The organism is Kluyvera sp. EC_51 (genome assembly GCF_019584505.1).
In the GTDB taxonomy this organism is placed as follows: domain Bacteria; phylum Pseudomonadota; class Gammaproteobacteria; order Enterobacterales; family Enterobacteriaceae; genus Kluyvera; species Kluyvera sichuanensis.
Genome location: NZ_VDAG01000104.1, coordinates 57332 through 115002, shown reverse-complemented (window position 1 = coordinate 115002; position 57671 = coordinate 57332). Strand labels below are relative to the sequence as shown.

General features: G+C 55.3%; 48 protein-coding genes, 1 tRNA gene and 1 pseudogene (2 of these 50 running past the window's edge). 27 read left to right on the top strand and 23 right to left on the bottom strand.

Annotated features, from left to right (window positions below):
• Both gpsA and cysE read left to right on the top strand, forming a co-directional pair.
• On the top strand, positions 1-575 hold the 3' portion of the coding sequence (gpsA, locus tag FHC49_RS20010; RefSeq protein WP_185667468.1) for an NAD(P)H-dependent glycerol-3-phosphate dehydrogenase. Its footprint begins 445 nt before the window's first position; the window shows 575 of its 1020 coding nt (coding positions 446-1020); its start codon lies off the left edge, out of view; its stop codon occupies positions 573-575.
• A 79-nt stretch (positions 576-654) separates the two neighbouring features.
• Entirely contained in the window at positions 655-1476 is an 822-nt protein-coding gene (cysE, locus tag FHC49_RS20005; RefSeq protein ID WP_185667467.1) for a serine O-acetyltransferase, read from the top strand.
• 66 nt (positions 1477-1542) lie between these two features.
• On the opposite strand, the gene trmL is transcribed toward cysE, so the two are convergent.
• The 5 genes from trmL to FHC49_RS19980 form a co-directional block, all read right to left on the bottom strand.
• Positions 1543-2016, bottom strand: a complete 474-nt coding sequence (trmL, locus tag FHC49_RS20000; RefSeq protein ID WP_185667466.1) for a tRNA (uridine(34)/cytosine(34)/5-carboxymethylaminomethyluridine(34)-2'-O)-methyltransferase TrmL — start codon at positions 2014-2016, stop codon at positions 1543-1545.
• Between the two features lie 176 nt (positions 2017-2192).
• Entirely contained in the window at positions 2193-3377 is a 1185-nt protein-coding gene (gene lldD / locus FHC49_RS19995; RefSeq protein ID WP_220440696.1) for an FMN-dependent L-lactate dehydrogenase LldD, read from the bottom strand.
• A complete protein-coding gene (lldR, locus tag FHC49_RS19990; RefSeq protein ID WP_220440695.1) occupies positions 3374-4150 on the bottom strand; it encodes a transcriptional regulator LldR in 777 nt (258 codons plus the stop codon). The genes lldD and lldR overlap by 4 nt, the downstream gene beginning before the upstream one ends.
• Positions 4147-5802: an L-lactate permease gene (gene lldP / locus FHC49_RS19985; RefSeq protein ID WP_220440694.1), complete on the bottom strand. Its 1656-nt coding sequence runs from the start codon at positions 5800-5802 to the stop codon at positions 4147-4149. Before lldP ends, lldR begins: the two co-directional genes overlap by 4 nt.
• Before the next feature lie 280 nt (positions 5803-6082).
• Positions 6083-6445: a YibL family ribosome-associated protein gene (locus tag FHC49_RS19980; protein ID WP_185667462.1), complete on the bottom strand. Its 363-nt coding sequence runs from the start codon at positions 6443-6445 to the stop codon at positions 6083-6085.
• Between the two features lie 274 nt (positions 6446-6719).
• Between FHC49_RS19980 and FHC49_RS19975 the strand changes: the two genes are divergently transcribed.
• The 7 genes from FHC49_RS19975 to yiaY all read left to right on the top strand — a co-directional run bounded on the left by FHC49_RS19975 (position 6720) and on the right by yiaY (position 13993).
• Positions 6720-6932 (top strand): hypothetical protein, encoded by a 213-nt coding sequence (locus FHC49_RS19975; RefSeq protein WP_185667461.1) that lies wholly within the window; start codon positions 6720-6722, stop codon positions 6930-6932.
• Positions 6933-7131: 199 nt separating this feature from the next.
• Entirely contained in the window at positions 7132-7497 is a 366-nt protein-coding gene (locus FHC49_RS19970; protein WP_220440693.1) for a DUF3302 domain-containing protein, read from the top strand.
• Positions 7498-7499: 2 nt separating this feature from the next.
• Positions 7500-8636, top strand: a complete 1137-nt coding sequence (locus FHC49_RS19965; RefSeq protein ID WP_220440692.1) for an HlyD family secretion protein — start codon at positions 7500-7502, stop codon at positions 8634-8636.
• 74 nt (positions 8637-8710) lie between these two features.
• Positions 8711-9319 carry a glutathione S-transferase gene (locus FHC49_RS19960; protein ID WP_220440691.1) on the top strand — a complete coding sequence of 203 codons (609 nt, stop codon included), beginning with the start codon at positions 8711-8713 and terminating at the stop codon, positions 9317-9319.
• Between the two features lie 99 nt (positions 9320-9418).
• Positions 9419-10810: an L-seryl-tRNA(Sec) selenium transferase gene (gene selA, locus FHC49_RS19955; RefSeq protein ID WP_220440690.1), complete on the top strand. Its 1392-nt coding sequence runs from the start codon at positions 9419-9421 to the stop codon at positions 10808-10810.
• Complete coding sequence (gene selB / locus FHC49_RS19950; RefSeq protein ID WP_185667456.1) at positions 10807-12657, top strand: selenocysteine-specific translation elongation factor; 1851 nt, start codon at positions 10807-10809, stop codon at positions 12655-12657. The genes selA and selB overlap by 4 nt, the downstream gene beginning before the upstream one ends.
• A 184-nt stretch (positions 12658-12841) precedes the next feature.
• On the top strand, positions 12842-13993 hold the full coding sequence (gene yiaY / locus FHC49_RS19945; RefSeq protein WP_185667455.1) for an L-threonine dehydrogenase: 1152 nt from the start codon (positions 12842-12844) through the stop codon (positions 13991-13993).
• Positions 13994-14124: 131 nt separating this feature from the next.
• Here the strand turns inward: yiaY and FHC49_RS19940 are convergent, their stop codons facing one another.
• The gene (locus FHC49_RS19940) at positions 14125-16095 is read right to left on the bottom strand and encodes a glycoside hydrolase family 127 protein (RefSeq protein ID WP_220440689.1); all 1971 of its coding nucleotides are present in this window, start codon (positions 16093-16095) and stop codon (positions 14125-14127) included.
• A gap of 10 nt (positions 16096-16105) precedes the next feature.
• Entirely contained in the window at positions 16106-17506 is a 1401-nt protein-coding gene (locus tag FHC49_RS19935) for an MFS transporter (RefSeq protein ID WP_220440688.1), read from the bottom strand.
• A 240-nt stretch (positions 17507-17746) separates the two neighbouring features.
• Here FHC49_RS19935 and FHC49_RS19930 point away from each other — a divergent pair, with 240 nt between their 5' ends.
• The gene (locus FHC49_RS19930; protein WP_185667452.1) at positions 17747-18565 is read left to right on the top strand and encodes a helix-turn-helix domain-containing protein; all 819 of its coding nucleotides are present in this window, start codon (positions 17747-17749) and stop codon (positions 18563-18565) included.
• Positions 18566-18686: 121 nt separating this feature from the next.
• Positions 18687-19148 carry a 4Fe-4S dicluster domain-containing protein gene (locus tag FHC49_RS19925; protein WP_220440687.1) on the top strand — a complete coding sequence of 154 codons (462 nt, stop codon included), beginning with the start codon at positions 18687-18689 and terminating at the stop codon, positions 19146-19148.
• On the opposite strand, the gene FHC49_RS19920 is transcribed toward FHC49_RS19925, so the two are convergent.
• The 4 genes from FHC49_RS19920 to FHC49_RS19905 all read right to left on the bottom strand — a co-directional run bounded on the left by FHC49_RS19920 (position 19140) and on the right by FHC49_RS19905 (position 25857).
• Complete coding sequence (locus FHC49_RS19920; protein ID WP_220440686.1) at positions 19140-20855, bottom strand: ShlB/FhaC/HecB family hemolysin secretion/activation protein; 1716 nt, start codon at positions 20853-20855, stop codon at positions 19140-19142. The genes FHC49_RS19925 and FHC49_RS19920 overlap by 9 nt on opposite strands.
• A gap of 104 nt (positions 20856-20959) precedes the next feature.
• Complete coding sequence (locus FHC49_RS19915) at positions 20960-22027, bottom strand: collagen-like triple helix repeat-containing protein (RefSeq protein WP_185667449.1); 1068 nt, start codon at positions 22025-22027, stop codon at positions 20960-20962.
• 366 nt (positions 22028-22393) lie between these two features.
• Entirely contained in the window at positions 22394-23647 is a 1254-nt protein-coding gene (avtA, locus tag FHC49_RS19910; RefSeq protein WP_220440685.1) for a valine--pyruvate transaminase, read from the bottom strand.
• Positions 23648-23820: 173 nt separating this feature from the next.
• The gene (locus FHC49_RS19905; protein ID WP_220440684.1) at positions 23821-25857 is read right to left on the bottom strand and encodes an alpha-amylase; all 2037 of its coding nucleotides are present in this window, start codon (positions 25855-25857) and stop codon (positions 23821-23823) included.
• Positions 25858-26164: 307 nt separating this feature from the next.
• On the opposite strand from FHC49_RS19905, the gene FHC49_RS19900 reads away from it, so the two are divergent.
• Positions 26165-27019, top strand: coding sequence for a protein bax (locus FHC49_RS19900; protein ID WP_220440683.1), 855 nt, complete (start codon positions 26165-26167; stop codon positions 27017-27019).
• Between the two features lie 57 nt (positions 27020-27076).
• On the opposite strand, the gene xylR is transcribed toward FHC49_RS19900, so the two are convergent.
• From xylR to xylF, 4 genes are all read right to left on the bottom strand, one after another.
• On the bottom strand, positions 27077-28261 hold the full coding sequence (gene xylR, locus FHC49_RS19895) for a D-xylose utilization transcriptional activator XylR (protein ID WP_185667445.1): 1185 nt from the start codon (positions 28259-28261) through the stop codon (positions 27077-27079).
• Between the two features lie 70 nt (positions 28262-28331).
• Positions 28332-29513 (bottom strand): xylose ABC transporter permease XylH, encoded by a 1182-nt coding sequence (xylH, locus tag FHC49_RS19890; RefSeq protein WP_220440682.1) that lies wholly within the window; start codon positions 29511-29513, stop codon positions 28332-28334.
• Entirely contained in the window at positions 29491-31032 is a 1542-nt protein-coding gene (locus tag FHC49_RS19885) for a xylose ABC transporter ATP-binding protein (RefSeq protein ID WP_220440681.1), read from the bottom strand. The genes xylH and FHC49_RS19885 overlap by 23 nt, the downstream gene beginning before the upstream one ends.
• Before the next feature lie 57 nt (positions 31033-31089).
• Complete coding sequence (xylF, locus tag FHC49_RS19880; RefSeq protein WP_185667442.1) at positions 31090-32082, bottom strand: D-xylose ABC transporter substrate-binding protein; 993 nt, start codon at positions 32080-32082, stop codon at positions 31090-31092.
• A 358-nt stretch (positions 32083-32440) separates the two neighbouring features.
• Here xylF and xylA point away from each other — a divergent pair, with 358 nt between their 5' ends.
• From xylA to yiaB, 3 genes are all read left to right on the top strand, one after another.
• Complete coding sequence (gene xylA / locus FHC49_RS19875) at positions 32441-33763, top strand: xylose isomerase (protein WP_185667441.1); 1323 nt, start codon at positions 32441-32443, stop codon at positions 33761-33763.
• Positions 33764-33843: 80 nt separating this feature from the next.
• Entirely contained in the window at positions 33844-35298 is a 1455-nt protein-coding gene (gene xylB / locus FHC49_RS19870) for a xylulokinase (RefSeq protein ID WP_185667440.1), read from the top strand.
• 167 nt (positions 35299-35465) lie between these two features.
• A complete protein-coding gene (gene yiaB, locus FHC49_RS19865; protein ID WP_220440680.1) occupies positions 35466-35843 on the top strand; it encodes an inner membrane protein YiaB in 378 nt (125 codons plus the stop codon).
• On the opposite strand, the gene FHC49_RS19860 is transcribed toward yiaB, so the two are convergent.
• Entirely contained in the window at positions 35808-36803 is a 996-nt protein-coding gene (locus FHC49_RS19860; protein WP_220440679.1) for an acyltransferase, read from the bottom strand. The genes yiaB and FHC49_RS19860 overlap by 36 nt on opposite strands.
• Before the next feature lie 170 nt (positions 36804-36973).
• On the opposite strand from FHC49_RS19860, the gene FHC49_RS19855 reads away from it, so the two are divergent.
• The 5 genes and pseudogenes from FHC49_RS19855 to FHC49_RS19835 all read left to right on the top strand — a co-directional run bounded on the left by FHC49_RS19855 (position 36974) and on the right by FHC49_RS19835 (position 42926).
• Positions 36974-37279, top strand: a complete 306-nt coding sequence (locus FHC49_RS19855) for a YsaB family lipoprotein (RefSeq protein WP_185667437.1) — start codon at positions 36974-36976, stop codon at positions 37277-37279.
• Positions 37280-37417: 138 nt separating this feature from the next.
• Positions 37418-38329, top strand: coding sequence for a glycine--tRNA ligase subunit alpha (glyQ, locus tag FHC49_RS19850; protein WP_035893112.1), 912 nt, complete (start codon positions 37418-37420; stop codon positions 38327-38329).
• A 9-nt stretch (positions 38330-38338) separates the two neighbouring features.
• Entirely contained in the window at positions 38339-40408 is a 2070-nt protein-coding gene (glyS, locus tag FHC49_RS19845; RefSeq protein ID WP_185667436.1) for a glycine--tRNA ligase subunit beta, read from the top strand.
• A gap of 442 nt (positions 40409-40850) precedes the next feature.
• The gene (gene hokA, locus FHC49_RS19840) at positions 40851-41015 is read left to right on the top strand and encodes a type I toxin-antitoxin system toxin HokA (protein WP_220440678.1); all 165 of its coding nucleotides are present in this window, start codon (positions 40851-40853) and stop codon (positions 41013-41015) included.
• Positions 41016-41319: 304 nt separating this feature from the next.
• Positions 41320-42926: pseudogene (locus FHC49_RS19835) on the top strand (ABC-F family ATP-binding cassette domain-containing protein).
• Positions 42927-42980: 54 nt separating this feature from the next.
• Here FHC49_RS19835 and cspA read toward each other — a convergent pair.
• Positions 42981-43193 (bottom strand): RNA chaperone/antiterminator CspA, encoded by a 213-nt coding sequence (cspA, locus tag FHC49_RS19830; protein ID WP_035893107.1) that lies wholly within the window; start codon positions 43191-43193, stop codon positions 42981-42983.
• A 360-nt stretch (positions 43194-43553) separates the two neighbouring features.
• Positions 43554-44897 (bottom strand): MFS transporter, encoded by a 1344-nt coding sequence (locus FHC49_RS19825; RefSeq protein ID WP_220440677.1) that lies wholly within the window; start codon positions 44895-44897, stop codon positions 43554-43556.
• A 419-nt stretch (positions 44898-45316) separates the two neighbouring features.
• Between FHC49_RS19825 and FHC49_RS19820 the strand changes: the two genes are divergently transcribed.
• Positions 45317-46027, top strand: coding sequence for a DUF3053 domain-containing protein (locus tag FHC49_RS19820; RefSeq protein WP_220440676.1), 711 nt, complete (start codon positions 45317-45319; stop codon positions 46025-46027).
• Between the two features lie 39 nt (positions 46028-46066).
• Here the strand turns inward: FHC49_RS19820 and ghrB are convergent, their stop codons facing one another.
• Both ghrB and FHC49_RS19810 read right to left on the bottom strand, forming a co-directional pair.
• Positions 46067-47041, bottom strand: a complete 975-nt coding sequence (gene ghrB / locus FHC49_RS19815; RefSeq protein WP_220440675.1) for a glyoxylate/hydroxypyruvate reductase GhrB — start codon at positions 47039-47041, stop codon at positions 46067-46069.
• A gap of 137 nt (positions 47042-47178) precedes the next feature.
• A complete protein-coding gene (locus FHC49_RS19810; RefSeq protein WP_220440674.1) occupies positions 47179-47838 on the bottom strand; it encodes an OmpA family lipoprotein in 660 nt (219 codons plus the stop codon).
• Between the two features lie 166 nt (positions 47839-48004).
• Here FHC49_RS19810 and FHC49_RS19805 point away from each other — a divergent pair, with 166 nt between their 5' ends.
• Positions 48005-50338 carry a molybdopterin guanine dinucleotide-containing S/N-oxide reductase gene (locus FHC49_RS19805; protein WP_220440673.1) on the top strand — a complete coding sequence of 778 codons (2334 nt, stop codon included), beginning with the start codon at positions 48005-48007 and terminating at the stop codon, positions 50336-50338.
• Here the strand turns inward: FHC49_RS19805 and FHC49_RS19800 are convergent.
• Genes FHC49_RS19800 through FHC49_RS19790 form a run of 3 tightly spaced genes read right to left on the bottom strand, consistent with a single transcriptional unit; the run spans position 50301 to position 51542 of the window.
• Positions 50301-50747 (bottom strand): N-acetyltransferase, encoded by a 447-nt coding sequence (locus tag FHC49_RS19800; protein WP_220440672.1) that lies wholly within the window; start codon positions 50745-50747, stop codon positions 50301-50303. The two genes, FHC49_RS19805 and FHC49_RS19800, sit on opposite strands and share 38 nt — an antisense overlap.
• Positions 50725-51306: a DNA-3-methyladenine glycosylase I gene (tag, locus tag FHC49_RS19795; protein ID WP_185667429.1), complete on the bottom strand. Its 582-nt coding sequence runs from the start codon at positions 51304-51306 to the stop codon at positions 50725-50727. Before tag ends, FHC49_RS19800 begins: the two co-directional genes overlap by 23 nt.
• A complete protein-coding gene (locus tag FHC49_RS19790) occupies positions 51285-51542 on the bottom strand; it encodes a hypothetical protein (protein ID WP_185667541.1) in 258 nt (85 codons plus the stop codon). The genes tag and FHC49_RS19790 overlap by 22 nt, the downstream gene beginning before the upstream one ends.
• Between FHC49_RS19790 and FHC49_RS19785 the strand changes: the two genes are divergently transcribed.
• From FHC49_RS19785 to dppA, 5 genes are all read left to right on the top strand, one after another.
• On the top strand, positions 51464-52171 hold the full coding sequence (locus tag FHC49_RS19785) for an autotransporter outer membrane beta-barrel domain-containing protein (RefSeq protein WP_185667428.1): 708 nt from the start codon (positions 51464-51466) through the stop codon (positions 52169-52171). The two genes, FHC49_RS19790 and FHC49_RS19785, sit on opposite strands and share 79 nt — an antisense overlap.
• A 171-nt stretch (positions 52172-52342) precedes the next feature.
• Entirely contained in the window at positions 52343-53545 is a 1203-nt protein-coding gene (locus tag FHC49_RS19780) for an MFS transporter (RefSeq protein ID WP_220440671.1), read from the top strand.
• Positions 53546-53756: 211 nt separating this feature from the next.
• Positions 53757-55448, top strand: coding sequence for a kdo(2)-lipid A phosphoethanolamine 7''-transferase (eptB, locus tag FHC49_RS19775; protein ID WP_220440670.1), 1692 nt, complete (start codon positions 53757-53759; stop codon positions 55446-55448).
• Between the two features lie 80 nt (positions 55449-55528).
• A tRNA-Pro gene (locus FHC49_RS19770) sits at positions 55529-55605 on the top strand.
• Positions 55606-56249: 644 nt separating this feature from the next.
• On the top strand, positions 56250-57671 hold the 5' portion of the coding sequence (gene dppA, locus FHC49_RS19765; protein ID WP_185667425.1) for a dipeptide ABC transporter periplasmic-binding protein DppA. The gene runs 186 nt beyond the window's last position; 1422 of the gene's 1608 nt are visible here — the first part of the coding sequence; its start codon is at positions 56250-56252; its stop codon lies beyond the right edge, outside the window.

Sequence of the window (57671 nt, the reverse complement as noted above, 5' to 3'; positions counted from 1 at the left end):
GTATGCCAACGGCGATTTCGCTGGCGGCGACGGATCCGGTCTTTGCTGACGATTTGCAGCAGTTGCTGCACTGCGGCAAGAGCTTCCGCGTCTACAGCAACCCGGATTTCATCGGCGTCCAGTTGGGCGGCGCGGTGAAAAACGTGATTGCGATTGGCGCAGGTATCTCCGACGGTATCGGCTTTGGCGCGAACGCGCGTACGGCGTTGATCACGCGTGGTCTGACCGAAATGTCGCGCCTCGGCGTGGCGCTGGGCGCTGACCCGGTGACCTTTATGGGCATGGCGGGGCTCGGCGATTTAGTGCTGACCTGTACCGACAACCAGTCGCGTAACCGCCGTTTCGGCATGGCGCTGGGGAAAGGCGCACAGGTTCAGGAAGCGCAGGACAGTATTGGCCAGGTGGTTGAAGGTTACCGTAATACCAAAGAAGTCCGCGAGTTGGCGCACCGTGTAGGTGTCGAAATGCCAATAACCGAGGAAATTTATCAGGTATTATATTGCGGAAAAAACGCGCGCGAGGCAGCATTGACCTTACTAGGTCGTGCACGCAAGGATGAGCATAGCGGCAGCTAGAAACGCAGGAAACCTTTGTCATCCCGACGATCCGGCAAGCGCAGACTTGCCGATCGTTCCAATATGTCTGGAGTAAGCAATGTCGTGTGAAGAACTGGAAATTGTCTGGAACAATATTAAAGCGGAAGCCAGGGCTCTGGCGGACTGTGAGCCTATGCTCGCCAGTTTCTATCACGCGACGTTACTCAAGCACGAAAACCTCGGCAGCGCCTTAAGCTACATGCTCGCCAACAAGCTGGCTTCGCCAATTATGCCCGCCATCGCTATCCGCGAAGTGGTGGAAGAGGCCTACGCCGCAGACCCGGAAATGATCGCTGCTGCCGCCTGTGATATTCAGGCCGTGCGCACCCGTGACCCGGCGGTCGACAAATATTCTACGCCGCTGCTGTATCTGAAAGGCTTCCACGCCTTACAGGCTTACCGTATCGGCCATTGGCTGTGGGCGCAGGGGCGACGCGCGCTGGCCATTTTCCTGCAAAACCAGGTATCGGTGTCGTTCCAGGTGGATATCCACCCGGCGGCGAAGATTGGCCGCGGCATCATGCTCGACCACGCGACCGGTATTGTGGTGGGTGAAACCGCGGTTATCGAAAACGACGTCTCTATCCTGCAGTCCGTGACCCTCGGCGGTACCGGTAAAACCAGCGGCGACCGTCACCCGAAAATCCGCGAAGGCGTGATGATTGGTGCCGGGGCGAAGATCCTCGGCAATATTGAAGTGGGTCGCGGGGCGAAGATTGGCGCGGGCTCGGTAGTTCTCCAGCCGGTGCCACCACACACCACCGCTGCGGGCGTACCGGCGCGTATCGTCGGCAAGCCGGAGTCGGATAAACCGGCGATGGATATGGACCAGCACTTCAACGGCATCAACCACGGGTTTGAGTACGGCGACGGGATTTAACGTTGCTGTTTTCCCGGCGTCGCTTCATTCAGCCGGGCTACCTTCAAATGTAGCCCGGGCAAGGCACTAGCTGCGCAAAACCGCGCCAGGATATCCCAGCTGGCGCCACGCTTCATACACCACCACCGACACCGCGTTTGACAGGTTCATGCTGCGGCTGTCCGGCATCATTGGAATACGGATTTTTTGCTCCGGCGGCAGCGCGTCCAGAATGGTTGCAGGCAGCCCGCGCGTTTCCGGGCCAAACATCAGATAGTCACCGTCCTGATAGTTCACCGCGCTGTGTGCGGGCGTACCTTTGGTGGTCAGGGCAAACAGACGCTGCGGGTTTTCGCGCTCAACAAAGGCGGCGTAATTGGCATAGCGTGTAACGGCAGTGAACTCATGGTAGTCCAACCCGGCGCGGCGTAGGCGTTTGTCGTCCCAGGCAAAGCCCATCGGTTCGATGATATGCAGACGAAAGCCGGTGTTGGCGCACAGACGGATGATGTTCCCGGTATTCGGCGGGATTTCAGGTTCGAATAAAACGATGTTAAGCATACTGCCCCCTTGGATTGCGGGGGGCAGGATAGCAGAATTTGGGGAAACCCTCACCCCGGCCCTCTCCCTGAAAGGGAGAGGGAGCAGAGCAGGTCTGCGGGCGAGCAAACGATACAGAACAGTCCCCTCGCCCCTACGGGGAGAGGGTTAGGGTGAGGGGGAAAAACCGCACGGACCTACGCCGCGCTCCCTTGTTTAATTGCTCCAAACGCCTGCGCCACTTCGCCGCTCTGCACTAGCGAATCACGGCTAATCTCTTTAATCGATTTCGCTCCGGTCAGCGTCATCGCCACCTTCATCTCTTTCTCAACCAGATTCAGCAGATTAGCCACGCCCGCCTGGCCGTGTGTCGCCAGCGCATACAGATACGCGCGGCCTAACAGCACGCTATCCGCACCCAGCGCAATCATGCGCACCACGTCCAGGCCGTTACGGATACCGCTGTCGGCCAGGATCGTAATATCACCTTTCACCGCATCGGCAATCGCCGGCAGCGCGCGAGCGGAAGAGAGCACGCCGTCGAGCTGGCGGCCGCCGTGGTTGGAGACGACGATCCCGTCGGCGCCGAAGCGCACCGCGTCGCGGGCATCTTCCGGGTCGAGGATCCCTTTGATCACCATCGGGCCATCCCAGAATTCGCGGATCCACTCCAGGTCTTTCCACGAGATGGATGGATCGAAGTTATTCGCCAGCCAGCCGATGTAATCTTCCAGCCCGGTTGGCTTGCCGAGGTAGGTGGAGATATTGCCTAAGTCGTGCGGGCGACCGTTCAGGCCCACGTCCCACGCCCACTGTGGATGGGTGGCGGCCTGCCAGTAGCGGCGCATGGCGGCATTCGGGCCGCTCATGCCGGAGTGAGCATCGCGGTAGCGCGCGCCTGGGGTTGGCATATCAACGGTAAAGACCAGCGTTGAACAGCCCGCCGCTTTGGCGCGCTCCAGCGCGTTGCGCATAAAGCCGCGATCGCGCAGCACGTAAAGCTGGAACCACATCGGGCGCTTGATGGTTGGTGCCACTTCTTCAATTGGGCAAACCGATACGGTGGAAAGCGTAAACGGAATACCTTTGGCATCAGCGGCGGCGGCGGCCTGCACCTCACCGCGACGGGCGTACATACCGCACAGGCCAACCGGTGCCAGGGCCACTGGCATCGAAAGCTGCTCTTTGAACAGCGTAGTTTCGAGGCTCAGGTCGGACATATTTCTTAAGATGCGCTGGCGCAGCGCCACATCTGACAGGTCTTCCACGTTGCGACGCAGGGTGTGTTCTGTATACGCGCCACCGTCAATATAGTGGAACAAGAACGGTGGCAGGATGCGCTGGGCGGCAGCGCGATAGTCGCTCGCGGCGGAAATAATCATGCTTTTTTCTCCCTGGAAAGTTCAGTGTGGTCGTCGGGCAGGCGGGTGATCCGCGCCTGGCGGGCCAGGTCTTCATCAAAACGTTTAATGGTGGTGTGGACAAAGCCGAGGTGCGCCATCATCGCCTGACGGGCGCCTTCGGCATCGCCAGCGGTAATGGCGTTCAGTACGGCCAGATGCTGCTCGGTGAGCTTCGCAAAGACCGGTGGCACCAGATACATGCGCTCGCGGCTCTGAATGACCGAGGACTGCAGGAGGTCGAAAAAGCCGCGCATGGTTTGCAGCAGCACCACGTTATGGGATGCCTCAGCGATGGCCAGATGGAAACGCACGTCGGCCTGCGAGGCGAGATCCGGGTCGTCGCTCTGGGTGGCTTCAAAGCAGAGGCGGATTTTTTCTTTGTCGGCATCGGTCGCGCGCATCGCGGCGTACCATGCGGTGCTGGCTTCGATGGCGTGACGAGCTTCAAGGATATCGAAACTGTAGTCCTGGTCATCGGCCAGCAGGGTTTTCAGCGGCTGCACAATATTCTGTTCAGACCAGCCCTCATGTTGCCAGCGCACGAAGGTGCCGCCGCCGCGACGGCTAAGCAGTAGTCCTTCGCTCACCAGCTTCGCCAGCGCTTCGCGCAGAGAGTTGCGCGAGACGCCAAGCTGAGCTGCCAGCTTTCTTTCGGCGGGCAATCGCATGCCCGCCTCCAGTTGCTGTTCTTCAATCAGTGCCCGCACGCGGCAGGCGACATCGTCTGACAGACGTTTGGGCAGTATTATCACGGAATCATCCTGGTTAAGACGTAAGCCTGCAGCGTCGTTATCACGCCCACCATACAGGTGAAGATCAGGCTGTGTTTCACGGTAAAGCGGAACAGGTCAGACTCTTTACCCACCAGGCCAACCGCCGCACAGGCAATGGCGATGGACTGCGGTGAAATCATCTTCCCGGTCACGCCGCCGGTGGTGTTGGCGGCAACCAACAGCACATCCGACACGCCAATCTGCTGCGCGGCGGTCGCCTGAAGCGCGGCGAACAGGGCGTTAGAAGAGGTGTCTGAACCGGTCAGGAACACGCCGAGCCAACCCAGGAACGGTGAGAAGAAGGTGAACGCATGGCCGGTATGCGCCAGCGCCAGTGCCAGCGTCGACGACAGGCCGGAGTAGTTCGAGATAAAGGCGAACGCCAGCACCATGCCGATGGAGTAAATCGGTAACGCCAGCTCTTTCAGCGTGGAGCCAAAGGTGCTGATGGCATCTTTTGGCTTCATACGCAGCCAGACGATAGAAAGCAGGGCAGCAAACAGAATCGCGGTGCCGGTCGCTGACAGCCAGTCAAACTTATAGACCGCCGCATAGGCCGTGGCCTGACTTACCACCGGCGGCATACGAGCAACCAGCTTGTCGAGGTACGGTACTGAAATGTTAATCACCAGGTCATACAACGCGCCGCCCGGTGCGAACAGTGCTTTAAACGGAGGGATGCTCCACAGGGTGACGGTCGCGGTCAGGAACAGGAACGGCGACCAGGCGCGAACCACTTGCCCGGCGGTGTAGTGAGTGCGTGACAGGTTCATATCGACCTGCGAAGCGCCCATATCGCCAAAGCGGAAAATACGTACCGGCTGCCAGCGCTTGAGGAACAGCGTCAGACACACCAGAGAAACCAATGAAGAGATGATGTCCGGCAGTTCCGGCCCGAGGAAGTTGGAGCTGAGGTACTGGGCGATAGCAAACGAACCGCCCGCGACCATCACGGCAGGCCAGGTCTCTTTGACGCCGCGCCAGCCGTCCATAATCGCCATGATCCAGAACAGTACGATAATGGTCAGAAACGGCAGTTGACGACCCACCATCTGGCCAATGTGGAAGCTATCGAGCCCGGTAACCTGACCGGCAACCAGAATAGGGATCCCCATCGCACCGAACGCCACTGGCGCGGTGTTGACGATAAGGCACAGGCCTGCGGCATACAGCGGATTAAAGCCAAGGCCAACCAACAGCGCGGCGGTAATCGCCACCGGCGCGCCAAAGCCCGCCGCCCCTTCGAGGAATGCACCGAAGGAGAAGCCAACAATCAGCATTTGCAGGCGCTGGTCCGGGGTAATCGAGAGGATCGACGAACGAATAATGTCGAACTGTCCGGTCTTCACCGAGATTTTGTAGACGAAGACAGCGGCGATAATAATCCAGGCAATCGGCCACAGGCCGTAGAAGAAGCCGTAAACCACCGACGCCAGCGCGCGATCAACCGGCATCTTGTAGAACAACAGCGCCACGGCCAGCGCGATAAATACCGTCCAGCTTGCCGCGACATAGCCTTTCAGCTTGAGCTTAATCAGCGCGAAGAAGAAGAACAGGATCGGAAGTGATGCGATCAGACTAGACAGCCAGATATTCCCAGCCGGGTCGTAGTTTTGTTGCCAGAGGCTCATGCAGGTCTCCAGGGGGCCACACGCGCCGGTTGCGGTGAGTCTATGCTCAGCTCTGCGTCACGGTTTGTGTAAAAGTGGCCCTGCCAATATGGTGATATAGGGGTAATGCCAATGAATGGTTAACTAAATGTTATGTTCTAGCAATGTGTTTGTGACTAGAGATTATGGAATTGTGAACCAATAGCGATTTGGTTGTGAAATTGGTTGGGCCAATTGCGGGAGAGGTTTTGGGGAGGAAAGACAACCTTCTCCCGGCGGGAGAAGGTTCAGGGGAGGTGACTTAGAACTCGCTCTTCGCGAACCCGGTCATCTCCTGCAGGCCCATTTCGCGGCCAAGCGCGCTCATTGGGTGTACAACCACCAGACCGCGGACGCTTTTCTTCAGCTTGCCCATGTCGGCCTGTTCTTTTTTGGTAATCGCACGGCTGAACGGCAGTTTGGTCAGTTGCTGTGCTTCTTTACTCAGCTTCTGAGTACGGACTTCACGCAGACGCGCGATTTCCGTTTCAAGCTTGGTTTTTTCAACTTCAAGCTCAGCGTACTTTTCGGCGCCTTCCACCAGGGACAGCGCTGCCTGCTGGTGGCGGATCGCATCAAGCAGGTCGCTCAGGCGTTTAATTTCGTTTTTTTCGATTTCTTTCATGTTGCCGGTATCTGATAACAAATAGACGTAATAGCCTCTAGTATGCGCGTTGTCGCTCATTTCTGGTAGTTAATTATACAAAATGGAGAAGTTTCTTTGTGTGATAATTAGCAAATTATTTAAATAACAATATGAATTATAAAGTGATTTATAGAATGAGTTAACGCGATCGCTTTTTTGAAAATAAGTGACAAAAATCCGCACATTTTCCTTAACCGGGTTGGCGTTGATTATCCATTCTTAAGATAAGGTTAATCGATGAGGAGGACGTGCGATGAGCAATAAAATGGGTGAAAACATTCCGCAGATTATCGATAAAGCGGTCGATTTTATGGCCTCCAGCCAGGCGTTTGTCGAGTACCTGCACAAAAAGCCGCATAACGATCGCGTGCCGGACGATATTCCGGAAGATAAAGCCGGGATGTTCCTTGAGCGTTTGGCCTACTATCGCAACCTGTACCGTCCGGTAGATTCGCAGCACAAATAGCGTCGGTTTGGGCTGTTTCTCAAACGGGTAATGCACTGGGTATTACCCGGGATAGGCTTTGCCTCTCTCCAGAAATAAAAATTACCCCGCCGGGTGATGGCGAAAATAGCGTTTGAGCATTATTTTCAACATATCGGTCAGTCGTGTCTTCGGCCGCCAAATATCTCAAAAACCCGAATAGCGTGAATCTGAGGCAGGTATGTTTCTAAACTATTTTGCGTTGGGTGTGCTCATCTTCGTCTTTCTGGTGCTGTTTTACGGAATCATCATGATTCATGATATTCCCTATAACATCGCGAAAAAACGCAACCATCCCCATGCCGATGCGATTCATACCGCCGGGTGGGTTAGTCTGTTTACTCTGCATGTGATATGGCCGTTTTTATGGATCTGGGCGACGCTCTACCAGCCCGACCGGGGGTGGGGCATGCAGTCGCATATTCCTGCGCCAGAGCCTCAGCCACCTGCTGACGATACGCTTGCCCGGCTTACCCAAAGGGTGACGGAGCTTGAGCAAAAGTTGGCGGAAATTCGCCCCTCGGCTGACACGACTGCGGAGCAATAAACATGGATCTGCTGATTGTTTTGACCTACGTCGCGCTCGCGTGGGCGGTATTTAAAATATTCCGTATTCCGGTGAATCAATGGACGCTGGCCACCGCGGCATTAGGCGGTGTCTTTTTAGTTAGCGGACTTATTTTATTAATGAACTATAACCACCCTTATACCTTTACGGCCCAGAAGGCGGTGATTTCCATTCCGATTACGCCGCAGGTCACCGGCGTGGTCAGTGAAGTGACGGATAAAAATAACCAGCTGATTAAAAAAGGCGAGGTGTTATTTAAACTCGACCCAACCCGCTATCAGGCGCGGGTCGACCGCCTCCAGGCTGACCTCGTCACCGCCACGCACAATGTTGATACCCTGAAGGGCCAGCTTTCCGAAGCGCAGGCCAATACCACGCGGGTTTCCGCAGAGCGTGACCGCTTGTACAAAGACTACCAGCGCTATCTCAAGGGCAGCCAGGCACGGGTGAACCCTTTCTCCGAAAGCGATATCGACAACGCCCGGCAGAACTATCTGGCCCAGGATGCGATGGTCAAAGGCTCGGTTGCTGAGCAGTCGCAAATTAAGAGCCAACTGGACAGCATGGTCAACGGTGAGCAGTCGCAGATTGTCAGCCTGCGCGCACAGTTGGCGGAAGCCAAATATAACCTCGACCAGACGGTGGTTCGCGCTCCGAGCGACGGCTACGCCACGCAGGTGCTGATTCGCCCAGGTACCTACGCCGCCGCACTGCCGCTGCGCCCGGTGATGGTGTTTATCCCGGAACAAAAACGGCAGATAGTGGCGCAGTTCCGCCAGAACTCGCTGCTGCGACTGGAAGCGGGCGATGATGCTGAAGTGGTGTTTAACGCGCTGCCCGGCCAGGTGTTCCACGGTAAGCTCGCCAGCATACTGCCGGTGGTGCCCGGGGGCTCGTATCAGGCGCAGGGGGCGCTGCAATCGCTGACGGTGGTGCCGGGGACGGACGGCGTCATGGCGCTGATTGATTTAGACCCTAACGAAGAGGTGGATTCACTGCCGGACGGTATCTACGCGCAGGTTGCCGTTTACTCTGACCATTTCGCCCACGTCTCGGTAATGCGTAAAGTCCTGCTGCGTATGACCAGCTGGATGCATTATCTCTATCTGGATCACTAGACGGGTAAAAAGCAGAGGGCGAACGCGGCTGCCTGAGCCATACTGATCTCTTTGTTGGCGCAAAGGAGATGATAATGAAACTGGTCGGCAGCTACACCAGCCCATTTGTACGCAAAATATCGGTCCTCTTACTGGAAAAGGGGATCGCCTTTGAGTTTGTTAACGAACAGCCCTACAACGCTGAAAACGGCGTGGCGCAGTACAACCCGCTGGGTAAAGTGCCCGCGCTGGTGACGGATGACGGCGAGTGCTGGTTCGACTCACCGATTATCGCCGAGTACATCGAGCTGTTGGGCGTTGCGCCGGAGATGGTGCCGCGTGACCCGCTAGCCGCGCTGAAAGTACGTCAGATGGAATCGCTGGCTGACGGCATTATGGATGCTGGCCTGGCCTCCGTACGTGAACAGGCTCGCCCAGCCGCGCAGCAGTCGGAAGCCGAAGTGCTGCGCCAGCGTGAAAAAATTCGCCGCAGCCTGGATGCGCTGGAAGGCTATCTGGCCGACGGTATGCTAAAAACCGACACCCTCAACCTGGCCACCATCGCGATTGCCTGTGCGATTGGTTACCTGAACTTCCGCCGCATTGCGCCGGGCTGGTGCGTGGAAAGGCCAAATCTGGTGAAGCTCGCCGAAACGCTCTTCCTGCGTGAAAGCTTTGCGCGCACCGAACCGCCAAAGGCTTGATTGAACGCTATAACGCGGAGCCGCTGTACATTGTACAATCCCTCCCTTATGACTCCCTCTCCCGTCGGGAGGGGTAACATTTAACCGTCAGGCCTATTCATGACTACCGATACCCGTTCGCTCTACAGTCAGCTTCCGGCGACCGATCGCCTGCTTCGCGATCCCGCTTTTGCCCGTTTACTCGATACCCATGGTCACTCGCAGGTGGTGGAACAGCTCCGCCAGATGCAGGACGAGGCGCGCCTTTGCATTCGCGAGCAGCAGACGCTTCCCGCCTGGTGCGAAAATTGGGCGCAGGAGACGCTGTGCCGTTTGAACCGCGATGCGCAAAGCGCATTACGCCCGGTCATCAACCTGACGGGTACCGTGCTGCACACCAACCTCGGGCGCGCGCAGCAGGCGCAGGCGGCGATTGATGCCGTCACCCAGGCAATGCGTGACCCGGTGACGCTGGAGTACGATCTCGACGGTGCGGGGCGAGGCCACCGTGACCGCGCGCTGGCCGACCTGCTGTGCCGTTTAACCGGTGCGGAAGATGCCTGCATCGTGAACAACAACGCGGCGGCGGTGCTGCTGATGCTGGCGGCAACGGCGAGCGGGAAAGAAGTGGTGGTTTCACGCGGTGAGCTGGTGGAGATTGGCGGAGCGTTTCGCATTCCCGACGTGATGCGTCAGGCGGGCTGTGTGCTGCATGAAGTCGGCACCACCAACCGCACTCACGCGAAAGATTACCGTCAGGCCTTCAACGACAACACCGGGCTGCTGATGAAGGTGCATACCAGCAACTACAGCATTGAAGGCTTTACCAAATCGGTAGAAGAAGCGGAGCTGGCGGAAATTGGCCGCGAGCTCGGTGTACCGGTAGTTGCCGATCTCGGCAGCGGTTCGCTTATCGATCTCAGCCGCTACGGTCTGCCGAAAGAACCCATGCCGCAGGAGATGATTGCCGCAGGCGTCAGCCTGGTCAGCTTCTCCGGCGACAAACTGCTCGGTGGCCCGCAGGCCGGGATTATCGTTGGTAAAAAGGCGCTGATAGCCCAGTTACAGCAGCACCCGCTTAAACGTGCGCTGCGCGCCGATAAAATGACGCTCGCCGCGCTGGAAGCCACGCTGCGCCTCTATTTGCACCCGGAAAAACTGGCGGCAGAGCTGCCGACGCTGCGTCTGCTAAGCCGCCCGGCGGAAGAGATTCACCAGCAGGCGTTACGCCTGCGCGAGCCGCTGCAGCAGCGCTATGGCGATGAGTTTGCGGTGCAGGTCATGCCGTGCGCGTCGCAGATTGGTAGCGGTTCGCTGCCGTCTGAAAGCCTGCTGAGCGCCGCGATTGCGCTGACGCCGCTGGATGGCAGAGGTAGCCGGCTGGAGGCGCTTTCCAGCGCCTGGCGCAGCCTGCCCGTTCCGGTCATTGGCCGTATTTATGATGGGCGTCTGTGGCTTGATTTACGCTGCCTTGAAGATGAACCCCGATTCCTGGAGATGTTGCTGAAATGATTATTGCCACCGCCGGTCACGTAGACCACGGCAAAACCACCCTGCTGCAGGCGCTCACCGGCATTAACGCCGACCGCCTGCCGGAAGAGAAATCCCGCGGTATGACGATTGACCTCGGTTACGCCTACTGGCCGCAGCCGGATGGGCGTGTGCTGGGCTTTATCGACGTCCCCGGGCATGAAAAATTCCTCTCCAATATGCTGGCAGGTGTTGGCGGCATTGACCATGCCCTGCTGGTGGTGGCATGCGATGACGGCGTGATGGCACAAACGCGTGAGCATCTGGCGATTCTTCAGTTGACCGGTAACCCGACGCTGACCGTCGCCTTAACCAAGGTCGACCGCGTTGATGCCGCGCGTATTGAAGAGGTTCGCCGTGAAGTTGCCGATGTTCTGTGTGAATACGGCTTTGAGCAGGCGACGCTGTTTGAAACCGCCGCGACGGAAAACCGCGGTATTGATGCGCTGCGCGACCATTTGCGCCAGCTGACTGCCCGCGAACATCCAGAAAACCAGCGTTTTCGTCTGGCGATTGACCGCGCGTTTACCGTTAAAGGCGCGGGGCTGGTGGTGACCGGTACGGCGCTGTCGGGCGATGTGCGCGTGGGCGACACGCTGTGGCTCACCGGCATGGACACGCCGATGCGCGTGCGCGGCCTGCATGCGCAGAATCAGCCTGTCGAACAGGCCCACGGTGGCCAACGTATTGCGCTGAATATCGCCGGTGCCGCGCAAAAAGAAGATCTTAACCGTGGTGACTGGCTGCTGAGCGAAGCGCCGCCTGCGCCGTCTGAACGGGTGATTGTCGAACTGCAAAGCCACGTACCGCTGACCCAGTGGCAGCCGTTGCATATTCACCATGCGGCGAGCCATATCACCGGGCGCGTGTCGTTGCTGGAAGATAATCTGGCCGAACTGGTGCTCGATGCACCGCTGTGGCTGGCGGATAACGACCGTCTGGTACTGCGCGATATCTCGGCAAAAGTGACGCTGGCCGGGGCACGCGTGGTGACGCTCAATTCGCCGCGTCGCGGCAAGCGTAAACCTGAATATCTGGCGTGGATTGCCGCATTGGCGCTGGCCAAAGAAGATGCGCAGGCGCTGGCGGTGCATCTCACCCGCGATGCCGTTAATCTGCGTGATTTTGCCTGGGCGCGTCAGTTGAGTCCCCAGGGCCTTGAGAAGCTGATTGCTCAGCCGGGCTTTATTCTCGCGGGCGACAGCCTGCTGGATGCGCCGCTGGCGGCCCGCTGGCAGCGCAAACTGCTGGACGCGCTGGCGATTTATCATGAGCAGCACAAAGATGAGCCGGGCCCGGGGCGCGAGCGCTTACGCCGCATTGCGTTACCGATGGAAGATGAAGCGCTGGTGCTGACGCTTATCGAGCAAATGCGTGAAAGCGGCGTGATTGCCAGCCACCACGGTTGGCTGCATCTGCCGGACCATAAAGCGGGCTTTACCGATGAACAGCAGGCGGTATGGCAGAAAGCCGCGCCGTTGTTTGGCGACGAGCCGTGGTGGGTGCGTGACCTGGCGACGCAAACGGCTACCGATGAGAACACCATGCGCAGCGTGTTACGCCTGGCGGCGCAGCAGGGGATGATCACCGCGATTGTCAAAGACCGCTATTATCGCAATGACCGGATTGTGACCTTTGCGAGCATGATCCGCGAGCTCGACCAGGAAAAAGGCTCGACCTGCGCGGCGGATTTCCGCGATAAGCTCAACGTCGGCCGTAAGCTGGCGATTCAGATACTGGAATATTTTAACCGTATTGGTTTTACCCGCCGCCGTGGCAACGACCACTTATTACGCGATGCGCTATTGTTCCCGGATAATAAAAATTAACAAATCAATGCGAAAAGATATCAAATAAAATACATAGATATATAAAACTCTAAAAAGCACACCATAAACAATAACATGGCGTGCTTTTTATTTTATTCATGGATAAAAATGCCAACTTGATCGGGTTTTCTCGATAAATATTGCTATAGCCTCGGGAGCCTGCTTATTAAATAAAGGAACTATCATGGCTGCATCGACTTTTTTCATTCCATCAGTGAATGTCATCGGTAATGGCGCGTTGAATGACGCAATGAATACAATGAAAGCGTATGGCTATCGCCGTGCGCTGATTGTCACCGATGCGGTGCTGAATAAGCTAGGTGTCGCGGGCGATATCCAGAAACGTCTGCAGGAATTCGACATTCTGAGCGTGGTATTTGATGGTACTCATCCGAACCCAACGACGGTTAACGTTGAAGAAGGTCTGGAAATGCTGCGCGCCAATGATTGCGATTGCGTCATCTCCCTGGGCGGTGGTTCCCCGCACGACTGCGCGAAAGGGATCGCGCTGGTGGCAGCCAACGGCGGCGATATCCGTGATTACGAAGGCGTTGACCGCTCTGCAAAACCGCAGCTGCCGATGATCGCGATTAACACTACCGCGGGTACGGCGTCTGAAATGACCCGTTTCTGCATCATCACCGACGTGACGCGTCATATCAAAATGGCGATTGTCGACAAACATGTGACGCCAGTGCTGTCCGTTAACGACTCCTCCCTGATGGAAGGCATGCCGAAAGGGCTGACTGCCGCCACCGGTATGGATGCGCTGACTCATGCTATCGAAGCCTACGTTTCTATCGCCGCAACGCCGATTACCGATGCGTGTGCGCTGAAAGCGATCACCATGATTGTTGAAAACCTGCCGACTGCCGTTGAACAGGGCAGCAATAGCGAAGCGCGTGAAGCGATGGCCTATGCGCAGTTCCTGGCGGGCATGGCGTTCAACAATGCTTCCCTGGGCTACGTTCACGCCATGGCGCACCAACTGGGCGGTTTCTACGACCTGCCGCACGGCGTTTGCAACGCGGTACTGCTGCCGCACGTTCAGGTGTTCAACAGCAAAGTGGCTGCTGCACGTCTGCGCGATTGCGCGAAAGCGATGAATATCGACGTGAGCGCGATGAACGACGAGCAGGGCGCGGCGGCATGCGTTGATGCGATCCGTAAACTGGCGCGTCAGGTGAATATTCCTGCTGGCCTGCGTGACCTGAACGTGAAAGAAGAGGATATCCCGGTGCTGGCAACCAACGCACTGAAAGACGCGTGCGGTTTCACTAACCCTATCCAGGCCACCCACGAAGAGATCATGGCGATTTTCCGCGCGGCGATGTAATTCGGACTCGGCGTTAAAAAAAAGCAGAACGCTCGCGTTCTGCTTTTTTTGTGCCTGTAGCCCGGCCAAGCGCAGCGCCGCCGGGGAGAACCCGGAGTCGGCGTATTCACGCCTCGTCCGGGCTACAATGGTTACATCTCCGCTGACTTTTCTTCGTTAACCCAAATACGCATCTCCCCCTCGCCACGGTTAGCCCAGCTAAACCACGGAATAAAGGTCAGCGTCTGTGTCTGGCGTTCGGCAGGTGCCGTATCGTAATGCCAAAGTGATTGTTGTTCTGGATGGCGCGTGGCGTACTTCACGCCTTGCGCCTGCAGCAAAACCTTGTGGGCGAAAATGCCTTTGCCTTCCAGCTCGGTAAACACTGCGTTATCCGGCAGCCACAGGTTATGCAGTTCTTCACCGTTATCGGCCTGCTCCAGGCAGTAGACCAGCGGCCCACGCTGCACGGCGACTTTCCCAGCGACGTGGCGCACCAGCGGGTTACCGTAGACGCGGCGCACCGGCATCGGCATTGTCAGGGTGAGCGTATCGCCCTCAACCCAGGTGCGGCTGATATGCAGATAGCCTTTTTTCACCGTCCCGGCGACATCACGGCCGTTCAGCGCCACCTGCGGCGCGCTGCACCAGTCAGGCAGACGCAGCGCCAGCGTGTGGGTCAGCGGATCCGGTGAATCAATGGCTACCTTGACCTGCTCCTGCCACGGATAGTTGCCGCTAATGCGCAGGCGCAGCGTTTGGTCGCCCACCGGCACTTCTACGCTGTTGCCAATGTAGAGGTTCACGTACAGCGCATCTTCGCGTGGCGTATAGATATAGTGGCCGATTGACGTCAGTACACGGGCGATATTCGGTGGGCAGCAGGCGCAGCCGAACCAGCGCTGGCGCACGGGCTTCACGTGATCGTAGATGTGGTTAAACTGCAGCGTTTTCGGGTGCACTTCCAGCGGGTTAACGTAGAAGAAGTGTTTCCCGTCCAGTGCCATACCGCCAAGCACCGTGTTGTACAGGGCGCGTTCCATAACGTCGGCATACTGGCTGTCGCCTTCCATTTCCAGCATGCGGCGGGCGAGCATCATCAGGCCAATCGAGGCGCAACTTTCGGCGTAGACCGTGTCGTTCGGCAGGTCGTAGTCGCTGCTAAAGGCTTCCCCGCTGCTTTGTGAACCGATGCCGCCAGTAATGTACAGCTGACGCTGCGCCATGTTGTTCCACAGGCGCAGACAGTCCTGGCGTTTACTTTCGTCATGGCTTAGCCGGGCAAGGTGCGCCACGCCGGTCATCAGGTAGACAAAGCGCACCGCATGGCCGATAGCGGTTTGCTGCTCGGCAAGCGGCTGGTGCGCCTGGCTGTAGGCTTTATCTTTCACCATCCAGGCCGGGCCGTAGGTATGCCAGTAGGAGGTGTGACCGCGTTTTTCGTACTCGTCGTCATAGAAGTGCGGCTGCTTGCCGCGTTCTTCGACGAAATAATTGACCAGCGCCATGTAGCGTGACTCCTGAGTCACTTCGTACAGACGCATCAGCGCCAGTTCGATCTCTGGGTGGCCCGGATAGCCGTGGATCTGCTGCTCACCGGTGCCAAAGACCTGGTAGATATGGTCAGCCAGGCGGCATACCACCTCGAGCAGGCGGCGCTTGCCGGTGGCCTGGAAGAAGGCTACGCCCGCTTCTATCATATGTCCGGCACAGTAAAGCTCGTGGCATTCGGCCAGGTTGGTCCAGCGTTCATCAGGCGCTTTCGCCGTAAAGTAGGTGTTGAGATAGCCGTCTTCGCACTGGGCGGCGGCCACCAGTTCGATGACTTCATCGGCGGTGCGTTCAAGCTCGGCATCTGGCTTTTGGCATAGCGACCAGGCGACGGCTTCCAGCCATTTCGCTACGTCGCTGTCCTGGAAGACCATGCCGTAAAATTCCCCCTCCTGCTGCCCGGCGGCGATGCGGAAATTCTCTATTGCGTGGCTCGGCTCAGCGTCGTCTATCCGGTCATTCAGCGCATCCCATTGATACGGGATCACCACATCGCGCACCAACTGCTGGTACTGGGCGAAAAACGGGTCATTCACTTTCAAGGTATGCAAATCGACTTCCATAGCGGACATGACAAACTCCTCAGGACGAAACGTGACGCGCGCGCAGGTCGGTAGCAATGCGCGACATCATTGGGTTAGTGAGCTTGCAGGCGCGGATGGAGAACGCCAGCAGCAGGTGGAACAGCGCCGGTAACAGCGTCTCGGTGGCGGTGATCCCGGCCAGTGACGAGGCGGTTTGATTGCCTGCGCCCGGCTGATAGGCGACGTAGATAAACACCAGGCTGATGATGCCGGCGCTGGATGCCCAGGCGAGCTTGATACAAAACAGGTTGAAGGCGAAGTTCATGCCGGATGAACGCACGCCGGTTTTCCACTCGCCGTAATCATCGGAGAAGGCCATCAGGGAGAAGTGCAGCGGCAGCGTAAAGCCCAGAATGATGCCGTTGCCGAGGATAACCGCCAGCCATAGCGTCTGGTAGGCGGCCCCGGTCGGTAAGAACCACATCAGCACGGCGAGCGCCGCCAGTACCAGGTTGGTGTGGTAGTACAGTTTGACGGTATCAAAGCGGCGCGACAGGAAGTTGATGATCACCGAACCGAAAATAGACGCGAAGGTCACCATGGTGAAGAACAGCGAGGTGTAGCCGGTAGAGCCGCCGAGGACGTAGGTGATGAAGTACATATAGCCGCCGCCGCGAATATTAAACACGTTGATCAGCAGGAAGGACATCAGCAGCATCAGCAGCAGTTGGTCGTTTTTACGCAGCCCGGCGATGTGTTCACGCAGGGTGAATTTGCCCATCATGTCCAGCGAAACGCGCTCGCGAACCCAGAAGAAGCAGCACAGGAACATCACGGCGGCAATCGCGCAGAGGATGCCCACGCCATACTGATAGCCCTGAGCGCTGTTGCCCTGACCCAGTACGTTCACCAACCACGGCAGGCCGACGGAGACCAAAAAGCCCGCCACGCCGCACAGTACAAAGCGCCAGGCCTGGCAGGAGATCACCTCGCTATGGCGCGTCGTCATGGTGTTAATCAGCGCGCAATAAGGGACGTTAATGGCGGTGTAGCTAATGGAGAGCAGCAGATAGGTACCGAAGGCCCAGGCAATTTTTACGCCCATGCTGGCATCGGGCACGGTAAAGGTCAGCACGCCGACGATGGCAATGGGAACCGCAATCCACAGCTGCCATGGGCGAAAGCGCCCCCAGCGGCTGCGGGTACGGTCTGCGACCACGCCCATAATCGGGTCGGAAATCGCATCAAAAACGCGAAGTACCATAAATAGCGTACCAACGACCGCGGGCGTCAGGCCAAAAACGTCGGTGTAGAAAAAGGTGAGAAAGTTGCCGATGAGACAGGTAATGACGGTGCCGCCTGCATCGCCAAGGCCGTAGCCGATTTTCTCCCGAACGGTTAACTTCTCGTCCAGGGTACCCGGCACAACCTCGCTGGTGGAAATGGGTGTAGCGGTCATGGGATGCTCCTCGCAGTGTGGAGATGTCTGCTTTTAGTAGGGATATTGTTGTAGTGTCATGACCTGTTTAATTTTGCCTGGAAAACGGTGACCAACAAGGTCACAAAGAAGTATAAAAAGTGGGTAATTCCGACTTGATTAGAAAAGTGTGAAGGTGATCGAGCATAAACGATTTTAATTGTTAATAATCAAATAGAAAGGGTGTTTGTTTTTGGCGAACAAGCGGGATTATTAATATTTATGCTCAATCTATCCATAGCGCTTCCGATTAAGGTGCAAAACGGTGGGCTGTTTATCTCCCGGGGCGTGGGTCGGCATCCGGCCCGCAGGCTGCGTTCGTGGGAGGTGCTGTTTGTTGAAAAAGGGACATTAGCGATTCAGGAGGAGGAGCGAATTTTTCACGTTGCCGCGGGCGATAGCCTGTTGCTCTGGCCCGGTCGCCGACACGTTGGTATCGAGGATTTTCCCGCCGACCTGAAATTCTACTGGCTGCATTTCGAGATTAGCGCCTCGGCATCGCCGCACCCGCTGTTAATGCAGTTAGCTATCCCTCAGCAGACCACGCTACACGACCCTCATTACCTGACATCGTTGTTTCGCCAGTTTCTCAACGAGCAGGAAAAAATTCAGCGCAACGCCTCGCTTGAACTGATTTTACTGTTGATATTGCAGCATATTTCGCTTTCGGCGCAGCAGGCGGAGCCAAAGGATGAAGGCGGCGCGGCGCTGGCATGGAAAGCCCAGCAGGTGATCCACACGCGCTACCATCTCCCGCTGTCGACCTCCATGCTGGCGCGGGAGTTGCACTGCAACGCAGACTATCTGGGGCGCGTTTATCGCCGCGTTTTCCACCTCACCATCACCGAAGCCATCCATCGCCAGCGGGTAAAGGCGGCGGAGAAGCTGCTGAGTAACCATGCAGGCTCACTAAAAGAAGTGGCCGAGCAGTGCGGTTTTGCCGATGTGGGGTATTTCCGACAAATTTTCCGTAAGCACACCGGGCTGACGCCCGCCGCGTGGAAGCGGCGGTACTGTAAGGAACATATCAATTCGGCCTGAGGCAAACGACTGAATTGACTCTGGCATTTATCAAAAAATGCCCATTCCCCACCTCGGATCAAAGCATATCGCCTCGCCGCTCTGGCACTCTTAGGGTTTATCTCTCGCAACGGAGTGGGGAATGAACCCGTTTATTGTCGCTGATTCTTTAAAGTGCATTGGCTGTCGAACCTGTGAAGTGGCCTGCGTAGTGGCGCATCAGGATGAACAGGCGTGTGCTAGCGTCTCGCGCGAGGCGTTTCTTCCTCGCATTCGGGTGGTGAAGGGCGGGACGTTTTCCACGGCGGTGGCCTGCCATCAGTGTGAGGATGCGCCGTGCAGTAACGTGTGCCCCACCGGCGCGATCCAGCGTGAAAACGGCGTGGTTGCTGTTCAGCAGGCACTGTGCATCGGTTGTAAGAGCTGTATGCTGGCGTGCCCTTTTGGGGCGATGAACGTCAGCGTGCAGGGGCGACGACCGCAGGCGATAAAGTGCGATTTATGTCGTCACCGCGAAGAAGGCCCCGCCTGTGTGGCGGCCTGTCCGACGGGAGCGCTGGCCTGTGTTGACGTCAGCCAGCGCCCGGTATCGGGATTAATGTAGGTTGTTGAAGTTCCAGCTGAACGTCAGGCTGTAGCGCCAGTCACGATTGTGGCTGTCGGTGGGCACATCGCCCACCGGGCGCGCGGCCTCGACCGTCACGCTGTAGTGCTTGTTATCGCCAAACATCACCCCGGTGGCAACAGACGCAAGCCGCTGATGCGGCAACCCCGGCGCGTTGAACCAGGTCTGGGCGGTGTCGGTCAGCACGTACGGCTGCACGGTGGCAACCCAGCTGTTCTCTTTGATCGGATGCACGTAGCGCAGCTCAAGCTGCCCGCCGTATCCGTAGTCACCGCTGGCTTCTCCGTCCTGATATCCGCGGCCAAAGCGCTGGGCGCCGAAGCTGATGCGTTCGGGTTCGGGCAAGTCGTTATCTGACCAGTCGCCCTCCATTGAGGTGGAGAGCCGCCATTTGTCGGTGATCATCCAGGCCGCATCAATATTGCTTTTCCATAGCGTGAAGGAGAGATCGTTGCCGAAAGCCGGCGCGGCATCCGCCATTGATGAAATATCCACGCCCTGACGCAGCGTCAGCTTGCCGTTAATGCTGGCGCGGTCAAACGCCTGCAGGCCGTTGATGCCGAACTCAAATGCCGGGTAGCGAACGTGGCTTTTGAGATCGAGGCTATCGACCGTTTGTGTGTTCTCAACCTGGCGGATGTGGTTGTCATTCCGGCGGTCGGTGTAGTCGATGCCTCCATTGACGTTGAGCTGCTGCTTGCCGGTTAAGATAATCGGATAGCTGAACATCGCGCCGCCGTTATATTGCGTGGTTTCCTGCCGGGAATCTAAGTAGCCGCCCGAGTAGTACTGTAACGGCGTATAGTCCCGTGGGTTGTCGCGGTAGAAGCTGCCTTTGAGCTGCATCATCAGCCCGTCGTCGGTCAGGAACTGTTGATAGTTCAACCCTAAATAGGATTTCCGCGTTGAGCTGTCGAGTGGAATCAATGTCGCCAGCCCGAGCTGATCGCCATAGCTGGTTAAGTTGCTCAGCGACCCGGTGACGAAGGCCATGTTCTGGCTGCGACGGGTATCAATGGTCGATGAAATATCCCAGATATGCGGCTGAATACTTTTAGCCTGCATGGCCGCGGCGCCATAGATGTTTTGCGGCAGTTGCGCGCTGGCATCGACGGTGACGCCGGGGGTACGGGTCATCAACTGGGTATAGCGGTCGAAGGTTGCCTGTGTCAGCGGCTTCTCGGCCATGATTTTGGCGGCGAGCCGCTTTAAGCGCTCTGCCAGGTTGGGGTTATTACTTTGAATGTCGCTGTGCGCAACATAGCCTTCCACCAGAACGATTTTGATCGTGCCGTCATGAAAGTTGTCATCCGGAAGCCACGCGTAGGAGAGCGGATAGCCGTCAGCGCGGTAGCGCAGCGTAATATCATTAATAAGCCCGACCAGCGTTTTTAACGGAACCTGTTTGCGTGCATAGGGAACAAAAGGCTGCAAGAGCTCTTTTAACGGATATACCGTGCCGCCAATAAATTGAATATGATCGACTTTAATAAGCGTTTCCGGCGTTAATTTATTTTTAGGAACGCTTACGGTTAAACTCGGGGCTGCTGTAGGAGGGGCTTGTGGCGTGCTGTTATGTTCCGCTTTTGCCGGGTTATTGGGGTCAATCAATGCGGGTAATGTGTCTGCTCTGGCTATATTAAGCAGAACAACCCCCGATAGCGCATAAGCCAGGGTCGTTTTCATGACGCGTTCCTTGTGTATTTTATTGTGCAAGGATGATTATTGTTATTCTGCTGAAAAACGTGCCCCCATTGCGGGGGCACGGAAAGCATTAATAAATATATAGCTTATTTTTTTAACGTTAACCCGCTAAGCAGACCACCTAAAGGACTGGTCGTGGTAGTGGTTGAAGAGCTGCTGGCGCTGGCGTTAGCAGAGGTGCTGACGTTGAGCGTATTGGTTAATGAACTGACCGTGCCGCCCAGTGAAGCGCTCGCCAGCAGGCCACCGCTGCTGGTCTGGGTGCCGGTAGGTTTCACTAAGCCACCGGCATCCGTTACGATATTCCCAACGCTAGTGACCACCTGCCCGACGCCGCCCAGTGCCGGCGTTGAGGTGCTGACGTTGTTACCAAGCCCGCTTACGGTGGTACCCACCTGGGTGAGCAGACCGTTAACCGGAGTGCCTAAACCGGTCGTTGTCCCGACGCCCTGAGTAACGCCCTGGACCCCAGAAAGCGTGTTATTGACGACGGAAGTCACGCCAGTTGTGGCGGCGACGGCACCTGGGCTTTGCAGGGTGCTGGTTAAGCCTGTGCCGGTGCTGCTGACAATCTGACCCGCGCTATTCACCACGTTGCCGACCAGCCCTGTCACCCCAGCAACCGGAGTGCCGGAGGTGCTGGTGGACAGGTTGCTACCCACGCCGGATACCGTATTCCCCAGCACCGTAACGGTACTGGTGGTGCCCTGCAGCGTCGTCCCCACGCCGTTAGGGTTTGATGAGTTCCCAACGCCGTTGGTTACGCCGGTTCCTAAGGTATCGACCGCGTTACCCACGCCGGTGACGGTAGTTGAAATGGTTGAGGTGACCGGGTTGTTGCCCGCCGTGCTGGTCAACTGACTACCCAGACCGCCCAACGTATCGCCCACGCCGGATACCGCTTTCCCGGTTTCACCCAGAATGCTGCTGCCAGCGGTTTGGCTGCCGCTACCCGAGTTGCCATTACCGTTCCCGCCGCCGCTACCATCGCCGCCGCCGGAGCCGTCTCCACCGCCAGAACCGCTACCCGAAGTGGTACCGTTTTTGGCCGTTGAATGTGAACCCCCGCCGCTTCCGCTACAGGCAGAGAGTGAGAAAGCAAGAAGCACCGCCATAGCAATTATGCTTAATTGGCTAATTTTTTTAGAGGCCATGATCTTATCTCCACCAGTTAAAAACGCCGAGTGCGTATTAGTCAGTGTATGGTGAAAATTAAGCCTTGCATGGGGCGTTTCTTTTCATACGAAAGTATGGAAAACTCTGATTTAACTTAAGCATAAACAAAGTCTGCTATGTAAATAAATATGCTCTTGAGAAACATGCTGTTACTCCATACTTAACATATTAAGCAATGATGAATAATGGGTGCGAGTGTTTAGTGGTAATAAAATAGCAGGCTGAAATTGGGAGTAATCCGAGTGGGGTAGTGAGGATGTATTTCTATTTTCTTTTTCAAAAATAACAATGCAGATCACAGAAAAATATCAGCCTCCATATTTTGGAGGCTGATATATTATATTTTAACGCTGTTCATTCCAGGCTAATTCAATTTCTTCAGCAAGAATTTTGACACCGGCTTCAATTTTATCCGGCTCCGGCACATAGTTCATGCGCATACACTGGTGGGTATGCGGCCAGGGTTTATCCAGCCCAGGGAAGAAGAAATCACCGGGCACCATCAGGACGCCGCGTTTTTTCAGACGCTGATAAAGCACTTCGGTGGTAATCGGCAAATCTTTAAACCACAGCCACAGGAAGATGGCCCCTTCAGGCTTATGGATGAGGCAGCGCTCTTCCGGTAAATAGCGGCGAAGGATGGCGATGGTCTCCTGAACTCGCTGGTAGTAGAACGGCTTGATGACCGTTTCTGACAGTCGCAGCAGATCGTGGCGCTTAATCATTTCGCACATGATCGCCGGCCCAATGCCGCCCGGCGCAAGGCTGATGATACCGTTCATATTGCTGATGGCGGTGATAATCGACTTGTTGGCAATGATGATGCCGCAGCGGCTACCCGGCAGGCCGAGTTTGGACAGGCTCATGCACAGCACGGTGTTCGGGTTCCACAGCGGGCGCGCCTCGCTAAAGATGATTCCTGGGAAAGGAACACCGTAGGCATTATCGATAACCAGCGGGACGCCGTGCTGGTTGGCCAATGCATCGAGCTGTTTCAGTTCATCGTCGGTGATCACGTTACCCGTTGGGTTGGTCGGGCGTGAAACGCAGATCATCCCGGTGTCTTCACCGATCGGTAAATTATCGAAATCGACGTGATACTTAAACTGCCCTTCCGGGAGCAGTTCAATGTGCGGGCGGGTAGAGACAAACAGATCGTCTTCGAGGCCGGAATCCGCATAGCCAATGTACTCTGGCGTTAACGGGAACAGCACTTTGCGAGTAGAACCGTCCGCACGTCGTCCGGCGAACAGATTGAACAAGTAGAAAAACGCGCTTTGGCTGCCATTTGTTAGTGCAATATTCTGTGGACCGATCTCCCAACCTAATTCATTGCGCAGCATATCGGCCAGGGCGACGAGCAGTTCATTTTTGCCCTGAGGACCATCGTAATTACACAGCGCTTCAGAGACTTTGCCGCTTTCCAGCATCTCCGCCAGTAGATTATTGAAGTACGCGTTCATCTCAGGGATCTGCGCCGGGTTACCGCCGCCTAGCATGATGGCACCTGGAGTGCGTAAACCGTCGTTGAGGTCTTCCATCAGGCGGGTAATGCCCGAATGGCGGGTGAATTTGTCGCCAAAAAGTGAAAATGTCATAGCCGAGCTTCTATTGCTTGTTCTGTGAAGCCGATAACGATAACGCCACTGACGATGGGGTGCAAATGACCTCGCGGAAGGTACTTTAGCGGATAACGCGTGATATTTGTGTTTATGTAGTCATTTATTCTAAAGAAGCCCGTATGATAAATGCGGGCCATGATAAGAAAAAATTATGGCTTACCAGCCCAGACGACCATCACTTTATCTCCACCCATTTGACGAACAAAACCATAGCCTTGTGGGAGAGTAAGAGTGGTTTGCTTGCCCGCGCCGATAGCAGGGTGACGGGCGCGGAACTGGCCCAGCGTTTGCCAGTGTGTGACCGCGGCGGCGGATTGACCGGTGACGTCCTGCCAGTTCATCTGTGAGCGAGTGCCCTGTAGCGGGTCTGAGCCGGTTGGCCCAAAGGGACGATTGGACTCATCACCGTAGAAGATCTGCACAGCGCCGGGAGCAAGCAGCAACAGTTCAGCGGCGTTATTGCCTTTTTCGCGGAACAGGCGGGTATCGTGTGATGATAGGTAGCTTAAGACGTTGAAGCTTTGCAGCTTGTCGGCCATCTGCTGCCAGGTCATATCGATATTGGCCAGGCAGTCGGTAGCTTTTGCCGCCTGATCCTGGTAATCGAAGTTGATCATCGCATCAAAACCGTGGCGGTAGTACTCGCTCTCCATTACGCCGTGTCCCCAGGCTTCGCCGGTCATCCAGAACGGCGCTGCGTCGAGCGCTTTTTGCGGGTTGGCTTTCTTCCACTCGGCTAGCGCCTCGATAGATTGCGCTTTGAGTTGCTGCCAGGCGGCCATCTCAACGTGTTTGGCGGTATCCACGCGGAAACCGTCAATACCGTAGTCGCGCACCCATTGGCTGAGCCAGTGAGTCAGATAGTCGCGTGGCGTAAAGCCCTCGATGGCGCTGGCGTGGGTATCCGGCTTGTTGCGGTAGAAATTCGGCAGCCCGCTCGGCGTGGTGGACTCGGTCTTGAGGTCCGGCAGGAATGCCAGCGACATGGTTAAATCATCAAACCCGGGGTTGTCGTAATCACCAATATCGGTGCGGACCCACGCTTTGCCCCACCATTTTTCCCACGCGGCTTTATCGCTAAAGTTGATGTAATCGTTAAAGCTATGCCAGGTCTGGCCAGGGCCTGGCTTCCAGTCCGTCCACCGCTGGCCCAGCGTTTTGGTGATGTCATCGCCTTTAAGATAGAGCGCGCCGAACTGGTACTGCTGCATATCGGCAAGGGTAGCGTAGCCGGTGTGGTTCATCACCACGTCAAACAGAATGCGTATGCCGCGCTGATGTGCGCCATCCACCAACGCACGCAGGTCGTCTTCGGTACCCATATTGGCGTCCAGACGCGTCCAGTCCTGGGTGTAGTAGCCGTGATAGGCATAATGCGGGAAGTCGCCTTTTGTGCCACCGCCAACCCAGCCGTGGATCTGCTCGAGCGGAGAGCTAATCCACAGCGCATTGACCCCCAGTTTTTGCAGATAGTCGAGCTTGCTGGTCAAGCCTTTCAGATCGCCGCCGTGGAAGGTGCCAATCTCTTGCATGCCGTCGTTATGACGACCATAGCTATGGTCGTTGCTTGGGTCGCCGTTGACGTAACGGTCGGTCAGTACGAAATAGACCGTGGCGTTGTGCCAGCTAAACGGCGCAGTGCTGGAGACCTCTAAGCTTTCAAGCAACAGGAGGCCGTTGCTGTTATCGGCCGGGCGCAGCGTGATCTTTCCCTGCTTTACCGTTGCCGTCTGGCCGCTGTAAAAATCGCGCACGGTGCTGCCTTCCGGGAAGGTGTTGGCGACATCCAGCGTCAGCGGTTTGCCGTCCCAGCGCGGGCACTGGCGAACGGCTATGGTGTTTGCGCCGTCCTGGGCATCGTTTTGTACCGCAATGGTGAGCGTGGGTGTTCCTGAGCGGGTATCAACCTCCAGTACGTAACTGCCGTCACGAAATAGACGCCACTGCGGCGCTTCGCCCTGGCACGGTTCCAGCGACAACATTTGGTTGAGGCGAATGGGTGAAGAGGGCTGCCAGCACTGTTGGTCAAAATTCAGTCTTAGCGGGCGAGTACCCTTAGCGAGCATTTTTTGGCTGCTGAACTTGCCGGTGCCTTCCGCTGAAAAAGCAGGAAAGCCCTCGCTGGACCAGCTAGCTGCGCCAGCAAAAGTGGGAATCAGTAGCGGTATCAGGGCGGCGAATTTCATTCCGGGATCCTTGTGCCAACGAATTTTTCCTTAGTGTGCCAGTCGCTTATCGCGCTGTACTCATCCTGGTAAAAGGAGGAGAAGCAGGGCTGAGTGATAGAGGTCAAAAAATGAACTAAAATGAGAGGTGGCTGACATTTTGCCTGCGCAATTTGTCTTATGCTGAATCGCGTCCACATGCCGATTCGGAATCGGACTATTTCCTGAGCGTGCGTTGGCGGGGTATTTTTGCTATAATTTGAGATTCAGCTCTCAATTTTTTGAAATAATAAGGCGTTGGAATGATTAAATCCGACCAGGAGACCTAATGATATCGACTCCCATTCGACGATATGGGGCCGCGATACTTATGTTACTCATCTGGACTTTTTCAGGTGGGGTGTTTGCAACAACACACACGGTAACGAAGCATCAAAAAGCCTCGGTAACAAAACATACGAAGGCGACGGCACCAAAAGTAACAAAGGCAAGTTATAGCAAGGCAAGCAGTAAACAAGAGTATTCTCGCAATAGTGTAAAGAGCAGTTCACTTCCTGATTTGCGAAAATACCCTTCCGGAACCCCAAGGAAAAGAGCGTTTCTCCGGACGGTAATGCCTTATATCACAAGCCAAAATGCAGCTATCACTGCCGATCGTAACTGGCTGGTTTCTAAGCAGTACGAAGGCCGTTGGTCGCCGTCTGAACGTGCGCGTCTGAAAGATATCGCTGCGCGCTACAAAGTCAGCTGGAACGGCAACACCCGTAAGGTGCCGTGGAACTCGCTGCTTGAGCGTGTTGATATTATCCCAGGCAGCATGGTCGCAACGATGGCAGCTGCTGAAAGCGGCTGGGGTACCTCTAAACTGGCGCGTGCCAATAACAACCTGTTCGGCATGAAATGCGGGAAAGGCTGTAAAAATGGCTCAGGTTCAGTGAATGGTTACACCAAGTTTGATTCCGTAAAGGAGTCCGTTCAGGCCTACGCAGCTAACCTGAATACGCACCCGGCTTATGCCTCGTTCCGTAAATCTCGCGCCCAAATGCGTAAGTCGGATCAGGAACTCACCGCCACGGCGATGATTCATAAGCTGAAAGGGTATTCGACCAAGGGTTCAAGCTATAACGACTACCTGTTCGCGATGTACCAGGACAACCAGCGTCTGATTGCTGCACATATGTAATCGGCGCGGTATTGAAAAAAGGCCTTCCACTGGAAGGCCTTTTTTTATGTCTCTGGCTTAAGTCTGAATCAAGGATTCGCTGTGCTGCTCGCGATACTCTTTTGGTGTGGTGTCGTACTCTTTCTTAAACACCGAATAGAAGTACTGCAGCGAGGGATACCCGCACATCTGTGAGATCTCGTTAATCGACAGAGAGGTTGAAACCAGCAGGCTGCGGGCTTTTTCCAGCTTTTCGCTGTGGATCACCGCATGAATCGTTTCCCCTACCTCTTCTTTAAAACGCTTCTCGAGGTTTGAGCGGGATATACCCACCGAGTCCAGCACCTGCTCGACCTTAATGCCCTTACAGGCGTTATTGCGAATGTAGTGCATCGCCTGAATTACCGCCGGATCGTTCAAAGAGCGGTAGTCGGTGGAGCGTCGCTCCATCACCCGCATCGGAGGGACCAGCACGCGCTGGAGCGGCAGGACTTCGTTATCGAGCAGTCGTTGCATCAGTTTCGCCGCCTGATACCCCATCTGCCTGGCCCCTTGCGCCACCGAGGAAAGGGCCACGCGCGAGAGGTAGCGCGTCAACTCTTCGTTATCGATGCCAATCACGCACAGCTTCTCCGGTACCGGAATATGCAGATGCTCACAGGCTTGCAGGACATGGCGGGCGCGGGAGTCGGTAACGGCAATAATGCCGGTTTGCGGCGGGAGGGTTTGCAGCCAATCGGCCAGCCGATTTTGCGCATGCTGCCAGTTTTCCGGGGCGGTCTGCTGGCCCTGGTAGATGACGCCGCGATATTTCTCTTTGGCGACGATCTGGCTAAAGGCATATTCGCGCTCCTCGGCCCAGCGTTTGCCGCTAGCGGAGGGTAGCCCGTAAAACGCAAAGCGATGCACCCCTTTTTCCTTCAGGTGCAGAAAGGCGCTTTCAACCAGCGCATAGTTATCGGTGGCGATATAGTGAACGGGAGGATACTGCTCCTGGCGGTGATAGGAGCCGCCTACGCCGACGATGGGGACGTTGACGTCGGTCAGGAGCGCTTCGATAGTCGGGTCGTCGTAGTCGGCGATAACGCCATCGCCCAGCCACTCTTTGATGTTTTCGATACGTGCGCGGAAGTCTTCTTCTATGAAGATATCCCACTCAGATTGCGACGCCTGTAAGTATTCGCCCACGCCTTCAACCACCTGACGGTCAAAGGCTTTATTGGCATTGAATAGCAGCGTCACGCGGTGACGTTTTCCAAACATGGTTCAGGGATCCTCGTGAATCATGAGGGGTGTTGCCGTCATGGGGAACGGCAACACCACGGCTGGGCAATCAAGCACGCCGTTTGGTTGCGGAATCCATCCAGACGGCAAGTAATAAAATTGCACCTTTGACGATATATTGCCAGAAAGTGGGCACGTCCATCATACTCATTCCGTTGTCGAGTGAAGCCATAATAAATGCCCCCATCACCGCGCCAGCTACGCTACCGACACCGCCCGCCAGGCTGGTTCCGCCGATAACGCAGGCGGCAATAGCATCCAGTTCGGCAATGTTCCCGGCAGACGGCGAACCCGCCCCCAGGCGTGAGCTAAGGATCAGCCCAGCAATTGCGACCATCAGGCCATTAATGGCAAACACCGCAAGCTTATTGCGCTCAACGTTAATACCGGAGAGACGCGCCGCTTCGATATTGCCGCCGATGGCGTAAATGCGCCGACCAAAGGCGGTGCGGGTTGCCATAAACATCCCTGCTAATAGCAGCAGTGTGAGGAGAAGTACCGGAGTTGGAACGCCGCGATAATCGTTGAGCAACCAGATGGCGCCTAGCACAATCACCGCCGTCAGCGCCTGACGCCCCACCACGCCGCTGGATGCTGGTGTACCGAGCCCCATCGACTGACGGCGCATCCGCCCGCGCCATTGCCAGGCCACAAATGCCATCAGCCCGATGGCGCCAAAGGTAAAGCCAATGCCGTTTGGCAGGTAGCTTTGACCAATCTGCGACATGGCCGCGCTGGTAGGGGAAACGGTGGTGCCGTTAGTGATGCCAATCAGAATGCCGCGGAAGGCTAGCATCCCGGCCAGGGTGACGATAAACGACGGCACTTTGCGATAGGCCACCCACCACCCGTTCCAGGCACCGAGCACCAGGCCCATCGCCAGTGTAACGATAATGGTCAGCGGTAGCGGCCAGCCCAGCCAGACGTCAAAAATAGCCGCAGCACCGCCCAGCAGGCCCATCATGGAGCCGACGGAGAGGTCGATTTCGGCGGAGATAATCACAAACACCATGCCGACGGCGAGAATGCCGGTGATGGCGGTCTGGCGCAGCAGGTTAGAGACGTTTCGCGCGCTGAGGTAAGCGCCTTCGGTGGTCCAGGTGAAGAACAGCATAATCACAATAATGGCCGCGATCATGACGAAGACCTGCAGGTTAAGCGATTTTAGCCGCAATGCAGGGGCGGATGCAGGGGCCGCCAGTTTGATTTCAGACGGGTTGTTTTTCGACATGACGTTCACTCCTTAAGGCGGCTTCCATCACTTGTTCCTGAGTCAGATTGTCGTTGACCAGGTTGGCTTTTAATTTCCCTTCATGCATCACCAGCACCCGGTCGCTCAGACCCAGTACCTCCGGCAATTCAGAAGAGATAACGATGACGGCAATCCCTTGCTGCACCAGTTGATTGATAAGCTTGTAGATTTCGTATTTCGCGCCGATATCGATCCCGCGCGTGGGTTCATCCAGAATGAGGATGCGTGGATTGAGCAGCAGACAGCGCGCCAGAATGGCTTTTTGCTGGTTGCCGCCGCTCAGGCGACCAATGGCGAGATCCGGCGAAGAGGTTTTGACCTTCAGGCGTTGAATGGATTGCAAAATGCACTGCTGCTCTTTGGCGTCATCAAGGCTGCTGAGCGCGCCGCTGAAGTCGCTCAGCGCGGCGAGCGTAATGTTCTTACCGACCGCCATCACCGGCACGATACCGTCTTTTTTGCGGTCCTCCGGTACCATCGCAATGCCGTGGGCGATGGCCTGCTGGCAGTTGCGGATATCCACCGGCTTGCCATCAATAAAGATTTTTCCCTCCCAGCGCCCGCGCCATACGCCAAACAGACACTGAACCGCCTCGGTTCTCCCGGCGCCGACCAGGCCCGCGATACCGAGGATCTCCCCACGCTTGAGGTTAAAGGAGATATTGTTAACGCGTTTAATGTGACGGTTCACGGGGTGCCAGGCGGTGAGATGCTCCACGCGTAGAATTTCGTCACCGGCGGAGTGAGGTTCGCTCGGATAAAGCGCGGTCAGTTCGCGCCCAACCATCATGGTGATGATGTCATCTTCGGTCATGTTGGTGGCATCGCGGGTACCAATGTGCTGGCCGTCGCGGATCACGCAGATGGTGTCTGAGATGGCTTTGACTTCGTTGAGCTTGTGGGAGATGTAGACGCAGGCGATGCCGTGGTTCTGCAGATCGCGAATAATCCCCAGCAGCACGCCGGTTTCCTGTTCGGTTAACGACGCGGTGGGTTCGTCAAGGATCAGCAGTCGCACCTGTTTATTCAGCGCCTTAGCAATTTCAACCAGTTGCTGTTGCCCGAGCCCTAAATCTCCCACTCGCGTATCCGGCGAAATGGCCAGGTTGACCTGCGCGAGCAGCTTTTCGCAGCGCAGCGTCATGGTGTCGTAATCCAGCACGCCGTGGCGGCTAATTTCCGCACCGAGGAAAATGTTCTCCAGCACGGTCAGATGCTTAACCAGCGCCAGCTCCTGGTGAATAATGGCAATGCCTTTGCGCTCGGTGTCGCGAATATGCGTCGGCTGTAGCGTCTCACCGGCAAAAACGATTTCCCCTTCATAGCTGCCATGCGGATAAATACCGCATAACACCTTCATTAAAGTCGATTTCCCTGAACCATTTTCGCCGCACAGGGAAACCACCTCGCCGGGGTTTAATCGCAGGCTGACATTATCAATCGCCTTCACCACCCCGAAGGTTTTGGTGATGTTTTTCATTTCGAGTAAATACGGCATAAGTGCTTGTGCTCCGCGTAAGCCAGGCTGCCCCAGCGCGAGGCCGGGGCGGGCCGTTTAGAGTTCGCTCTTCTTATGGAAACCGTCTTTCACTACGGTCTCGTCAATATTGGTTTTATTGACTTCAATCGGGGTCAGCAGGCGGGACGGTACATCTTTCAGCCCGTTATTCAGCGTGGCATCGGCTTTAGGCTGTTTTCCGTTACCGAGTTCGACGGCAATCTCTGCTGCGCTGTTGGCCAGCAGCGTAATCGGCTTATACACGGTCATGGTCTGCGTGCCGTTGATGATGCGCTTCACGCCAGCCAGATCGGCATCCTGGCCAGAAATGGCCACTTTGCCAGCCAGGCCCTGGGCGCTAAGTGCCTGAATGGCGCCGCCTGCAGTGGCATCGTTCGAGGCGACCACCGCATCTACTTTGTTATTGTTGGCGGTGAGGGCGTTCTCCATAATTTTCAGCGCATTTTCCGGCAGCCAGCCGTCAACCCATTGATCGCCTACGACTTTAATCTTGCCGTCATCAATATAAGGTTTTAATACTTTCATCTGCCCGGCGCGGAACAGCTTGGCATTATTATCAACCGGTGAACCGCCCATCAGGAAATAATTACCTTGAGGGACCTGGTTGACCAGACTTTGTGCCTGCATCTCACCGACTTTTTCATTGTCGAAGGAAATATAAAAATCGATATCCGCGTTATTAATCATGCGGTCATAGGCTAATACTTTAATGCCTTCTTGTTTGGCTTCTTTAATTACGTTGCTAAGTACCTGGCCGTTATAAGGAATAATAACAAGGACATCCACGCCGCGGTTGATCATATTTTCTATCTGCGACATTTGCGTCTCTTCGTTGCCGTTGGCGGACTGCACGAAGACCTGTGCGCCAAGCTGTTCGGCCTTGTTCACGAAGATGTCACGGTCTTTCTGCCAGCGCTCCAGGCGCAGGTCATCAATAGCCATACCGATTTTGACTTCTTTAGCACTGCTCGCCATGCTGGTGAGAAGTAGCGATGCGCAGAGTGTGAGGCAAAGGTTCTTTATCTTCATAATCGTAATGCCTTCTGTAGGGATAGGAGATGAGATTGGCGATAAAAGAAACAGAGATGACTTAACACGCAGCAAATTTTTAACATGTATACGCTTGCTGGCAATTACAGATTTTTATCTTCCCATTACGATATTTCGTTTAATTGTCAATTTTTGACCGCGATCTGATTTTAAAATTACTTTATGCAAAATTTGCTGACATAAAGAGAGGCGGATTCCTATTTATTTTGCGAGCCAGCGCACATTTGTGGATTCTCTTAATAGCAGTGTGAAATAACGTAATTGAGCTACCGCAAATCAGAATTCAGTATTACAACACGAAGTATTCCTCGCCGCGTGTCAGATTATGGAGTTCATTATGCAAGCTTATTTCGACCAACTGGATCGTGTTCGTTTCGAAGGCCCAAAAACCGAAAATCCGCTGGCTTTCCGCCACTACAACCCAGATGAACTCGTGCTGGGCAAACGTATGGAAGACCACCTGCGCTTTGCAGCCTGCTACTGGCATACCTTCTGCTGGAACGGTGCGGATATGTTTGGTGTCGGCTCATTCGATCGCCCTTGGCAGCAGCCAGGCGAAGCCATTGAGCGTGCGAAACGCAAAGCTGATGTGGCGTTTGAATTCTTCCACAAACTGAACGTGCCTTATTACTGCTTCCACGACGTGGACGTCTCCCCGGAAGGCGCCAACCTGAAAGAGTATCTGAATAACTTTGCTCAGATGGTGGACGTGCTGGCTGAAAAACAGCAGCAGAGCGGCGTGAAGTTACTGTGGGGTACCGCAAACTGCTTCACTAACCCACGCTACGGCGCGGGCGCAGCGACTAACCCGGACCCAGAAGTCTTTAGCTGGGCGGCGACTCAGGTGTTCACCGCCATGAATGCAACCCATAAATTGGGTGGCGAAAACTATGTGCTGTGGGGTGGTCGCGAAGGCTATGAATCACTGCTGAATACCGATCTGCGTCAGGAACGTGAACAGATTGGCCGCTTCATGCAGATGGTGGTTGAGCACAAACACAAAATTGGCTTCCAGGGCACGCTGCTTATCGAGCCGAAACCTCAGGAACCGACCAAACACCAGTATGACTACGATGCATCAACCGTTTATGGCTTCCTGAAGCAGTTCGGTCTGGAAAAAGAGATTAAGCTCAACATTGAAGCGAACCACGCTACGCTGGCGGGCCACTCTTTCCATCACGAAATTGCGACCGCCATTGCGCTGGGCCTGTTTGGTTCCGTCGATGCGAACCGCGGTGACCCGCAGCTGGGTTGGGATACCGACCAGTTCCCGAACAGCGTAGAAGAAAATGCGCTGGTGATGTACGAAATCCTGAAAGCGGGCGGCTTTACCACCGGTGGCCTGAACTTCGATGCGAAAGTTCGTCGTCAAAGCACCGATAAATATGACCTGTTCTACGGCCATATCGGCGCGATGGACACGATGGCGCTGTCCCTGAAAGTGGCGGCCCGTATGATTGAAGGCGGCGAGCTGGATAAACGTGTGGCGAAACGCTATGCGGGTTGGAACGGCGAACTGGGTCAGCAGATCCTCAAAGGTCAGATGTCACTGCAGGATCTGGCGAAATATGCTGAACAGCATCAGCTGGCGCCGCAGCACCAGAGCGGCCATCAGGAACTGCTGGAAGGGCTGGTAAACCACTACCTGTTCGACAAGTAAGTTCATCACGCATTTCGCAGTATACCGTGCCCGGGAGCGCAAGCTTGCCGGGCATCGTACCACCTAAAGGAGCAGTCGCGATGTATATCGGCATAGATCTAGGCACGTCTGGCGTTAAGGCGATTCTGCTTGATGAGCAGGGTACAGTCCTGGCGTCGCAGACGGAAAAACTGACGGTTTCCCGTCCGCATCCGCTATGGTCCGAACAGGATCCTGAGCAGTGGTGGCAGGCGACGGATCGTGCCATGAAGGGGCTCGGTCAGCAGCATAGCCTGCAAGGGGTGAAAGCGCTGGGGATCGCTGGGCAAATGCATGGTGCAACGCTGCTGGATAAACAACAGCGCGTGCTGCGTCCCGCGATTCTGTGGAACGATGGCCGCTGCGCGCAAGAGTGTGAACTGCTGGAAGCGCAGGTTAAAACATCGCGACAGATAACCGGCAATCTGATGATGCCGGGCTTTACCGCGCCGAAACTGCTGTGGGTGCAGCGCCATGAACCCGAAATCTTCCGTCAGGTTGATAAAGTACTGTTACCAAAAGATTATCTCCGTCTGCGGATGACCGGCGACTTTGCCAGCGATATGTCAGATGCTGCCGGTACCATGTGGATGGACGTGGCGAAGCGTGACTGGAGCGACGAGATGCTTGCCGCCTGTCATCTGAGCCGTGACAACATGCCTGCGCTGTATGAAGGCTGCGACATCACCGGGCACCTGCTGCCAGCGGTGGCCAGCGCATGGAATATGCCTGCGGTGCCGGTCGTGGCCGGTGGTGGTGATAATGCCGCTGGCGCCGTCGGCGTCGGGATGGCGGATGCCGGTCAGGCGATGCTGTCGTTGGGAACATCGGGGGTCTACTTTGCGGTGAGCGAAGGTTTCCTGAGCAAGCCGGAAAGCGCCGTACATAGCTTCTGTCACGCGCTGCCGGGCCGTTGGCACCTGATGTCGGTGATGCTGAGCGCGGCCTCCTGTCTGGATTGGGCCGCCAGGCTGACCGGCCTGACGACCGTGCCTGCGCTGATTAGCGCGGCGGAATCTGCCGATAATCAGGCTGATCCTATCTGGTTCCTGCCGTATCTTTCCGGTGAACGCACACCGCACAATAATCCGCAGGCCAAGGGCGTCTTCTTTGGTCTGACTCACCAGCATGGGCCTGCCGAGCTGGCGCGTGCGGTGCTTGAAGGCGTGGGCTACGCGCTGGCGGATGGGATGGATGTCGTGCATGCCTGCGGCGTGACGCCAAAGAGCATCACGCTTATCGGCGGTGGCGCGCGCAGCCCCTGGTGGCGACAAATGCTGGCGGATATTAGTGGGCTGCAGCTGGACTATCGCACCGGGGGGGATGTTGGCCCGGCGCTGGGTGCAGCGCGGCTGGCGCAAATTGCCGTTAATCCGGACAAACCGCTTTCAGACCTGCTGCCGCAACTGCAGTTGGAACAAACGCATTGCCCGGATGCTCAGCAGCATACGGTTTATCAGCAGCGCCGTGAGACTTTCCGCAGGTTGTATCAGCAGCTTCTCCCGCTGATGTCCTGATGATAAATCCCTCCTGTTCGCAGGAGGGATTTGCTCCCGCAATTAAACCGGCGAAAACGATAAAAAAACCGCATGGTTTTATTCTGAAATGCTCTCCTGACTCCCTTTTTCAGTGTCGCCGTTCTCCCGTATCCCATAATGTGCATTTGATGGATAAGGAGATCCCAATGAAACGTTCTGTGCTTATTGCATGGCTATTTATGCTTGTCGGAGCCCTGATTTACCTTATTGGTTTATGGCGGGCTTGTCCGTTATTAAGCGGTAAAGGCTATTTTCTGGGTGTGTTGATAACCAGCATGTTCATCATCTATGTCTACCAGCGCGAAGTGAAACGCGGACTGCTTGACGTTCGTTTTGCCGCTGTCTGCCAGATGGTGGCGCTTATGACTAGCGGGTTGCTGCTGGTGGGATTATGGAATGCGCCGCTCTCGCTGGTCGAAAGAGGCGCATATTTTGCGGCGTTCTGTCTCTGTATATCAGGTCAGTATCTTCTGATGCGGGTCGCGGTATTAACTGACCAGCCTACGGGTATCGACACGCTGTAGCATCATAGAAAGCACGAGGCTTCCGGCAAGCGTTGCGGTGAATATCCAGAGAATATCCAGGGCAGGCCAGCGTTTTAACTCCAGACCGCTGGTACGTAAGGTGTAAATAATTAGCGCGTGAAAGCCATAAATACCCAGCGAATGTTTTGAAATAAAGCCCAGTCCTGGAAGCACTCGTGCATTCAGGGTGTTTTTAACCAATGTCAGCAGCGATGCGGCGCAGATAAAGACCATCGGGCCGCAGTAGACGTACCAGGTGTCGGCGAAGTTGCCGCGCCATTGCAATTCGTGGAGCGTCCCGCGCGAAATAATCCACACCGCGGCTGCAAATAACAGCCCGCAGCACCACGTCAGCGATTTTTTATCGGTCTCCATCATGCCAATGGCGCGGCCAAGTAGCCCGTAAATAACGTAATAGAACGTATCGCCGTTGATGTACAAATTGATCGGCAACCATTCAATACCGTGCGTACTCAACGAAACGGTATTGGGGTTTGCCACCAGGCCAATCACCACCATTAAAGCCAGCAGCATTTTACCGCTAATAGCTTTGACCTCAATCAGCGGCGAAACCAGGTAAATGACGATGATGGCGAAGAAAAACCACAGGTGATAGAACACCGGTTTTTGCAGCAGATGCTTCAAAGAGGCTTCAACGCTGATATGGGTAAAAGAGGCGATAAACAGCAACGCGATAGCGCTATAGAACAGCAGGCAGAGCGCAATGCGGAGAAAATGCCGCGGCTGTGCGCTGCGTGGGCCGAAAAACAGGTAGCCGGAAATCATAAAAAAGAGCGGCACGCTGACGCGGGAAGCGGAGTTTAAGACGTTGGCAAAGTCCCAGCTTAGCGGGCTCACGTCGTGCGGGTGGGTGATATACCAGGTTGTAGTATGGATCATCACTACCATCAGGCAGGCAATTCCGCGTAAGTTCTCAATCCAGCTAATCTTTGCTTGCATCAGATACCTATTATTCCGCTATAAATAAGGTCAGACTCGCCCCAGTGCTAGCTATCTCACTGGATAATTCCGAGTTTCTCACCCTGCACTTGTGATGGCGTAGTAATCTTCGCACAATGCGGCGGTAAGAAAGGGGTAAAGCCTAAAATAACAGCCCGGTAAGATAAATAATGATGATGAAGTCTCTCTCTACTTTGCTGGCACTTATTGTCCTCGCAGGGTGCTCGTCGGCTGAACCGCCGGTGGTGCAAAAATCGCAAAGCGCGCGGGTGAATTCCGAGCGTTCGCTCTCCATGGAGCAACTGTGCAAAGACAACGCGGCAGAGCGCTATAATACGGCGGCGAAGAAAATCGACGTCACCGGGTTTGAACGTTTTCAGGGCAGCTACGAACTGCGTGGCTATACCATGCGAAATGAAAGTTTTGTCTGCTCTTTCGATGCTGATGGCCGATTTTTACATCTCTCCATGAGCTAAAACAGGTAGGTTGGCGGCAAAAACCGGCCTGTTTTTCCCAATTTAGTCTAAACAACCTCGTTTCATACTGTATATCTCGCAGCCAGCGGGTATACTGACTCCTTCCTTTAAATCCACACGTATCCAGCACGAAATCATATGCAAAAGTTTGATACCAGGACCTTCCAGGGCCTGATCCTGACCTTACAGGATTACTGGGCTCGTCAGGGCTGCACCATTGTTCAACCACTGGACATGGAAGTTGGCGCTGGCACCTCACACCCGATGACTAGCCTGCGTGCGTTGGGGCCAGAACCGATGGCAACTGCCTACGTGCAGCCTTCCCGTCGCCCAACCGATGGCCGTTATGGCGAGAACCCGAACCGTTTACAACACTACTATCAGTTCCAGGTAGTGATTAAACCGTCTCCGGACAATATCCAGGAGCTGTACCTCGGATCGCTGAAAGAGCTGGGTATGGACCCGACCATTCACGACATTCGTTTCGTGGAAGACAACTGGGAAAACCCAACGCTGGGTGCCTGGGGTCTGGGTTGGGAAGTGTGGCTGAACGGCATGGAAGTGACCCAGTTCACTTACTTCCAGCAGGTTGGCGGTCTGGAATGTAAGCCGATCACCGGCGAGATCACCTACGGTCTGGAACGTCTGGCGATGTACATTCAGGGCGTAGACAGCGTTTACGACCTGGTCTGGAGCGACGGCCCGCTGGGTAAAACCACCTACGGCGACGTGTTCCATCAGAACGAAGTGGAGCAGTCCACCTACAACTTTGAATACGCGGACGTGGACTTCCTGTTCACCTGCTTTGAGCAGTACGAGAAAGAAGCGCAGCAGCTGCTGGCGCTGGAAACTCCGCTGCCGCTGCCTGCTTACGAGCGTATTCTGAAGGCCGCCCATAGCTTTAACCTGCTGGATGCGCGTAAAGCCATCTCCGTCACCGAACGTCAGCGCTATATCCTGCGCATTCGTACCCTGACCAAAGCAGTGGCAGAAGCTTACTATGCTTCCCGTGAGGCCCTCGGCTTCCCGATGTGCAACAAGAATAAATAAGAGGCGGCCATGTCTGAAAATACTTTTCTGGTGGAAATCGGCACTGAAGAGCTGCCACCAAAAGCGCTGCGCAACCTGGCTGAATCCTTTGCTGCGAACGTCACGGCAGAGCTGGATAACGCCGGCCTCGCGCACGGTAACGTTGAATGGTTTGCCGCTCCTCGCCGTCTGGCGCTGAAAGTGGCAAATCTGGCGGCTGCGCAAGCGGATCGCGAAGTTGAAAAACGCGGCCCGGCAATTGCTCAGGCGTTTGACGCGGAAGGTAAACCAAGCAAAGCGGCTGAAGGCTGGGCGCGCGGCTGCGGTATCACCGTCGATCAGGCTGAGCGTCTGACCACAGATAAAGGCGAATGGCTGCTGTATCGCGCGCACGTGAAAGGTGAAAGCACCGAAGCGCTGCTGCCGAACATGATTGCCAACTCGCTGGCTAAGCTGCCAATTCCTAAGCTGATGCGCTGGGGCGCGTCTGACGTCCACTTCGTGCGTCCGGTTCACACCGTGACCCTGCTGCTGGGTGATAAAGTCGTTCCGGCGACCATTCTCGGCGTGCAGTCCGATCGCATCATCCGCGGTCACCGTTTTATGGGCGAGCCTGAGTTCACCATCGACAATGCCGACCAGTACCCGCAGATTCTGCTGGAACGCGGCATGGTGATGGCTGACTACGAAATGCGTAAAGCCAAAATTAAAGCTGATGCTGAAGAAGCGGCGCGTAAGATTGGCGGCAATGCGGATCTCAGCGAAAGCCTGCTGGAAGAAGTCACCTCACTGGTGGAATGGCCGGTGGTGCTGACCGCGAAGTTCGAAGAGAAATTCCTCGCGGTACCAGCTGAAGCGCTGGTTTACACCATGAAGGGCGATCAGAAGTACTTCCCGGTTTATGACAACGCGGGCAAGCTGCTGCCAAACTTCATCTTCGTGGCGAACATCGAGTCGAAAGACCCGCAGCAGATTATCTCCGGTAACGAGAAAGTGGTTCGTCCACGTCTGGCTGATGCAGAGTTCTTCTTCAATTCTGACCGTAAAAAACGTCTGGAAGATCACCTGCCGCGCCTGCAAACCGTGCTGTTCCAACAGCAACTGGGTACGCTGCGTGATAAGACTGACCGTATTCAGGCGCTGGCCGGCTGGATCGCGGGCCAGATTGGCGCTGACGTCAACCACGCAACCCGTGCAGGCCTGCTGTCCAAGTGTGACCTGATGACCAACATGGTCTTCGAGTTCACCGACACCCAGGGTGTGATGGGCATGCACTACGCGCGCCATGATGGCGAAGCGGAAGACGTTGCCGTTGCGTTGAACGAGCAGTATCAGCCGCGCTTTGCCGGTGACGATCTGCCGTCTAACCCGGTTGCTTGTGCGCTGGCGATTGCTGACAAGATGGACACCCTGGCGGGTATCTTCGGTATTGGTCAGCATCCGAAAGGCGACAAAGACCCGTTTGCGCTGCGTCGTGCTGCGCTGGGCGTGCTGCGTATCATCGTTGAGAAGAACCTGCCGCTGGATCTGCAGACCCTCACCGAAGAAGCGGTGCGTCTGTACGGTGACAAGCTGACCAACGCGAAAGTGGTGGATGAAGTTATCGACTTCATGCTCGGTCGTTTCCGCGCCTGGTATCAGGACGAAGGCTACACCGTTGACACCATCCAGGCCGTGCTGGCACGTCGTCCGACTCGTCCAGCCGATTTCGATGCGCGTATGAAAGCAGTGTCCCACTTCCGCACGTTGGAAGAGGCCTCTGCGCTGGCTGCGGCCAACAAGCGTGTATCCAACATCCTGGCGAAATCAGACGAAACGCTGAACGATATCGTTCACGCTTCCGTGCTGAAAGAAGCGGCGGAAATCAAGCTGGCGGGTAACCTGGTTGTGCTGCGCGACAAACTGCAGCCGTACTTTGCGGAAGGTCGTTATCAGGAAGCGTTGGTTGAACTGGCATCCCTGCGTGAGCCGGTGGATGAGTTCTTCGAGAACGTGATGGTTAACGCTGAAGACCAGAACGTGCGTGTGAACCGTCTGACGCTGCTGTCTAAACTGCGCGATCTGTTCCTGCAGGTAGCGGATATTTCGTTGCTACAGTAATCAGTCTGCTGATAATTAAAAACCTGCTCACGAGCAGGTTTTTTTATGTCTAAAATATTATTACCAGAACCATTAATAATTCCAGTATTAATAAATATGTTTATAGATATTTATGACTGAGAAATATTTTAGGAATACATCAAAGTAAGATAGTGTAATATTTAAGGTAGAATGATTGCGGGTGCTTGAGACTGTCTGTCTCAGGTATTCGCCCGATGGCAGACAGAGAAAAGCCCCACCTGATGGTAAATCAAAGTGAGGCCAATTCTATGCATGAACACCATAAGGTTAGCCTCTTACTTGTTGAAAATCAACACAGGAGGCCAGGGATGCCGCAAAAATCTATGTTGTATATACCCGTCATACTTCAAGCTGCAGGCGCGTTGGCTGCGTTCGCTCACCCCAGTCACGTACTTATGTACGCTCCTGGGGATTCCCTCTCTTGCCGCCTTCCTGCAACTCGAATTATTTAGGGTATAGTTTGATAGTGATATGTCTCACTATTTTATTATTTACCTGGATGGTTCGTGATTCATTATGTGAATTGCATATTAAGCAAGGAAACAATGAATTAGCGGCATCTTTAGCTTGCGATATTAGACAGTAAGGGCGTACGGCGGGGAATATTCCCCGCCGCTATTGCGGCGTTATGCAGGCTCAATGCACCCTATTTTATTTACCAAAATAATATTATGGTTTTCCGTTAGCGGAAGGCCTATTTTTTTATGGATATGAAAATTGTGCAAAAAAGAACCTTGAAATGGCTGGCGCAATGCGTTTATGCTTTGCCGCGACGAATCCCTCGTCTCACTGAGGCACACTGAAAATGGACAAACACACCTGCTGAATTCGAATCCTTGCTGAGCGCTTGCCGCAAGCAGGGGAACTATTGATTTCATTCAGGAGTGCTTATGGCCCATTGTGCGCAATCCCCTTCTTTTGTTTTACATCAGGTTACCTGTCAGTTTGCGACGGGTGATACTCTTTTTGGCCCGCTGAATTTATCGCTGGAGCGTTCACTGTGTGGCCTTGTCGGGCGCAACGGTGTGGGCAAATCCCGACTGCTGCGCATGCTGGCGAGCGTTGATGAACCTTCTTCCGGACATATTGAATGTTTTACATCCTGCGCTTATGTGGCTCAGCAGCATGCGGCCTCAGCGGAAACCACGCTAGCTGAGTTGCTGGGATACGAGGCAATTTTTGCCGCGCAGTGGCGTCTCGAGCAAGGCCAGCCCCACGATGACGACATCGAGACGCTGGACGGTTTCTGGGATCTATCGGACCGGCTCCATGTCGCTTTCCAGGGGGCAGGGTTGGGTGAGTTTAGCCCGCTAAGGCTGGCCAGCTCCTTAAGCGGCGGCGAACGGGTGAAAGCGCTGCTTTGCGCTGCGTTCACCTCCGGCGCCCATTTTCTGCTCCTTGATGAACCCACCAACCATCTGGATAGGTCAGGACGCGAGTGGTTCTATCAACAGCTCGACGCCTGGCAGGGCGGGGCGCTTGTCGCGAGCCACGACCGGGAACTGTTGGCTCGGATGCCGCGCATTCTTGAGCTGACGCCTGTGACGCTACGCAGTTATGGCGGTAGCTACGAGCAGTATCAGCAGCAGCGTGATGCGGAACAGCAGGCGGCGCGAGCCGCGCTCGATCATGCCGCCACACGCGTGCCAGGCTGCACAAAGAGCATGATGACTGCCAAAGGCGTTCAGCCAAAACGCTCCGCACCGTTGATTCTCTCAATATCGCCTCGTTTGAACGGGTGAAGTACAAAGGGGCGGCAAGAGAGCGGCCTGGTACCCTGTTGCGCCAGCATCGTGAGCAGCAGAGTGCATTGGACAGTGCGGTGAAGCAGGCACGGGAGCGGATGGAAGAGGATACGCCAGTGATGTTTACACTGCCCGGTAGCATGGTGCCCTGCGGTAAGCAGGTTCTGGTGCTGGAGGCGTTACAGCTGGTACATCAGGCGCATCCTGCTCTCGACTGGCGCATGGACGGTCCGATGCGGGTCGCGCTGCGTGGCCCTAATGGCTGCGGAAAAACGACGTTGCTTAAAACGATCGTTGGGCTTGAAACGCCTCTGACCGGACACTGTCAGCTTTCGGTCGCGGCTGCCTGGCTGGATCAGCACCTTAGCCAGTTCGACTTATCGTTATCAGTAATGGACCATCTTCGCGCGGGCGATACGCCGCTGGAGGAAGGGGTGCTTCGCACCCGGCTGGCGCAGTTGCAGCTTGGGGCGAATAAAGTCAATCTGCCGTTATCAGCGCTCAGCGGTGGTGAGCGGTTAAAGGCGGCGCTGGCCTGCGTGCTGTGGCGGCGAGAATCTACGCAGCTCTTGTTGCTGGATGAACCGACCAACCATCTCGATCTGGCATCGGTGCAGGCCATTGAAGCGGCGCTGGCTGATTTTCCGGGGGCGATGCTGGTGGTGTCTCACGATGAGACGTTCTTACAGAGGCTGAAACTGACACATGCGCTGGAGTGGCGTGAGTCGGGCTGGCATTTTACCGCGCTATAGATAAAAAAAATCCCCGCCATAGGGCAGGGATTTTCAATTCTTAGCGGCGTTAACTTACAGGGAAGTTACGTTGCCAGCTGCTGGGCCTTTAGCGCCGTTCTCGATGGTGAAGGAAACTTTCTGACCTTCGTCCAGAGATTTGTAGCCATCGTTCTGGATAGCAGAGAAGTGTACGAACACGTCTTTAGAACCATCGTCAGGAGTGATGAAGCCGAAACCTTTATCAGCGTTGAACCATTTTACGATACCAGTCATTTTACCGGACATAGAAATTACCTTTAAAAATTAATTGAGCCTTACGGCGATATGGCATGCTTTACAGAATTTAAAGCGTAAAGGAAATGTCACTACGAGGGGTACCAATGGATAACCTTGAAGGGAACTGCTTTACTCAACTGCTTTGTGGTCTGTATGTCAAACCGTGGACGTATTAACGCATACTTCTTATCGCAAAAGCAAACGTTATCTACGGATAAATTACAAAGCCCCTGGGGTTTTAGCATTGGTATTGATTCGTAATTGATTGATAAGTAATGATTGTTGATACTTGTGAGCGGTTTGTAAAAAAACGTTATTTGACCCCGGCAGCGCACTGCCGGGGTCAAATATCAGACCTTTTGCGCCGATTCAGGCAGCGTTGTCGCTTTGATTCTGCTGATTTTTACCGGCCGCGTACTTCACCATTAGCGCGATGGCCGACAGCACTGCGGGGATCGCCAGCAGGGCAAAAATGGTCTTAAACGACAGCTCGGCCTGCATCAGGAAAGCGCCGCTGAAGGCACCGAGGATCCCGCCGAAGCGCCCCAGGCCCAGCATCCAGGCCACGCCAGTTGCACGCCCCTGGGTTGGATAAAAGCCGGCCGCCAGCGCTGGCATCGAGGACTGTGCGCCGTTCATAATCGTCCCCGCGATAAACACCATCACGCCCATCAGCACCAGGTTGCTGGTTGAGAAGCCCACCAGGCAGACAAAGATGCCAGTTAGCAGGTAGCCTACCGCCACCACTTTGTTCGGGTTGATTTTGTCCATCAGCGCGCCCAGCACCAGCACGCCAATGCCTCCACCGAGCGGGAACAAGGCGGTGATGACGGAAGCCTGGCTCAGCGTCGCGCCGGTCTCACGGATCAGCAGCGGTAACCAGCTGGTCAGCAGATAGAAGATCAGCAGGCCCATAAAGTAGGTCAGGCACAGCATGATGGTACCCACCAGGTAGCGCGGCGAGAAAATGACTCCCAGCGCCGACTGCTCTTTGACCTGGCCCGCCTCCTGCAGGACAAAGCGCGTGTTCTCGGGCAGCGCGGCAATGCGGCGCAAAATATTGCTAATCTGCTGCTGAGAGCGGTTTTTGACCGCCAGATAACGGGCCGACTCCGGCAGCAGGAAAATTAACGCGACCGCCAGCGCCAGCGGCATCACGCCGCCCAGCACCAGTACGCTCTGCCAGCCGTAATGCGGGATCATCCATGCGGAGATGAAGCCGCCCATTGATGAACCAATCGGGAAGCCGACGAACATCAGGTTAACCATCAGCGCGCGGCGGCGCTCCGGCGCGTATTCGCTCATTAACGTTGCGGCGTTAGGCATGGCGGCACCAAGCCCTAAGCCGGTTAAGAAGCGCAAAACCGTCAGCTGCGTCAGCGAGGTCGCGAAGGCGGTAATCAGGCTGAAGCCGCCAAAGACCAGAATCGACAGCACCAGCACCTTTTTGCGGCCAATGCGGTCGGCCATCGGCCCTGCGGTCAGCGCGCCGACGGCAAGTCCCACCAGCGCGGCGCTCATCACCGGGCCGAGGTCAGATTTCTGCACGCCCCATTCCTGAACCAGGTCGGACGCAATAAAGCCGATAATGGCGGTATCGAAGCCGTCCAGCGCGACGGTCACAAAGCACAGCACCAAAATCATCCACTGGTACTTTGAGAAGGGGTGGCGGTTGATAAAAGCCTGAATATCCGTTGTTGTCTGTGTTGTCATGCGGTAATTCCTGCTAATCGGTGCAAAGAAGTGGTTTTTTCAACGCTTATCTTCTTCGTCGGTATTGAGGTGTTTGGGCGATTATCGAACGTTTTGTCGTTAATCGTTCGTTAAATAAAATCACTTATGCCGCAGGACAACAATCTGCCGTGGTCAGGAAGTGTGCGATTATCGCGCTATCCGTGATGAATTGGCTTGTTAGTAGATGAAAAATGGTGCTATATCATAGTGTTAATCCTTTTTTTGTACCGGGTTTTCACGACGATAAATGTGATGGATGCAACAGCTCGTTAACATTTTTCGGTAACCGCCGGAGAACGTATGAAAAAGGTATCTTGCGGCGCGGCTCTGGACTATCCTTGTCACCGTTAGGCACGCGTGTGCCGGTTTGCGCTTTTTTTGGCTGAAGGAGTATGAAAATGGCGACAGGAAAGTCCTGCTCTCGCTGGTTTGCGCCTGTTGCGGCGTTATTAATGGTGGTTAGCCTGAGTGGGTGTTTTGATAAGGAAGGCGATCAGCGTAAAGCATTCGTCGATTTCCTGCAGAATACCGTTATGCGCGGCGGTGAACGCCTGCCGACGCTGACCGCTGACCAGAAAAAACAGTTCGGTCCTTTTGTTTCCGACTACGCCGTTATTTATGGCTACTCACAGCAGGTAAGCCAGGCGATGGATGCAGGTTTGCGTCCGGTTGTTGATAGCGTTAACGCGATTCGCGTGCCGCAGGATTACATGACCCAGCGCGAGCCGCTGCGTCAGGCTAATGGTTCACTGGGCGTGCTGAGCCAGCAGCTGCAGAATGCGAAAATGCAGGCTGATGCCGCGCATGCTGCGCTGAAACAGGCCGATGACCTGAAGCCGGTGTTTGATCAGGTATACAGCAAAGTCGTGACCGGCCCGTCCGATGCGCTGCAGCCGCTGATCCCGGCCGCGCAGGTGTTCACTCAGCAACTGGTGCAGGTGGGTGATTTTATTGCGCAGCAGGGTACTCAGGTGAGCTTCGTGGCGAACGGTATTCAGTTCCCAACTTCGCAGCAGGCAAGTCAGTACAATTCGTTGATTGGCCCGCTGGCGGCACAGCACCAGGCGTTTAGCCAGGCGTGGACCGCGGCAGTTAACGCTACCAGATAAGCATTATGGCTGCCCGGCGCGATGCCGGGCAGCATCGTTTTACCCCGCAACCTGCGGGTTCACGCAGTTCTTCTCCACGTTCCCCTGCAGCGCATCAATCAGGTTATCTACCGCACAGGCCGCCATGTTGTAGCGGGTTTCATGCGTCGCGGAACCGATATGCGGCAGCGCCACCACGTTAGGCAACTTCAGCAGTGGGGAGTCTACCGGCAGCGGCTCTTGCTCAAATACGTCCAGCCCAGCGGCGTGGATCTCACCGTTTTTCAGCGCGGCAATCAGCGCCTGCTCATCCACAACCGGGCCACGGCCGGCGTTGATAAAGATGGCGGAGGATTTCATTCGGGCAAACTGCTCGGCGCCGAACAGGTGGTGCGTTTCTTCGCTTAGCGGCAGGATCAGGCAGACGAAATCGGCTTCTTCCAGCAGCGTATTTAAATCACAGTAGCGGGCATTAAAGCGCTCTTCCGCCTGCGGGTGGTGGCGTCGTGCGTTGTAGAGAATCGGCATGTTGAAGCCGAAATGCGCGCGCTGGGCGAGGGCCATACCAATACGCCCCATCCCGACAATCCCCAACGTCTTGTGGTGTACGTCGATGCCGAACCAGTCTGGGCCAATCCCCTGCTTCCACTCGCCTGCTTTGACACGCTCGGCCACTTCCACCACGCGACGGGCGGAGCTTAATACCAGCGTCATCAGCGTATCGGCCACGGTTTCGGTGAGCACCGTCGGCGTGTGCATCAGCAGAACGCGACGAGCGTTTAGCGCCTCGACATCGAAATTGTCATAGCCCACGGAGATGGTGGAGGTGGCGCGCAGCTTCGGCATCTTCTCTAACAAAGCAGTATCAACGGTTTCACTCGAGCCCAACAGCCCTTCGGCATTGGCGAACGCCTCGGCGTGCTGTTGCACAGTCTCTGGGTGCAGGTTGGGTACGCGGGTGACGGTGAAATGATCGTTCAGGCGTTGTAACAAATCATCAGGCAGGGCTTTGTAGAGAATAACGGACGGCTTCATGGGTATCTCCATGGGTTGAAGAGGGAAGTGTTGATCGTTAGCAGGCTTAACAATCCCACAGCGGGGCGAAAAGTACCAGTCCTGAAAATGGGGTGGGAAGAAACCGGACAGGGAAAGCGTCCTGTCCGGTCAGGGCGTTACTGCGGGCTTAAGGTGATTTCTACGCGACGGTTCTGCGCTTTGCCTTCCGCGGTGCTGTTACTGGCGATAGGATTCGCCGGGCCCATACCGGAAGTCCGGATACGAGCAGCGGCCACGCCCTGGGTGATAAGCGAGCTGGCAACGGAGTCAGCGCGCTGTTGCGACAGCGTCATGTTCAACTGCTGGCTGCCGGTGCTGTCGGTATAGCCGACCACGTTCACCGCGGTTTTCTCATACTCTTTCAGCACCATTGCTACACCGGTCAAAGTGTTAGCCCCTGCGGGTTTGAGGGTGGAAGAGGAGCTGTCGAAGGTGACGTTGTTTGGCATGTTCAGCACGATATTATTGCCGTTACGCGAGACGCTCACGCCGGTCCCCTGCATTTTCTGACGCAGTTTGGCTTCCTGTGCATCCATGTAATAGCCCACGCCACCGCCAACGGCTGCACCGGCCGCCGCGCCAATCAGCGCGCCTTTGCCGCGATCGTGCTTAGACGAGGCCAGTGCGCCGATACCCGCGCCCACGAGTGTCCCGAGGCCTGCGCCAATGCCGGTTTTGCTGGCTTCCTGTTCGCCGGTATACGGGTTGGTGGTACAGCCGGAAACGGCCAGTGCGCCGCTAACCAGGGCTGCAATCATGAGCATGCGTTTTTTCATCTTATTTCCTTAATCCTTTTTATTCTTTGCCACGGCAGGTGTGGCGGTTGATTATGACGTGCAAAACCGGGGAAAATTCCCGGAATATTTTGTCTTTTTGTAAAAAACATTGAGCGATGAACACAACGTCGCCGAACCACCTGCATCAGCTATCCGGGAGCTCGCTTTGCCACATTCACCGACCACGAAAACTATCCTGACTGCCGCCCACTGGGGCCCCATGTGGGTTGAGACCGACGGAGAGCGCGTGCTCTCTTCACGCGGTGCGCTGAAAACGTCGTTCACCAATTCTCTGCAAAGCGTGGTCCGCGATCAGGTGCACAGTAAAACGCGTGTACGCTACCCGATGGTGCGTAAGGGCTTTCTGGCATCGCCGAGCCGTCCTCAAGGCGTTCGCGGTCAGGATGAGTTTGTGCGGGTGAGTTGGGACGAGGCGTTGACGCTGATTGACCAGCAGCACCGCCGTATTCGTGAAAGCTACGGGCCGTCGTCCATTTTTGCGGGGTCGTACGGCTGGCGTTCAAACGGCGTATTGCACAAAGCGGCGACGCTACTTCAGCGCTATATGAGCCTGGCGGGCGGTTATACGGGGCATCTGGGGGATTATTCCACCGGCGCGGCACAGGCGATCATGCCGCACGTGGTGGGCGGCAACGAGGTCTATCAGCAGCAGACCAGCTGGCCGATGGTGCTGGAACACACCGACGTGGTGGTGCTGTGGAGCGCCAACCCAATGAATACGCTGAAAATTGCCTGGAACGCTTCTGACGAGCAGGGTCTGCCCTATTTTGAACAACTGCGTAAAAGCGGTAAACGCCTGATCTGTATCGATCCGATGCGATCGGAAACCGTTGCCTTCTTCGGCGAGTCAATGGAGTGGATTGCGCCACACATGGGCACGGACGTGGCGCTGATGCTGGGCATCGCCCATACGCTTGTCGTCAATAATTGGCACGATACCGACTTTTTATCGCGCTGCACCACCGGTTTCCCGACGTTTGCCGATTACCTGCTGGGTAAAAGCGACGATGAACCGAAGTCTGCTGAATGGGCGGCTGCGATTTGTGGTGTGAGCGCAGATAAAATTCGTGAACTGGCGGAAATCTTCCATAAAAATACCACCATGTTGATGTCTGGCTGGGGGATGCAGCGCCAGCAGTTTGGTGAGCAAAAGCACTGGATGCTGGTGACGCTCGCCGCCATGCTGGGGCAGATCGGTACGCCGGGCGGCGGCTTTGGCCTCTCTTACCACTTTGCGAACGGTGGTAACCCGACGCGTCGCGCAGCGGTGCTGGCATCCATGCAGGGCACGGTAAAAGATGGCGTTGATGCCGTTGATAAAATTCCGGTAGCGCGTATCGTCGAGGCGCTGGAAAACCCCGGTGCGCCGTACCAGCATAACGGATTGGATCGCCACTTCCCGGATATCCGCTTCGTCTGGTGGGCCGGCGGTGCCAACTTTACCCATCATCAGGACACCAACCGGCTGATTCGCGCCTGGCAAAAGCCAGAACTGGTCGTCATTTCTGAATGCAACTGGACGGCAGCGGCGCGCCATGCCGATATCGTGCTGCCCGCCACCACCTCGTTTGAACGCAACGACCTCACCATGACCGGCGATTACAGTAATCAGCACCTGGTGCCGATGAAGCGCGTGGTGATGCCGCGTGATGAAGCGCGCGATGATTTTGAGGTGTTTGCCGACCTCAGCGAGCGTTGGGAAACCGGTGGGCACGCGCGATTTACCGAAGGGAAAAGCGATCTGCAGTGGCTGGAAACCTTCTATCACATTGCCGGGCAACGCGGAGCCAGCCAGCAGGTGACGCTGCCGCCGTTTGCTGAATTCTGGCAGGCCAACGAATTGATTGAGATGCCGGAGAGCGAGCAGAACGCCGCCTTCGTGCGCTTTGGCGCATTTCGTGCCGATCCGCAGGCGAATCCGCTGAAAACGCCAAGCGGTAAAATTGAGATCTACTCCGAGCGTATTGCCAGCTTCCAGTATCCCGACTGTCCGCCGCACCCGATGTGGCTGGAGCCAGACGAGTGGCACGGCAATGCGCAACCGGGCCAGCTTCAGCTGTTGTCCGCCCATCCGGCGCATCGCCTGCACAGCCAGCTTAACCATACTGCGCTGCGTGAACGCTATGCGGTTGCTGGGCGTGAGCCGCTAACGCTGCACCCGCAGGATGCGCAGGCCCGGCAGATTAACGATGGCGATCTGGTACGTGTCTGGAACCATCGCGGTCAGGTGCTGGCGGGGGCGGTGGTGAGTGAGGACATCAAGCCCGGCGTTATCTGCCTGCATGAAGGGGCATGGCCGGATTTAGACCTTCAGGCGGACGGTATTTGTAAAAACGGTGCGGTGAATGTTCTCACCAAAGATATCCCCAGCTCGCGGCTGGGGAACGGGTGCGCGGGGAATACGGCGCTGGCCTGGATTGAAAAATATGCGGGGCCAGCGCTTACGCTAACGGCGTTTGATCCGCCTGCCAATGCATAATCCAGGTCGGATGCCGGGTTTCATCCTGCCACGCGCTGTCCTGAATACGGAAACCCTGCGCGTGGTAGAAATTCACCGCCCGGCTGTTTTTCTGATACACCTCCAGGCTGAGCTCGGAGAAGCGCTGCTTCACGACGCTCAGCAGCGCGCTACCAATGCCGTGGTGGAGCCGGTTCGGCGCGACAAACAGCGCGCCGACGAACCTTGCTTCAATCACGCTGACAAACCCCTGTAGCCGCTGCTCCTCCTCAAAGACCCAAGTTTCTGCCGCCGGGAGATAGGTATCGCGCACGATGGGCAGGCTCTCCTGCCAGTACTGGGGGGCGATAAACGGGTGTGCGTAGGTGGTGCTTTCCAGCCACAGCCCCAACAGCGGTTCAAACTGGCTAGTGTTCCATTTTCTTATCATGCTGAGCTCCAGGATGGCAGAAGCAGTGGGTGACATGGTCGTTGACCAGCCCACAGGCTTGCATGAAGGAATAACAAATCGTGGTGCCAACAAACTTAAAGCCACGTTTTTTCAGTGCCTTAGATAGCGCATCAGAGGCGGGCGTTGAGGTAGCAATGCCGCTCAGTTCGGCGGCCTGGGTGACGATTGGGGTGTTATCAACAAACGACCAGACAAAATCATTAAACGATTCGCCGTTGGCTTCCATCGCCAGGAAGGCGCGAGCGTTGCCGATAATGGCCTGAATTTTTCCCCGATGGCGAATGATACCGGCATCCAGCACCAGTCGCTCCACGTCAGCTTCGGTCATCGCGGCAACCTTGACCGGATCGAAATGGTGAAACGCATGGCGATAGTTTTCGCGTTTTTTCAGTACGGTAATCCAGGAAAGTCCGGCCTGTTGTCCTTCCAGACAAATCATCTCAAACAGCTCCTGGTTATCCCTTTGGGGCACGCCCCATTCAGTGTCGTGATACGCGATGTACAGCGGATCCTGACTTACCCAACCACAGCGTTGCATTTGATTCTCCCTGTTTTTGTTGATGGATCACGACTGATAATAAAACCCTGCACTTCTCTTGACGCTGATAAGAAAATAGCAATAGTTAGTACAGGGGAGTTCCCCTCTAAAAACATAACAATAATTGCCGAATCTGGCTCTTTAGTGGAGTCAATTAATGAATAATAAGAAATGCAATGGCCTTTGGCGATGTGCTGTTCCGGCATCGGGCTTTGTGTGGATGTTACTTTCGCCACATGCAAATGCCTGGCAACAGGAATATATCGTGTCTGATGGGCAAAGTAATACTGCCGAGCGCTATACATGGGATAGCGATCACCAACCGCGCTATGACGATATCCTTGCTGAACGCATTGAGGCGCTGCAGGCGGGGGCCGGGGTCAATATGAATCTGCCGGATAACACCCCGCTGGATGCGACTAAAACCATGAGCATCGGCTTGAATATTCCGCTCACGGAAAATATGACGATGGGCCCCGTTGCCGCCTGGCACTATGACGGCTCGCCGGGCTTCATGTGGAATGAGTTCGGCGATACGGTGAACAGCGTTTCGCAGTCCGATGCGCTGTGGCACGCCAGCGTCAGTACGCTGGGCTGGCGTGTGGATACCCATCCGTGGCTAGGGATCCGTCCTTGGGCCCAGGTGAGCTACAACCAACAGTTTGGTGAAAACCAATGGAAAGCGCAGTCCGGGCTTAACCGTACGCCAACCTCAACGCAGGATGGCAACTGGGTCGATGTGACTCTGGGGGCTGATATGTTATTAAATTCACATCTGGCCGCCTATGCCGCACTCTCGCAGGCCGATAATATGTCTGCTGGCACCAACTACTCCTACATGATGGGCGTGAGCGCGCGCTTCTGATCTACGATGTTTCTTTGAAAAATTCAGCGGCAGGTGATTTTTGGCAATGCCATTCATTCCGCCGCTGATGCATTTCATTCCGTTCTGAATGCACTTCATGCCTTTTAAAACCCGCAAAAATGCTAACTTCGTTATCGTTGGCAGCAGTTAATTTAAGAAGGCATCATCATCATGAACGCTGCAACCAAAAATCATACCCGCTGGCTGACATTGTTCGGCACCATCATTACCCAATTCGCATTAGGTTCCGTTTATACCTGGAGCCTGTTTAACAGCGCGTTGTCCACTAAGCTGGATGCATCCGTTAGCCAGGTGGCGTTCTCCTTCGGTTTATTAAGTTTAGGTCTGGCGCTCTCTTCTTCCGTCGCCGGTAAATTACAGGAACGCTTCGGTGTAAAACGCGTCACGATGGCTTCCGGTATTCTGCTGGGTATCGGTTTCTTCATGACTGCTCATGCGAACAATCTGATGATGCTGTGGCTGAGCGCGGGGGTTATTGTGGGTCTGGCGGACGGCGCGGGTTATTTGCTGACGCTCTCCAACTGCGTGAAATGGTTCCCGGAGCGTAAAGGCCTGATCTCCGCCTTTGCGATCGGTTCTTATGGTTTAGGTAGCCTTGGTTTTAAATTCATCGATAGCCAACTGCTGGCAACGGTAGGTCTGGAAAAAACCTTCATGATCTGGGGCGCTATCGTACTGGTGATGATTGTCTTTGGTTCCATGCTGATGACCGATGCACCAAACCAGAAAGTCACCACCACCAACGGCGTTGTCGCGAACGATTTCACCCTGGCAGAATCCATGCGTAAACCGCAGTACTGGATGCTGGCCGTGATGTTCCTGACTGCCTGCATGAGCGGCCTGTATGTTATCGGCGTAGCGAAAGACATCGCGCAGGGTATGGTACACCTGGATCTGGCAACTGCAGCGAACGCCGTGACCGTTATCTCCATTGCTAACCTGGGCGGCCGTCTGGTTCTGGGTATTCTGTCTGATAAAATTGCGCGTATCCGTGTTATTACCATCGGCCAGGTTATCTCGTTGGTGGGTATGGCGGCGCTGCTGTTCGCTCCGCTGAATGAAGTGACCTTCTTTGCGGCGATTGCCTGTGTGGCCTTTAACTTCGGTGGCACCATCACCGTCTTCCCATCGCTGGTCAGCGAATTCTTTGGCCTGAACAACCTGGCGAAAAACTACGGTGTGATTTATCTGGGCTTCGGTATCGGCAGCATCTGTGGTTCCCTGATTGCGTCGATGTTCGGCGGGTTCTACATCACCTTCTGCGTCATCTTCGCACTGCTGATTCTCTCTCTGGCACTGTCTACAACAATTCGTCAGCCAAAAACAGAAGTTCTGCAGGAAGCTCACGCTTAATTATTACCTTTCCTCTTAAGTTGATTCTGACCAAATATTGTAAATGTTTGGTCAGATCACACTCTCTCCGAATACTTTTCTCCTTTCTTGTTGTCTACTTATCGCGCTTGCATGTGATGCCTGTAATGGCATAACACATATATTAATTGGTTCGCTAATAATGTGATTTGGCACCAGTTTTTCTTTTTCCCTTTTTCCAGGGTTTTGTTGAATGCGATATATAAAAGCGATGTCCCAGCAGACGTTGAGTCTTCTGCTGGCGGTCTACATCGGCTGGTTTATGAACTTCTCCGTATTGTCCCGTCGGTTTGAGGGGTATTTGCAGGACTTCAGTTTCGAGAAAGGTCTGTTCATCGTTATTGAGCTTGTTGGTACGCTGCTGGTGACCTTCTTCTTATTCCGCGTGCTTTCTATTGGGGGCCGTCGGTTGTGGAAGGTGCTAGCAACGCTGGTGGTGCTGATTTCTGCTGGCGCCAGCTATTACATGACCAACCTGAACGTCGTGATTGGCTATGGCATTGTGGCTTCGGTCATGACCACTGATGTTGATCTGTCGAAGGAGGTCGTAGGCTGGCACTTTATCAGCTGGCTGGTGCTGACCAGTATCCTGCCGCTGGCCTGCATCTGGATTAACCAGGCGCGCGATACGCTGCTTTATCAACTGCGCACGTCGGGGCAGCGCCTTCGCGGTATTGCGATTGTGCTGCTGTCGGCGCTGCTGGTTTGGGGGCCGATTCGTCTGATGGAGGTCCATCTGAAGGAGACCGAGCGGCTGTCGCAGGTGGATCTGCCGAGCTATGGCGGCGTGCTGGCAAACTCTTACCTGCCGAGCAACTGGGTGGCGGCGCTGGGGCTTTATGGCTGGACGCAGGTTGATGAGTCGACGGATACCCGTGAACTGTTCGACCCGGCGAAGAAATTCACCTATATCGCGCCAAAGGATATTGATGACACCTACATGGTGTTTATCATCGGCGAAACCACCCGCTGGGATCATATGGGCCTGTTTGGCTACGAGCGCAATACCACGCCGGGTCTGGCAAAAGAGAAAAACCTGGTCGCGTTCCGCGGCTACTCCTGTGATACCGCCACCAAGCTTTCGCTGCGCTGTATGTTTGTCCGCCAGGGCGGGGCGAGCGATAACCCGCAGCGCACGCTGAAAGAGCAGAACGTCTTTGCGGTGCTGCATCAATTGGGCTTCACCGGCGACCTGCTGGCGATGCAGAGCGAGCTGTGGTTCTACAGCAACACGATGGCGAACAATATTGCCTATCGCGAGCAGATTGGCGCGGAGCCGCGTAACCGTGGCAAGAGCGTGGACGATATGCTGCTGGCCGACGAATTGCAAAACGTGATCGCCCGTCAGAGCGAGAAGGGCAAACACCTCATTATTATCCACACCAAAGGCTCGCACTTTAACTACACCCAGCGTTACCCGCGCAACTTTGCGCAGTGGAAACCGGAGTGTGTGAACGTGGACGACAAGTGCAGTAAGGCGGAGCTTATCAACTCCTACGATAACTCCATTACCTATGTCGATCACTTCCTGGTGAACGTCTTTGATCAGCTGCGCGACAAGAAAGCGATTGTCTTCTTTGCCGCGGATCACGGTGAGTCGATTAACGAGCACGAACGCCTGCACGGCACGCCGCGTAAGATGGCGCCACCGGAGCAGTTCCGCGTGCCGATGATGGTCTGGATGTCGGATAAATATCTGCAAAATCCGGATCACGCGAAGTCGTTCGCTTACCTGCAACAGCAGGCGGCGATGAAGCAGCCGAAGCGCCACGTGGAGCTGTACGATACGATCATGGGCTGCCTGGGTTACACCTCACCAGACGGCGGTATCAATGCGTTCAACAACTGGTGCCACGTGCCGGAAACCCAGAAAGTGGCGCAGTGATGCGTTCTTCATCGAACAAAAGGCATGGTTTTAATAAGGGATTGACGACCAAAAAACGCAGCAGTAAGATCTGCTGCGTACGGTGATTGGCGCAGTCTGGTAGCGCACTTCGTTCGGGACGAAGGGGTCGGAGGTTCGAATCCTCTATCACCGACCAGTTTGGAAAGCCTGCTCAACGAGCAGGCTTTTTGCGTTTATAGCCCTGGTATCCTGGACGAGACGTTTATGCTGATTCCGGGGAGATCCCGGCGGCGCTTCGCTTGACCGGGCTACATGCTACTTGTTCACAATTTTGTGACATATTCCATTGTATTTTCGTATGCATAGACGAATCTTTTTTTTCGCTGCTTATGACTAAGCTCAGCATTTTCCCCTGTGCGTTTTAACGTTCGCGGCATTAATCGCTCAGATTATCATCATATCGAAATAAATTTTTCACATAACGGCTAAATGTTAATCGCTGAATGTTGCAAAATATTAAGTGGATTACTCTGCCTTCTTGCCCATAGCATAAATTTCTCTGCTGAAAATAGTGCTTCGGGGTTTTTTTAATCTTTGCCCATCCATTCTCACCTTCAATACAAATCCCGGTTAACTGTATTGACGTTTTCACATTCTATTGACAGATTGTAGGGCATGAGGGGCATTTCATGGAGAATCCGCACTGCAACTCAGATGTTCCAGTGAAAGGAATCCCTCGCCTCTATATGCACCGACCAAGCCGGGTAAAAAATAAATAAGGTCAGGCGGTGTAACCCAATGCAAAGGGTAAAAACAACACATATCACATTGGAGCAGAAAATGAGTATTTCCTTGAAGAAGTCAGGGATGCTGAAGCTGGGTCTCAGCCTGGTCGCCATGACCGTTGCAGCCAGCGTACAGGCAAAAACCCTGGTTTATTGTTCAGAAGGCTCGCCGGAAGGCTTTAACCCACAGCTCTTTACGTCTGGTACCACCTATGATGCCAGCTCCGTACCAATCTATAACCGTCTGGTTGAATTCAAAACCGGCACCACGGAAGTCATTCCGGGTCTGGCTGAGAAATGGGACATCAGCCCGGACGGCAAAACCTACACCTTCCACCTGCGTCAGGGCGTGAAGTGGCAGGACAATAAAGATTTTAAACCAACGCGTGACGTGAACGCCGACGATATCGTCTTCTCCTTCGACCGTCAGAAAAACGCGCAGAACCCGTACCACAAAGTCTCTGGCGGCAGCTATGAATACTTTGAAGGGATGGGCCTGCAGGACCTGATTAGCGAAGTGAAAAAAGTCGACGATCATACCGTTCAGTTCGTGCTGACTCGCCCGGAAGCGCCGTTCCTGGCCGACCTGGCGATGGACTTCGCGTCTATTCTGTCAAAAGAATATGCTGACAACATGCTGAAAGCCGGCACGCCGGAGAAAGTTGACCTGAACCCAATCGGTACTGGTCCTTTCCAGCTGGTTCAGTACCAGAAAGACTCCCGTATTCTGTACAAAGCCTTCCCGGGCTACTGGGGCACCAAGCCGCAGATCGATCGCCTGGTCTTCTCCATCACGCCTGACGCTTCCGTGCGTTACGCCAAGCTGCAGAAGAATGAGTGCCAGGTTATGCCGTACCCGAACCCGGCTGACATCGCACGCATGAAAGAAGACAAGAGCATCAACCTGATGGAACAGGCTGGCCTGAACGTGGGTTACCTCTCCTTCAACACCGAGAAAAAACCGTTTGATGACGTGAAAGTGCGCCAGGCGCTGACCTACGCGGTCAACAAAGAAGCGATCATCAAAGCCGTTTATCAGGGTGCAGGCGTTGCGGCTAAGAACCTGATCCCGCCAACCATGTGGGGCTATAACGACGACGTCAAAGACTACAGCTACGATCCGGAAAAAGCCAAGGCGCTGCTGAAAGAAGCGGGCCAGGATAAAGGCTTCACCGTTGAGCTGTGGGCGATGCCGGTACAGCGTCCGTACAACCCGAACGCTCGCCGTATGGCCGAGATGATTCAGGCTGACTGGGCGAAGATCGGCGTACAGGCCAAAATCGTGACCTACGAATGGGGTGAGTACCTCAAGCGTGCGAAAGCCGGTGAACACCAGGCTGTCATGATGGGCTGGACCGGCGACAACGGGGATCCGGATAACTTCTTCGCGACGCTGTTCAGCTGCGCGGCGGCGAAAGACGGTTCTAACTACTCTCGCTGGTGCTACAAGCCGTTTGAAGATCTGATTCAACCGGCA

What these genes read in the sequence shown, in the direction of transcription:
- FHC49_RS19920 (WP_220440686.1), bottom strand. Translation starts at nt 20,855, where the DNA reads ATGAAAACGACCCTGGCTTATGCGCTATCGGGGGTTGTTCTGCTTAAT.
- cysE (WP_185667467.1), top strand. Translation starts at nt 655, where the DNA reads ATGTCGTGTGAAGAACTGGAAATTGTCTGGAACAATATTAAAGCGGAA.
- tag (WP_185667429.1), bottom strand. Translation starts at nt 51,306, where the DNA reads ATGCAACGCTGTGGTTGGGTAAGTCAGGATCCGCTGTACATCGCGTAT.
- xylA (WP_185667441.1), top strand. Translation starts at nt 32,441, where the DNA reads ATGCAAGCTTATTTCGACCAACTGGATCGTGTTCGTTTCGAAGGCCCA.
- FHC49_RS19915 (WP_185667449.1), bottom strand. Translation starts at nt 22,027, where the DNA reads ATGGCCTCTAAAAAAATTAGCCAATTAAGCATAATTGCTATGGCGGTG.
- selB (WP_185667456.1), top strand. Translation starts at nt 10,807, where the DNA reads ATGATTATTGCCACCGCCGGTCACGTAGACCACGGCAAAACCACCCTG.
- FHC49_RS19980 (WP_185667462.1), bottom strand. Translation starts at nt 6,445, where the DNA reads ATGAAAGAAATCGAAAAAAACGAAATTAAACGCCTGAGCGACCTGCTT.
- FHC49_RS19970 (WP_220440693.1), top strand. Translation starts at nt 7,132, where the DNA reads ATGTTTCTAAACTATTTTGCGTTGGGTGTGCTCATCTTCGTCTTTCTG.
- FHC49_RS19935 (WP_220440688.1), bottom strand. Translation starts at nt 17,506, where the DNA reads ATGACCGCTACACCCATTTCCACCAGCGAGGTTGTGCCGGGTACCCTG.
- FHC49_RS19965 (WP_220440692.1), top strand. Translation starts at nt 7,500, where the DNA reads ATGGATCTGCTGATTGTTTTGACCTACGTCGCGCTCGCGTGGGCGGTA.
- cspA (WP_035893107.1), bottom strand. Translation starts at nt 43,193, where the DNA reads ATGTCCGGTAAAATGACTGGTATCGTAAAATGGTTCAACGCTGATAAA.
- lldD (WP_220440696.1), bottom strand. Translation starts at nt 3,377, where the DNA reads ATGATTATTTCCGCCGCGAGCGACTATCGCGCTGCCGCCCAGCGCATC.
- FHC49_RS19780 (WP_220440671.1), top strand. Translation starts at nt 52,343, where the DNA reads ATGAACGCTGCAACCAAAAATCATACCCGCTGGCTGACATTGTTCGGC.
- FHC49_RS19905 (WP_220440684.1), bottom strand. Translation starts at nt 25,857, where the DNA reads ATGAAATTCGCCGCCCTGATACCGCTACTGATTCCCACTTTTGCTGGC.
- FHC49_RS19975 (WP_185667461.1), top strand. Translation starts at nt 6,720, where the DNA reads ATGAGCAATAAAATGGGTGAAAACATTCCGCAGATTATCGATAAAGCG.
- glyS (WP_185667436.1), top strand. Translation starts at nt 38,339, where the DNA reads ATGTCTGAAAATACTTTTCTGGTGGAAATCGGCACTGAAGAGCTGCCA.
- xylF (WP_185667442.1), bottom strand. Translation starts at nt 32,082, where the DNA reads ATGAAGATAAAGAACCTTTGCCTCACACTCTGCGCATCGCTACTTCTC.
- avtA (WP_220440685.1), bottom strand. Translation starts at nt 23,647, where the DNA reads ATGACATTTTCACTTTTTGGCGACAAATTCACCCGCCATTCGGGCATT.
- FHC49_RS19900 (WP_220440683.1), top strand. Translation starts at nt 26,165, where the DNA reads ATGATATCGACTCCCATTCGACGATATGGGGCCGCGATACTTATGTTA.
- lldP (WP_220440694.1), bottom strand. Translation starts at nt 5,802, where the DNA reads ATGAGCCTCTGGCAACAAAACTACGACCCGGCTGGGAATATCTGGCTG.
- FHC49_RS19825 (WP_220440677.1), bottom strand. Translation starts at nt 44,897, where the DNA reads ATGACAACACAGACAACAACGGATATTCAGGCTTTTATCAACCGCCAC.
- FHC49_RS19860 (WP_220440679.1), bottom strand. Translation starts at nt 36,803, where the DNA reads ATGCAAGCAAAGATTAGCTGGATTGAGAACTTACGCGGAATTGCCTGC.
- FHC49_RS19960 (WP_220440691.1), top strand. Translation starts at nt 8,711, where the DNA reads ATGAAACTGGTCGGCAGCTACACCAGCCCATTTGTACGCAAAATATCG.
- FHC49_RS19930 (WP_185667452.1), top strand. Translation starts at nt 17,747, where the DNA reads ATGCTCAATCTATCCATAGCGCTTCCGATTAAGGTGCAAAACGGTGGG.
- FHC49_RS19925 (WP_220440687.1), top strand. Translation starts at nt 18,687, where the DNA reads ATGAACCCGTTTATTGTCGCTGATTCTTTAAAGTGCATTGGCTGTCGA.
- ghrB (WP_220440675.1), bottom strand. Translation starts at nt 47,041, where the DNA reads ATGAAGCCGTCCGTTATTCTCTACAAAGCCCTGCCTGATGATTTGTTA.
- FHC49_RS19785 (WP_185667428.1), top strand. Translation starts at nt 51,464, where the DNA reads ATGAATAATAAGAAATGCAATGGCCTTTGGCGATGTGCTGTTCCGGCA.
- yiaB (WP_220440680.1), top strand. Translation starts at nt 35,466, where the DNA reads ATGAAACGTTCTGTGCTTATTGCATGGCTATTTATGCTTGTCGGAGCC.
- xylR (WP_185667445.1), bottom strand. Translation starts at nt 28,261, where the DNA reads ATGTTTGGAAAACGTCACCGCGTGACGCTGCTATTCAATGCCAATAAA.
- yiaY (WP_185667455.1), top strand. Translation starts at nt 12,842, where the DNA reads ATGGCTGCATCGACTTTTTTCATTCCATCAGTGAATGTCATCGGTAAT.
- eptB (WP_220440670.1), top strand. Translation starts at nt 53,757, where the DNA reads ATGCGATATATAAAAGCGATGTCCCAGCAGACGTTGAGTCTTCTGCTG.
- trmL (WP_185667466.1), bottom strand. Translation starts at nt 2,016, where the DNA reads ATGCTTAACATCGTTTTATTCGAACCTGAAATCCCGCCGAATACCGGG.
- FHC49_RS19820 (WP_220440676.1), top strand. Translation starts at nt 45,317, where the DNA reads ATGGCGACAGGAAAGTCCTGCTCTCGCTGGTTTGCGCCTGTTGCGGCG.
- glyQ (WP_035893112.1), top strand. Translation starts at nt 37,418, where the DNA reads ATGCAAAAGTTTGATACCAGGACCTTCCAGGGCCTGATCCTGACCTTA.
- xylH (WP_220440682.1), bottom strand. Translation starts at nt 29,513, where the DNA reads ATGTCGAAAAACAACCCGTCTGAAATCAAACTGGCGGCCCCTGCATCC.
- FHC49_RS19800 (WP_220440672.1), bottom strand. Translation starts at nt 50,747, where the DNA reads ATGATAAGAAAATGGAACACTAGCCAGTTTGAACCGCTGTTGGGGCTG.
- FHC49_RS19855 (WP_185667437.1), top strand. Translation starts at nt 36,974, where the DNA reads ATGATGATGAAGTCTCTCTCTACTTTGCTGGCACTTATTGTCCTCGCA.
- FHC49_RS19810 (WP_220440674.1), bottom strand. Translation starts at nt 47,838, where the DNA reads ATGAAAAAACGCATGCTCATGATTGCAGCCCTGGTTAGCGGCGCACTG.
- FHC49_RS19940 (WP_220440689.1), bottom strand. Translation starts at nt 16,095, where the DNA reads ATGTCCGCTATGGAAGTCGATTTGCATACCTTGAAAGTGAATGACCCG.
- xylB (WP_185667440.1), top strand. Translation starts at nt 33,844, where the DNA reads ATGTATATCGGCATAGATCTAGGCACGTCTGGCGTTAAGGCGATTCTG.
- selA (WP_220440690.1), top strand. Translation starts at nt 9,419, where the DNA reads ATGACTACCGATACCCGTTCGCTCTACAGTCAGCTTCCGGCGACCGAT.
- FHC49_RS19885 (WP_220440681.1), bottom strand. Translation starts at nt 31,032, where the DNA reads ATGCCGTATTTACTCGAAATGAAAAACATCACCAAAACCTTCGGGGTG.